At 44.5% G+C, this 57,481-nt stretch carries 59 protein-coding genes, 4 pseudogenes and 3 riboswitches (2 of these 66 running past the window's edge); of the genes and pseudogenes, 16 read left to right on the top strand and 47 right to left on the bottom strand.

Annotated features, from left to right (window positions below; genetic code table 11):
- From pepT to NZD81_RS12510, 6 genes are all read left to right on the top strand, one after another.
- On the top strand, window positions 1-55 hold the 3' portion of the coding sequence (gene pepT / locus NZD81_RS12535; protein WP_282373813.1) for a peptidase T. The gene continues 1,178 nt to the left of window position 1, outside the view; the window shows 55 of its 1,233 coding nt (coding positions 1,179-1,233); the start codon falls outside the window, past its left edge; the stop codon is at window positions 53-55.
- A 105-nt stretch (window positions 56-160) separates the two neighbouring features.
- Window positions 161-286 (top strand): hypothetical protein, encoded by a 126-nt coding sequence (locus tag NZD81_RS12530; RefSeq protein WP_014665931.1) that lies wholly within the window; start codon window positions 161-163, stop codon window positions 284-286.
- A 277-nt stretch (window positions 287-563) separates the two neighbouring features.
- Window positions 564-842 (top strand): hypothetical protein, encoded by a 279-nt coding sequence (locus NZD81_RS12525; RefSeq protein WP_080478290.1) that lies wholly within the window; start codon window positions 564-566, stop codon window positions 840-842.
- Between the two features lie 129 nt (window positions 843-971).
- Complete coding sequence (locus NZD81_RS12520) at window positions 972-1,460, top strand: LURP-one-related/scramblase family protein (RefSeq protein ID WP_014665933.1); 489 nt, start codon at window positions 972-974, stop codon at window positions 1,458-1,460.
- 65 nt (window positions 1,461-1,525) lie between these two features.
- Window positions 1,526-1,632: riboswitch (SAM riboswitch) on the top strand.
- Between the two features lie 81 nt (window positions 1,633-1,713).
- The gene (locus NZD81_RS12515) at window positions 1,714-2,847 is read left to right on the top strand and encodes a 5-methyltetrahydropteroyltriglutamate--homocysteine S-methyltransferase (protein ID WP_069150809.1); all 1,134 of its coding nucleotides are present in this window, start codon (window positions 1,714-1,716) and stop codon (window positions 2,845-2,847) included.
- Window positions 2,848-2,915: 68 nt separating this feature from the next.
- Window positions 2,916-3,022: riboswitch (SAM riboswitch) on the top strand.
- 77 nt (window positions 3,023-3,099) lie between these two features.
- Entirely contained in the window at window positions 3,100-4,236 is a 1,137-nt protein-coding gene (locus NZD81_RS12510) for a 5-methyltetrahydropteroyltriglutamate--homocysteine S-methyltransferase (protein WP_014665935.1), read from the top strand.
- 51 nt (window positions 4,237-4,287) lie between these two features.
- Here NZD81_RS12510 and NZD81_RS12505 read toward each other — a convergent pair whose 3' ends face one another.
- From NZD81_RS12505 to NZD81_RS12480, 6 genes are all read right to left on the bottom strand, one after another.
- Window positions 4,288-5,061, bottom strand: coding sequence for a 3-hydroxybutyrate dehydrogenase (locus NZD81_RS12505; protein ID WP_014665936.1), 774 nt, complete (start codon window positions 5,059-5,061; stop codon window positions 4,288-4,290).
- Window positions 5,062-5,077: 16 nt separating this feature from the next.
- On the bottom strand, window positions 5,078-5,728 hold the full coding sequence (locus NZD81_RS12500) for a CoA transferase subunit B (protein ID WP_014665937.1): 651 nt from the start codon (window positions 5,726-5,728) through the stop codon (window positions 5,078-5,080).
- A complete protein-coding gene (locus tag NZD81_RS12495; RefSeq protein WP_282373814.1) occupies window positions 5,725-6,441 on the bottom strand; it encodes a CoA transferase subunit A in 717 nt (238 codons plus the stop codon). Before NZD81_RS12495 ends, NZD81_RS12500 begins: the two co-directional genes overlap by 4 nt.
- A gap of 23 nt (window positions 6,442-6,464) precedes the next feature.
- A complete protein-coding gene (locus NZD81_RS12490) occupies window positions 6,465-7,880 on the bottom strand; it encodes a GntP family permease (protein WP_040082487.1) in 1,416 nt (471 codons plus the stop codon).
- Between the two features lie 150 nt (window positions 7,881-8,030).
- The gene (locus tag NZD81_RS12485) at window positions 8,031-8,879 is read right to left on the bottom strand and encodes a methyltransferase domain-containing protein (protein WP_282373815.1); all 849 of its coding nucleotides are present in this window, start codon (window positions 8,877-8,879) and stop codon (window positions 8,031-8,033) included.
- 195 nt (window positions 8,880-9,074) lie between these two features.
- Entirely contained in the window at window positions 9,075-9,827 is a 753-nt protein-coding gene (locus tag NZD81_RS12480) for a (S)-benzoin forming benzil reductase (RefSeq protein WP_040081350.1), read from the bottom strand.
- 152 nt (window positions 9,828-9,979) lie between these two features.
- Window positions 9,980-10,081: riboswitch (purine riboswitch) on the top strand.
- A 127-nt stretch (window positions 10,082-10,208) separates the two neighbouring features.
- Between NZD81_RS12480 and NZD81_RS12475 the strand changes: the two genes are divergently transcribed.
- Entirely contained in the window at window positions 10,209-11,402 is a 1,194-nt protein-coding gene (locus NZD81_RS12475) for a NupC/NupG family nucleoside CNT transporter (RefSeq protein ID WP_014665943.1), read from the top strand.
- A gap of 41 nt (window positions 11,403-11,443) precedes the next feature.
- Here the strand turns inward: NZD81_RS12475 and NZD81_RS12470 are convergent, their stop codons facing one another.
- The 3 genes from NZD81_RS12470 to NZD81_RS12460 all read right to left on the bottom strand — a co-directional run bounded on the left by NZD81_RS12470 (window position 11,444) and on the right by NZD81_RS12460 (window position 14,653).
- Window positions 11,444-12,115: a DUF3298 and DUF4163 domain-containing protein gene (locus NZD81_RS12470; RefSeq protein WP_040081349.1), complete on the bottom strand. Its 672-nt coding sequence runs from the start codon at window positions 12,113-12,115 to the stop codon at window positions 11,444-11,446.
- A 143-nt stretch (window positions 12,116-12,258) separates the two neighbouring features.
- A complete protein-coding gene (locus NZD81_RS12465) occupies window positions 12,259-12,543 on the bottom strand; it encodes a hypothetical protein (protein ID WP_282373816.1) in 285 nt (94 codons plus the stop codon).
- 49 nt (window positions 12,544-12,592) lie between these two features.
- The gene (locus tag NZD81_RS12460) at window positions 12,593-14,653 is read right to left on the bottom strand and encodes a catalase (RefSeq protein WP_282373817.1); all 2,061 of its coding nucleotides are present in this window, start codon (window positions 14,651-14,653) and stop codon (window positions 12,593-12,595) included.
- Between the two features lie 201 nt (window positions 14,654-14,854).
- Between NZD81_RS12460 and citH the strand changes: the two genes are divergently transcribed.
- On the top strand, window positions 14,855-16,135 hold the full coding sequence (gene citH / locus NZD81_RS12455; protein WP_069838405.1) for a citrate transporter CitH: 1,281 nt from the start codon (window positions 14,855-14,857) through the stop codon (window positions 16,133-16,135).
- A 41-nt stretch (window positions 16,136-16,176) separates the two neighbouring features.
- Here citH and bglS read toward each other — a convergent pair whose 3' ends face one another.
- The 3 genes from bglS to NZD81_RS12440 form a co-directional block, all read right to left on the bottom strand.
- On the bottom strand, window positions 16,177-16,905 hold the full coding sequence (gene bglS / locus NZD81_RS12450) for a beta-glucanase (protein WP_289860614.1): 729 nt from the start codon (window positions 16,903-16,905) through the stop codon (window positions 16,177-16,179).
- 282 nt (window positions 16,906-17,187) lie between these two features.
- Window positions 17,188-18,021 carry a transcriptional antiterminator LicT gene (licT, locus tag NZD81_RS12445; protein ID WP_040081343.1) on the bottom strand — a complete coding sequence of 278 codons (834 nt, stop codon included), beginning with the start codon at window positions 18,019-18,021 and terminating at the stop codon, window positions 17,188-17,190.
- 94 nt (window positions 18,022-18,115) lie between these two features.
- Entirely contained in the window at window positions 18,116-18,796 is a 681-nt protein-coding gene (locus tag NZD81_RS12440; RefSeq protein WP_282373818.1) for a hypothetical protein, read from the bottom strand.
- Between the two features lie 205 nt (window positions 18,797-19,001).
- Here NZD81_RS12440 and NZD81_RS12435 point away from each other — a divergent pair, with 205 nt between their 5' ends.
- The gene (locus tag NZD81_RS12435; protein ID WP_282373819.1) at window positions 19,002-20,288 is read left to right on the top strand and encodes an MFS transporter; all 1,287 of its coding nucleotides are present in this window, start codon (window positions 19,002-19,004) and stop codon (window positions 20,286-20,288) included.
- Window positions 20,289-20,306: 18 nt separating this feature from the next.
- On the opposite strand, the gene dbpA is transcribed toward NZD81_RS12435, so the two are convergent.
- The 15 genes and pseudogenes from dbpA to NZD81_RS12360 all read right to left on the bottom strand — a co-directional run bounded on the left by dbpA (window position 20,307) and on the right by NZD81_RS12360 (window position 30,129).
- The gene (gene dbpA / locus NZD81_RS12430; RefSeq protein ID WP_289860612.1) at window positions 20,307-21,746 is read right to left on the bottom strand and encodes an ATP-dependent RNA helicase DbpA; all 1,440 of its coding nucleotides are present in this window, start codon (window positions 21,744-21,746) and stop codon (window positions 20,307-20,309) included.
- Window positions 21,747-21,828: 82 nt separating this feature from the next.
- Window positions 21,829-22,977 carry a rhamnogalacturonan acetylesterase gene (locus NZD81_RS12425; protein WP_289860610.1) on the bottom strand — a complete coding sequence of 383 codons (1,149 nt, stop codon included), beginning with the start codon at window positions 22,975-22,977 and terminating at the stop codon, window positions 21,829-21,831.
- Between the two features lie 351 nt (window positions 22,978-23,328).
- Window positions 23,329-23,457: pseudogene (locus tag NZD81_RS12420) on the bottom strand (hypothetical protein); the annotation flags it as partial.
- Between the two features lie 17 nt (window positions 23,458-23,474).
- Window positions 23,475-23,927 (bottom strand): hypothetical protein, encoded by a 453-nt coding sequence (locus NZD81_RS12415; protein WP_282373821.1) that lies wholly within the window; start codon window positions 23,925-23,927, stop codon window positions 23,475-23,477.
- A 15-nt stretch (window positions 23,928-23,942) separates the two neighbouring features.
- Entirely contained in the window at window positions 23,943-24,239 is a 297-nt protein-coding gene (locus NZD81_RS12410) for a YxiJ family protein (RefSeq protein WP_282373822.1), read from the bottom strand.
- A 355-nt stretch (window positions 24,240-24,594) separates the two neighbouring features.
- Window positions 24,595-24,780, bottom strand: a complete 186-nt coding sequence (locus NZD81_RS12405; RefSeq protein ID WP_282373823.1) for a hypothetical protein — start codon at window positions 24,778-24,780, stop codon at window positions 24,595-24,597.
- 189 nt (window positions 24,781-24,969) lie between these two features.
- Window positions 24,970-25,257: a YxiG family protein gene (locus NZD81_RS12400; protein ID WP_282373824.1), complete on the bottom strand. Its 288-nt coding sequence runs from the start codon at window positions 25,255-25,257 to the stop codon at window positions 24,970-24,972.
- A gap of 66 nt (window positions 25,258-25,323) precedes the next feature.
- Complete coding sequence (locus NZD81_RS12395; protein WP_282373825.1) at window positions 25,324-25,704, bottom strand: DUF2750 domain-containing protein; 381 nt, start codon at window positions 25,702-25,704, stop codon at window positions 25,324-25,326.
- Between the two features lie 114 nt (window positions 25,705-25,818).
- The gene (locus NZD81_RS12390) at window positions 25,819-26,241 is read right to left on the bottom strand and encodes a WapI family immunity protein (RefSeq protein WP_282373826.1); all 423 of its coding nucleotides are present in this window, start codon (window positions 26,239-26,241) and stop codon (window positions 25,819-25,821) included.
- Window positions 26,228-26,659 carry a YxiG family protein gene (locus NZD81_RS12385; RefSeq protein ID WP_289860608.1) on the bottom strand — a complete coding sequence of 144 codons (432 nt, stop codon included), beginning with the start codon at window positions 26,657-26,659 and terminating at the stop codon, window positions 26,228-26,230. The genes NZD81_RS12390 and NZD81_RS12385 overlap by 14 nt, the downstream gene beginning before the upstream one ends.
- 46 nt (window positions 26,660-26,705) lie before the next feature.
- A complete protein-coding gene (locus NZD81_RS12380; protein WP_081379860.1) occupies window positions 26,706-26,963 on the bottom strand; it encodes a DNA-binding protein in 258 nt (85 codons plus the stop codon).
- A gap of 30 nt (window positions 26,964-26,993) precedes the next feature.
- Window positions 26,994-27,479: a YxiF family protein gene (locus NZD81_RS12375; protein WP_119995544.1), complete on the bottom strand. Its 486-nt coding sequence runs from the start codon at window positions 27,477-27,479 to the stop codon at window positions 26,994-26,996.
- Window positions 27,480-27,642: 163 nt separating this feature from the next.
- Entirely contained in the window at window positions 27,643-28,113 is a 471-nt protein-coding gene (locus tag NZD81_RS12370) for a hypothetical protein (protein ID WP_240345549.1), read from the bottom strand.
- 273 nt (window positions 28,114-28,386) lie between these two features.
- Window positions 28,387-29,319 (bottom strand): DMT family transporter, encoded by a 933-nt coding sequence (locus NZD81_RS12365; protein WP_289861006.1) that lies wholly within the window; start codon window positions 29,317-29,319, stop codon window positions 28,387-28,389.
- 66 nt (window positions 29,320-29,385) lie between these two features.
- Window positions 29,386-30,129: an SDR family NAD(P)-dependent oxidoreductase gene (locus tag NZD81_RS12360; protein ID WP_289860607.1), complete on the bottom strand. Its 744-nt coding sequence runs from the start codon at window positions 30,127-30,129 to the stop codon at window positions 29,386-29,388.
- A gap of 167 nt (window positions 30,130-30,296) precedes the next feature.
- Here NZD81_RS12360 and NZD81_RS12355 point away from each other — a divergent pair, with 167 nt between their 5' ends.
- Entirely contained in the window at window positions 30,297-31,028 is a 732-nt protein-coding gene (locus tag NZD81_RS12355) for a 2OG-Fe dioxygenase family protein (RefSeq protein ID WP_289860606.1), read from the top strand.
- Window positions 31,029-31,061: 33 nt separating this feature from the next.
- Here NZD81_RS12355 and NZD81_RS12350 read toward each other — a convergent pair whose 3' ends face one another.
- From NZD81_RS12350 to NZD81_RS12285, 13 genes and pseudogenes are all read right to left on the bottom strand, one after another.
- Entirely contained in the window at window positions 31,062-31,508 is a 447-nt protein-coding gene (locus NZD81_RS12350; RefSeq protein ID WP_040081325.1) for a universal stress protein, read from the bottom strand.
- A 102-nt stretch (window positions 31,509-31,610) separates the two neighbouring features.
- Window positions 31,611-33,020 (bottom strand): aryl-phospho-beta-d-glucosidase, encoded by a 1,410-nt coding sequence (bglH, locus tag NZD81_RS12345; protein WP_289860605.1) that lies wholly within the window; start codon window positions 33,018-33,020, stop codon window positions 31,611-31,613.
- Window positions 33,021-33,041: 21 nt separating this feature from the next.
- Window positions 33,042-34,871, bottom strand: a complete 1,830-nt coding sequence (gene bglP / locus NZD81_RS12340; protein ID WP_289860604.1) for a PTS beta-glucoside transporter subunit IIABC — start codon at window positions 34,869-34,871, stop codon at window positions 33,042-33,044.
- Window positions 34,872-35,701: 830 nt separating this feature from the next.
- On the bottom strand, window positions 35,702-36,100 hold the full coding sequence (locus NZD81_RS12335; RefSeq protein WP_289860603.1) for a hypothetical protein: 399 nt from the start codon (window positions 36,098-36,100) through the stop codon (window positions 35,702-35,704).
- A 242-nt stretch (window positions 36,101-36,342) separates the two neighbouring features.
- On the bottom strand, window positions 36,343-36,675 hold the full coding sequence (locus NZD81_RS12330) for a hypothetical protein (RefSeq protein ID WP_103749180.1): 333 nt from the start codon (window positions 36,673-36,675) through the stop codon (window positions 36,343-36,345).
- Between the two features lie 22 nt (window positions 36,676-36,697).
- Window positions 36,698-36,902: pseudogene (locus NZD81_RS21200) on the bottom strand (polymorphic toxin type 50 domain-containing protein); the annotation flags it as partial.
- Window positions 36,903-37,211: 309 nt separating this feature from the next.
- Window positions 37,212-37,697 (bottom strand): annotated as a pseudogene (locus NZD81_RS12320) (T7SS effector LXG polymorphic toxin); the annotation flags it as partial.
- A gap of 166 nt (window positions 37,698-37,863) precedes the next feature.
- Entirely contained in the window at window positions 37,864-38,181 is a 318-nt protein-coding gene (locus NZD81_RS12310; RefSeq protein ID WP_172641064.1) for a hypothetical protein, read from the bottom strand.
- 21 nt (window positions 38,182-38,202) lie between these two features.
- Window positions 38,203-39,831 carry a ribonuclease YeeF family protein gene (locus NZD81_RS12305; RefSeq protein WP_282373831.1) on the bottom strand — a complete coding sequence of 543 codons (1,629 nt, stop codon included), beginning with the start codon at window positions 39,829-39,831 and terminating at the stop codon, window positions 38,203-38,205.
- A gap of 19 nt (window positions 39,832-39,850) precedes the next feature.
- Window positions 39,851-40,120, bottom strand: coding sequence for a YwqI/YxiC family protein (locus NZD81_RS12300; RefSeq protein ID WP_282373832.1), 270 nt, complete (start codon window positions 40,118-40,120; stop codon window positions 39,851-39,853).
- Window positions 40,121-40,131: 11 nt separating this feature from the next.
- Window positions 40,132-40,497, bottom strand: a complete 366-nt coding sequence (locus NZD81_RS12295; RefSeq protein WP_134974890.1) for a YwqH-like family protein — start codon at window positions 40,495-40,497, stop codon at window positions 40,132-40,134.
- A 306-nt stretch (window positions 40,498-40,803) separates the two neighbouring features.
- Window positions 40,804-42,213, bottom strand: a complete 1,410-nt coding sequence (abnB, locus tag NZD81_RS12290; protein ID WP_282373833.1) for an arabinan endo-1,5-alpha-L-arabinosidase AbnB — start codon at window positions 42,211-42,213, stop codon at window positions 40,804-40,806.
- Between the two features lie 161 nt (window positions 42,214-42,374).
- Window positions 42,375-42,474: pseudogene (locus NZD81_RS12285) on the bottom strand (hypothetical protein); the annotation flags it as partial.
- Window positions 42,475-42,788: 314 nt separating this feature from the next.
- Between NZD81_RS12285 and hutP the strand changes: the two are divergent.
- From hutP to NZD81_RS12255, 6 genes are all read left to right on the top strand, one after another.
- A complete protein-coding gene (gene hutP, locus NZD81_RS12280) occupies window positions 42,789-43,235 on the top strand; it encodes a histidine utilization transcription antiterminator HutP (RefSeq protein WP_003243875.1) in 447 nt (148 codons plus the stop codon).
- Between the two features lie 112 nt (window positions 43,236-43,347).
- Window positions 43,348-44,874 (top strand): histidine ammonia-lyase, encoded by a 1,527-nt coding sequence (gene hutH, locus NZD81_RS12275; RefSeq protein WP_040081309.1) that lies wholly within the window; start codon window positions 43,348-43,350, stop codon window positions 44,872-44,874.
- Window positions 44,871-46,529, top strand: coding sequence for a urocanate hydratase (gene hutU, locus NZD81_RS12270; protein WP_040081308.1), 1,659 nt, complete (start codon window positions 44,871-44,873; stop codon window positions 46,527-46,529). The genes hutH and hutU overlap by 4 nt, the downstream gene beginning before the upstream one ends.
- Before the next feature lie 12 nt (window positions 46,530-46,541).
- Window positions 46,542-47,807: an imidazolonepropionase gene (gene hutI, locus NZD81_RS12265; protein WP_069150626.1), complete on the top strand. Its 1,266-nt coding sequence runs from the start codon at window positions 46,542-46,544 to the stop codon at window positions 47,805-47,807.
- Entirely contained in the window at window positions 47,800-48,759 is a 960-nt protein-coding gene (gene hutG / locus NZD81_RS12260) for a formimidoylglutamase (protein WP_282373834.1), read from the top strand. The genes hutI and hutG overlap by 8 nt, the downstream gene beginning before the upstream one ends.
- A gap of 75 nt (window positions 48,760-48,834) precedes the next feature.
- Entirely contained in the window at window positions 48,835-50,262 is a 1,428-nt protein-coding gene (locus NZD81_RS12255) for an amino acid permease (RefSeq protein WP_282373835.1), read from the top strand.
- 44 nt (window positions 50,263-50,306) lie between these two features.
- On the opposite strand, the gene NZD81_RS12250 is transcribed toward NZD81_RS12255, so the two are convergent.
- The 7 genes from NZD81_RS12250 to NZD81_RS12220 all read right to left on the bottom strand — a co-directional run.
- The gene (locus NZD81_RS12250; RefSeq protein ID WP_014665986.1) at window positions 50,307-51,608 is read right to left on the bottom strand and encodes a pyrimidine-nucleoside phosphorylase; all 1,302 of its coding nucleotides are present in this window, start codon (window positions 51,606-51,608) and stop codon (window positions 50,307-50,309) included.
- A gap of 29 nt (window positions 51,609-51,637) precedes the next feature.
- Window positions 51,638-52,819 (bottom strand): nucleoside permease NupC, encoded by a 1,182-nt coding sequence (gene nupC, locus NZD81_RS12245; protein ID WP_003244143.1) that lies wholly within the window; start codon window positions 52,817-52,819, stop codon window positions 51,638-51,640.
- An 81-nt stretch (window positions 52,820-52,900) separates the two neighbouring features.
- Entirely contained in the window at window positions 52,901-53,572 is a 672-nt protein-coding gene (gene deoC, locus NZD81_RS12240; protein WP_282373836.1) for a deoxyribose-phosphate aldolase, read from the bottom strand.
- 105 nt (window positions 53,573-53,677) lie between these two features.
- Entirely contained in the window at window positions 53,678-54,619 is a 942-nt protein-coding gene (gene deoR / locus NZD81_RS12235) for a DNA-binding transcriptional repressor DeoR (RefSeq protein WP_282373837.1), read from the bottom strand.
- Window positions 54,620-54,753: 134 nt separating this feature from the next.
- Window positions 54,754-55,581 carry a DUF1206 domain-containing protein gene (locus tag NZD81_RS12230; RefSeq protein ID WP_069838372.1) on the bottom strand — a complete coding sequence of 276 codons (828 nt, stop codon included), beginning with the start codon at window positions 55,579-55,581 and terminating at the stop codon, window positions 54,754-54,756.
- A 72-nt stretch (window positions 55,582-55,653) separates the two neighbouring features.
- A complete protein-coding gene (gene eutH / locus NZD81_RS12225; protein ID WP_282373838.1) occupies window positions 55,654-56,766 on the bottom strand; it encodes an ethanolamine utilization protein EutH in 1,113 nt (370 codons plus the stop codon).
- A 70-nt stretch (window positions 56,767-56,836) separates the two neighbouring features.
- Window positions 56,837-57,481, bottom strand: the 3' end of a protein-coding gene (locus NZD81_RS12220; protein WP_282373839.1) for an MmgE/PrpD family protein. It continues 693 nt past the right edge of the window; only the last 645 of its 1,338 coding nucleotides appear in the window; its start codon lies off the right edge, out of view; the stop codon is at window positions 56,837-56,839.

Genomic DNA, 57,481 nt, shown 5'->3' with positions numbered 1-57,481 from the left:
CAAAGCCGTAAATGTCATCGTTGAGATTGCAAAGCTGTTTGAAGAGCAAGCGTAATGCCAAAAGCCAGTCCAAAAAAGGGCTGGTTTTTTTTATGTGAAAATGAAACATTTTAAACACGTCCTCCGTAAAACAAGTATCAACAAATGAGGAGGAAAAACAATGACAAAACATGCAATTGCTGCAAAGAGCCTATTGAAAAAATGGATCATTTCCAGGCCGCTTAACACGCAAAAGAAATCCAGCCCATTTCAAAAAATCAGAAAAATGTTCAAACGCTTCTTCTGACCAGACATCCAAATCCCCAAAACAAAATCCGCATTCTCTCGTACCGCCCAAATGCTCCGTAATTTGGGTTTTTTGTGTTCAATTCCGCAAAATAGGGTATAAACTAATCAAGAAAGATGACAGCATCCAAAAACAGGTAATTTGAATTACTTTAATTTAGGTTAAAAGTTATATAAAGGAATTCATTTTATCGTCGATAGTAACTATAGAACCAATCATCAACAAGAACAATCACCATAATGCAAGACTATTTTCAGGTCATCAGGTTAGACTGTTTTTGAGGGGCAGTTATTTATTTTTATTTGATTTAGAATTTTTTGAATACTTTTTGACTTTTTATCCGTACAATAGAGAGTACCAAAACTTTTTTTGGGAGGTATGTAATATGATCCTATTTATTATCATCGCTTTATGCGGCTATCTTCTTTTTTCTTTCAGCAAGGACAATCGCCGCAAACCGCAAAAGACAAGCCCTCTTCCAGCAGCCGCATCTCATCACAACAACCTAATCGACCTTGACGCTATCCGCCAAAAACGCCGGATGCATCTTTCCTAATTCTATATTTCAAACGAAAAGGCTGCGGAATGACGCAGCCTTTTAAAATTATGTTGAGATAGAGCCTGAAACCTTTTTATCCTCTATCCGTAATTTCATACAAGGCAAATCCAAAAGGAGACTTCTGCAATGATCGAGTTATTTATGAAACAAAAAATGTTCTCATTTAAAGATGCATTCCACATTTATGACCGGGATGAACAAGAAATCTTCAAGGTGGAGGGGCGTTTTTTCTCGTTAGGGGACTCATTACAAATGACAGATTCATCCGGGAAAACGCTCGTTTCCATAGAACAAAAACTCATGTCTTTATTGCCGCGCTATGAGATTTCAATTGGTGGGAAAACAGTTTGTGAGGTAACGAAGAAAGTAACGTTTTTCAAACCGAAATTTGTGATTTCCGGCCTTAACTGGGAAATCGATGGTGACTTATGGAGGGATGAATTCCAGCTGACGGACGGGGAAAATGTCCGGATGTCAGTGAGCAAAAAGTGGCTCAGCTGGGGTGATTCCTATCATTTGCAGATTGCAAACGAGGAAGATGTTCTGATTTGCACTGCCATCGCGATCGTGCTTGATATGGTTTTATATAACGATGAAGATGAAAGTATTTTCTAAAAAGCATTGACAATTGATCCAAAAGTAATAATATTAAGATAATTGAAATCTAAATATGAAGTTGTACCTTATCAAGAGAGGTGGAGGGACTGGCCCTATGATACCCGGCAACCGCTGTTTCAAACAGAATGGTGCTAAATCCTTAAGAACATTGCGTTCTTGCAGATGAGGCGGAGATTTGATCGTTCAAGCTCTTCCTTACACAAAGGAAGAGCTTTTTACATGCTCAATAATTCAGAAAGAGGCGAATAACATGGCCCAACAAACGAATGTTACAGGACAAAAAACAGAAAAACAACGCAAAGCACCTTTCCGCGCCGATCACGTCGGCAGTTTGCTTCGTTCCGCTACGGTGAAGGAAGCCCGGCAAAAAAAAGCGGCAGGTGAGATAACAGCGAAACAGCTTCGTGATATCGAAAATCAAGAAATCACCCGCATCGTGGAAAAACAAAAAGAAATCGGTCTTGAAGTGGTAACAGACGGGGAATTCCGCCGTTCCTGGTGGCATTATGACTTCTTGGAAGGACTTGACGGAGTGGAACCCTTCATCCCGGCTGAGGGGATTCAGTTCCATAACGCGAAAACGAAAGCGCGCAGCATCAAAGTGACGGGAAAACTCGATTTTACGAGCCACCCAGCACTTGCTGATTATCAATTTTTACATGAAGTTGCCGGGGGCGCGATACCAAAGCTGACGATTCCGAGCCCGAATATGCTGTTTTTTGGCGAAAAGGCGGATAAAGGCATCTATGACGATCAAGAGGAATATTTTCATGATTTGGCCCAAGCGTACAAAAAGGCAATCAAAGCCTTCTATGATGTTGGCTGCCGTTATCTCCAGCTTGATGATACGTCATGGTCTCTCTTCTTTGAGGAAAAAGGCAGAGAGGTTGTCCGGGCACTCGGAGGCGATCCAGAAACATTGCCCGCCTTGTTTGCCAAAACGATTAACGATGCAGTGGCAGACCGGCCTGATGATTTAACGATCACAATGCACATTTGCCGCGGCAACTTCCGCTCAACCTGGGCGGCATCAGGAGGGTACGACGCTGTAGCGGAAACGATTTTGGACGGCTTAAACCTTGACGGCCTGTTTTTGGAATACGACGATGACCGCTCCGGAAACTTTGATCCGCTCCGTTTTGTGAAACGAAAGGATCTGCAAATCGTGCTCGGCTTGATCACATCGAAATACGGCGAGCTTGAAAATCCAGAGGATGTGAAACGCCGTATCAATGAAGCGGCGCGTTTTGTCAGCTTGGATCAGCTATGCCTCAGCCCGCAGTGCGGTTTCGCCTCTACAGAAGAAGGCAACCTTTTGACAGAGGAACAGCAATGGGCCAAGCTTCGCCATGTCATCGACATCGCCAACGATGTGTGGAGATAATCTATCATTGACAGAAACAGAAAATGTGTGAATAATAGATACTATCAGAAAATTTCATAAAAAGGTTTTCCTTATCAAGAGAGGTGGAGGGACTGGCCCTGCGATACCCGGCAACCGCTGTTTAACAGAATGGTGCTAAATCCTTTAGAGCAATGATTGCTCTTGAAGATAAGGTTGAGATTGTCACGCAAGCTCTTCCTTATCCAAAGGAAGAGCTTTTTTATATTTGAATGGAAAGAAGGAATGGACAACATGTCACAACAAACAACACCCGCAGAACAAAAATCACTTCAAAGAAAAAAACCGCCGTTTCGCGCGGATCAAGTCGGAAGCCTGCTGAGATCTGAGCCCGTCAAAAAAGCGCGGCTGCAAAAAGCGGCCGGCGATATGACGGCTGAGCAGCTTCGCCAGATCGAAAACGATGAAATCATCCGCATTGTGGAGAAACAGAAGGAAACCGGCCTGAACGTCGTGACAGACGGTGAATTCCGCAGAGCGTGGTGGCACTTTGATTTCCTTGAAAACTTAGATGGCGTTGAGCCGTTTACTCCTGAGCACGGAATCCAATTCCATAACGTACAGACAAAAGCACGCGGCATTAAAGTCACAGGTGATATCGATTTTTCAACTCATCCAATGCTTGAAGATTATTCATTTCTCCATAGCATTGCCGGTGACGCGACGCCAAAAATGACGATTCCAAGCCCGAATATGCTGTTTTTCCGCGGAAAACTGGAAAAGGATGCGTATAAAAACGACTATCATCTTTTCCAGCATGATGTATCCAAAGCATATAAAAAAGCGATTCAAGCGTTTTATGACAGAGGCTGCCGCTACCTCCAGCTTGATGATACGGCGTGGGCCGTTTTCTTATCAGAAAAAGGCTTAAAACAAATCGAAGCGTTCGGAACAACGCCTGACGAGCTTCGCCAGCTGTTTGCGAAATCCATTAATGACGCGATTGCAGACCGTCCGGATGACTTGACGGTAACCATGCATATTTGCCGCGGCAACTTCCAGTCCACTTGGACAGCAGAAGGCGGCTATGACGCAGCAGCCGAAACCATTTTTGACGGCTTGAATCTTGACGGCCTTTTCTTAGAGTATGATGATTCGCGCTCAGGCGGATTTGAGCCGCTCCGTTATGTAAAACGGTCTGATCTTCAGCTAGTTCTTGGCTTAGTGACATCTAAATTCGGTGAGCTTGAACATCCGGATGACGTGAAACGCCGTATCGAAGAAGCGTCCCGTTATGTCAGCTTAGACCAGCTTTGCCTCAGCCCTCAATGCGGATTCGCTTCAACTGAGGAAGGCAACAAGCTGACTGAAGAACAGCAATGGGCGAAGCTCCGCCATGTGGTTGAGATCGCGAATGATGTTTGGAAATAAGCAAAGAAAAAACACACTTGATTCCCTAGCGGAGCAAGTGTGTTTTTTATGTCATTGTGCGGTGTAGCCCCCATCAAGGACGACAGCCTGCCCAGTGACGCCCTTCGCCTTCTCGCTTGCTAAAAACACGGCATAATCCGCAATTTCCTTGACGGAAAGAAGCCGTTTTTGCGGCACAAGCGGAAAAATGACCTCTTCAAGTACCGAGTCGTAAGGGACATTTCTTGCTTTTGATAGATCGCTAAGCTGATTGCGGACAAGCTGGGTATCGACATAACCCGGACAGAGCGCATTGACTGTAATGCCGTGAGGCGCGCCTTCCAGCGCCCCGACTTTTGTGAGTCCAATGACGCCATGCTTGGCGCTATTATAAGCGGATTTTCCCGCAAAACCGACTAAGCCATTAACAGACGCGATATTAATGATTCTGCCATACTGCTGTTTTTTCATGATCGGAAAAACATGCTTCATTGCAATAAAGGGCGCCGTCAGCATAACCTTGATCAGCAGTTCAAAGGTTTCTGTCGGAAACTCTTCAATCGGGGCGACGTGCTGTATACCGGCATTGTTCACCAAAATATCCAAGCGGCCGTATCGTTTTTGGATGGCGTCCACCATATCAGCAACTTGCGCTTCCTTTGTCACATCACACGGAATGGCCGCCGCGTCAAAGCCTTCTTCTGCAAGCTTGGAGGCTGCTTTTTCGCATGCTTCCTGACGGAGGTCTGAAACGATGACGCTGGCGCCTTCACGGGCGAATTCTCTTGCCATTTCGAATCCGATTCCGCCGGCAGCCCCAGTCACCAAGGCGACTTGTTTTCTCATGTCAAACACCTTCCCATTAAGAATTGAGTACAGACTGGCTTACAGCGAAATTCGCTTCTGTTTTTTCATAAACCTCTTCAATTGTGACGCCATCCTGAAGCTCCGTCAGTGTCATGCGGCCGTTCACAAAATCAAAAACAGCCAAATCCGTAATCAGCCTGTGCACGACTTTCTGGCCTGTCAGCGGAAGAGAGCATGTTTTTTTTACCTTTGATTCGCCATGCTTATTGACATGCTCCATGATGACAACGATTCGTTTCGCCCCGTTGACGAGATCCATTGCGCCGCCCATCCCTTTTACCATTTTGCCCGGGATCATCCAATTGGCCAAATCACCCTGCTCCGAGACCTCCATTCCGCCAAGGATAGCCAAATCGATATGCCCGCCTCTTATCATCGCGAATGATTCAGCGCTGTCAAAATAAGAAGCGCCCGTCACTTCGGTAATTGTTTCCTTCCCCGCATTGATCAAATCCGCATCTTCCGTCCCTTCCAAAGGATAGGGGCCGATTCCGAGCAGGCCGTTTTCTGACTGAAGCATGACGTGAACGCCATCGGGTATCTCATTTGCGACAAGCGTCGGCATTCCAATCCCGAGATTCACATTCATGCCGTCCTTGATTTCTTGTACAGCCCGTTTGACCATCCGTTTTCTCGCTTCCTTCACTTCGCCTCACCCTTTCCCGATGCTTGCTGAACTGTTCGCTTTTCAATCCGTTTTTCTTGGCTCGTGCCAAGCACGACATGCTGTACGTAAATTCCCGGCGTATGGATATGATCTGGATCGAGCTCTCCCGCTTCCACGATTTCTTCCGCCTCGGCAATCGTGATCTTGCCTGCCATGGCCGCAACGGGATTGAAATTTCTCGCCGTTTTCCGAAAGACCAAATTGCCCATGGTGTCCGCTTTCCACGCTTTGACGATCGCCACATTGCCGGTAATGCCTCGCTCCAGCACATAAGTCCGGCCGCCGAATGTTTTATGTTCTTTTCCCTCAGCTATGGTGGTGCCGACGCCTGTCGCCGTATAAAATCCCGGTATGCCCGCACCGCCTGCACGAATTCTCTCGGCGAGCGTTCCTTGGGGAACAAGCTCGACCTCAAGCTCTCCGCTTAAAAACTGTCGCTCAAAAATTTTATTTTCACCGACATAGGATGCGATCATTTTCTTGATTTGCCTATTAGCCAAAAGCAAACCGAGCCCCCAGTCATCGACTCCGCAATTGTTGCTGACAACGGTTAAATCCTTTACTCCTCGATCTCTTATCGACAAAATGAGCTGTTCAGGAATGCCGCACAGCCCAAACCCTCCCGCAATCAGCGTATCTCCATCATGAATCAATTTCGCAGCTTCTTTACTAGATGACAACACTTTTCCCATATTGATGCCCCTTTCGTTTTCTCTTACACTAGGCCGGTCAGGCTGTAAATCGCGATCACAGCAAATACGGCAGCCGTTTTGATGAGCGTGATCGCAAAAATATCGCGATACGATTGCCTGTGAGTCAGTCCCGTCACAGCCAGAAGCGTAATGACGGCGCCATTATGCGGCAGTGTGTCCATCCCGCCTGATGCCATTGAAATGACACGATGCATCACCTCCGGCGGAATATTGTAAGCCTGAATCGCCTGTAAGTACTGCTCTGACATCGCGCTTAGCGCAATGCCCATACCACCTGAAGCCGAGCCGGTGATTCCCGCCAGCGCAGTTGTCGTAACGGCGCCATTGACAAGCGGATCGGTAAAAGTATGAGAAATTCCGCTGCTCAGCTTATGAAATCCCGGCAGCGCGGCGATAATGCCGCCGAACCCATACTCGGCACCCGTATTCATAGATGCCAGCAAGGCTCCGCCGATCCCTTCATTCAGCCCTTCCTTCATTTGAGCAAACACGCTTCTCCAATCAAATAAAATCGTTGTGATGATGCCGATCACTAAAGCAATCTCCACCGACCAAATGGCAGCGGCAGAAGAAATATCAAGCCTGCCGAACTCCTTTAATCCTATGGAGGAAAAATCAAATCCATTCGGATACCACTTTGGCAGGTAAATGGTGAAGCATTTATTCACTGCACCGACAAGAATAAGCGGGACAAAGGCAAGTGCATCCCGAATCGGGCTTTTGTCCGGTTTAGCACGGGACTCAGTCGATTCAGGCGCAACATTCAGCGAATCAAAACCGCCATAACCCTCGCCAGATGCCTGCGCTTTTTTCCGCCTTGATTCCAAATAGAGCATCCCAGCTGCCAGCACAATCACTGCGCCCATCAAACCCAGCCAAGGGGCGGCATAAATGTCTGTTTTGAAAAACGCCGTCGGAATGACATTTTGGATTTGCGGCGTTCCCGGAAGCGCGTCCATCGTAAACGTAAATGCCCCTAAAGCAATCGTTCCGGGGATGAGGCGTTTCGGTATGTTTGCTTCTTGGAACATGTTTTTCGCAAAAGGATATACGGCAAATACGACAACAAACAGGCTGACGCCGCTGTACGTCAAGACAGCGCCCATCAGCACAATGGCAAGTATCGCTCTTTTTGCCCCGACAAGCCTGACAATCGTTTTCGCGATCGATGCCGCAAGTCCGGCCATTTCAACGACCTTTCCAAAAATCGCACCGAGCAAAAAAACTGGGAAATACAGCTTAATAAACCCCGCCATTTTCTCCATAAAAATTGATGAGAAAAAAGGCAGCACATGGCTTGGATCTGTCAGCAGCACCGCGAATAACGCACAAATCGGCGCAAACAATATGACAGAAAATCCCCGATACGCCGTAAACATCAGCAAACCTAACGCCAATAGAATGATGATCAGTTCCACACACATCCCCCATTTCCTCCAACTAGAAAGCGTTTACAAAACCTGTCCGCATCGGCTGTTTCCGTCCCCTTTCCATATGTACGAGAAGTGTGGGCCAACTATTCCGATTAAAAAAGGAAAGCCCCTTTTTTCGGAGCTTTCCTCTGCCATTCATTTCATTCCTATCAGGATATCAACATCAACCGTAATATCGGCTGATGTCATTTCTTTCAGCAGGCTGACTCGGTCTTTCGGCGCCGACCAGGCAAGCGGCGTCATCTTGAGAAGCCAGTGGATCGCCTGCCGGTCAAGCGTTTTGATATAGCGGAGCCTGACAGGACGGCTGTGCGCCGCATGTGCTGTAAAACGCTCAACAGCTGCCGCATTAGAGTACGTACGCCTCGGTGAATCAGTATATAAAAATTGCCGTAATTCTAGTAAATAATCGCTTCGCGGCACTACTTTTATGAGCATGCCATCATCCTTCAGCAGTCTATGAAACTCTGCATAATTAGATGGCGAAAAAATAGACAGAACAACATCAAATTGGCGATCATGAAATGGAGCACACGCCACATCGGCAACCGCCCACATTTGATCTTTGAATGCCTTAGAAGCTTTTACAATCCCATCCTTCGAAAGATCGATGCCGATTCCCATCGCTTCTTTCCCTAAATAATCAAACCCGCAAAGCGCATTCAAATGAGAACCCTCACCGCAACCGCTGTCCAGGATGGTGAATGCCTCTTGACCGGATTTGGGATGGCTGATGAGTTCTGCTATCGTATCATGGAGCGGCTCAAAAAAACCACATTCTCCAATCAGCCTGCTTCTCGCTTCAAAAAGCTCGGCACCGTAACTGGTTTTGACCGGCTTTGTCAGGAAGTTCACGTAGCCGTGCCGAGATAAATCAAATGTATGCCGCCGTTCTGTACAAATCAAGCTTTTTCCTGATGCCGCATCCATGGAAGAACCGCAGAGCGGACATCGAAACAAGCTGAAATCAACTGTTTGCTTCATGATAAAAAACACCTCATTCATTCATTTTTAGATAAATGAAAAAGGCATAGACAAATAAACCTAGGCCTATCTCAAAAATTGGCCAGGTCTGGCAGTTTGTCTACACCTGTCATTATCTATAACGAATGAATTGAATAATCATGAAAAAAACTCCCTTTTTGCTGTATGGGTTTCCCCTCTCCTATCATACAACAATTATCCAGAAACCGGAATGAGATGTTCAACGACTGCTTGTTTTCCAAAGTCATCCTGATTCAGAAAATGAAGTAATGCGTCTGCGGTTTCTTCAGGAGACTGTAATTTCCCCGCTTTCTCTAACTGAATGAATTCATCAACATAAGGAAAATCTTCTTTGCGGACGGAGCGGATTTCAGTTTGCAGCCGAGTGTCCACCACCCCCGGATAAACCGCTGCGATTTTCACTGGATTCCGCTGATTCTCCTGTTCTAAATTGATGCTTTTCGTAAAGGAATCCAGCCCCGCTTTTGACGTGCTGTAACAGCTTTGTGAGGGCATTAAATATTTGGCAGAGGCTGACGAGATATTCATGATTCGCTTATCCGTTTCGATGTGCTTCGTGTGCTGCACAAAATGGGAGGTCATAACCATCGGGGCAATTAAATTGATCTGCATATGCCGGGCAATATCCTCCGCTTTATTATGTTCTATCGGCGCCACAGGCGACAGCACACCGGCATTATTGATCAAATAAATGCCTTCCGGATGCGGATCTCGTTTGATATGTGCAAACAAATTTTGAAAGAATGCTTCAATTTTGTGGGTCTCTTTGAGGTCGAACGAGTAATATTGCATATGGTTGTCCTGATCAATCAGGTTTTGATTAGGACGTCTTGATATACAATACAGCCGATGGTTAGAATCGATGAGCTTTTGGGCTAAGGCTTCGCCAATTCCTCTTGACGTGCCCGTAATGATAATATGCTTCATTATTTTTCCCCTCCTGATTTTCAATCATCATATCAACATAGCAATCCAGCATGTTTTTCCTTTATTTTCTCATTTCAGAATATAAATTTTATTATTGTGAAAATAGTTAAAAAGGTTGATTTTCAAAAAGTGAAAGGATAAAATACTGCTATCATCTTAGAAAAAGACATTCTTGTATATGATCAGTAATATGGTCTGATTGTTTCTACCTAGTAACCGTAAAAAACTAGACTACAAGAAAGTTTGAATAAATTTGAACGAGTTGAAAAGGACAAGTTCTTTTCTGTTTGCTCTTATTTTTCACACTTTCTGCACTTCCAGAATTTGTGAAGGATAAGAGCTTTTTTTGTTTCCATAATAACCCTCATAGGAGTTGCTATCATGTACTTTTTACTAAACCTTGTTGGTCTCATTGTGATTATGGCAGTTGTATTCCTATGTTCTCCGCAGAAAAAGAAAATCAAGTGGCGCCCGATCATGACGTTAATTGTTCTGGAATTGCTGATTACTTGGTTTATGCTGGGAACAAAAGTCGGGAGCTGGGCCATCGGTAAAATTGGTGATTTCTTCACTTGGCTGATTGCTTGCGCCAGTGACGGTATCGCGTTTGCCTTTCCGTCAGTGATGGCGAATGAAACAGTAGACTTTTTCTTTAGTGCGCTTCTTCCAATTATCTTTATCGTCACATTCTTTGATATTCTAACATATTTCGGAATTTTGCCTTGGCTGATTGATAAAATCGGATGGGTGATTTCAAAGGCTTCCCGCTTGCCGAAATTAGAAAGCTTTTTCTCTATTCAAATGATGTTCCTGGGAAATACCGAGGCACTTGCGGTCATCCGCCAGCAGCTTACGGTATTAAATAACAACCGCCTGCTTACATTCGGTTTAATGAGCATGAGCAGCATCAGCGGCTCTATTATCGGATCTTACCTGTCAATGGTGCCGGCAACATACGTGTTTACAGCGATTCCTTTAAACTGCTTAAATGCGCTGATTATCGCAAACCTGCTGAACCCTGTTCACGTGCCGGAGGATGAAGATATCATCTATACACCGCCTAAAGAAGAAAAGAAAGACTTTTTCTCTACGATTTCTAACAGTATGCTTGTCGGCATGAACATGGTTATCGTAATCCTGGCCATGGTGATCGGATATGTCGCACTAACGTCAGCAGTGAATGGCATTCTTGGCGTTTTCGTACACGGCCTGACCATCCAGACGATTTTTGCTTATCTGTTCAGTCCGTTCGCATTCCTGCTTGGATTGCCAGTGCATGATGCGATGTATGTTGCTCAGTTGATGGGCATGAAATTGGCAACGAACGAGTTTGTTGCGATGCTTGACTTGAAAAACAATCTCAAATCCCTTCCGCCTCACACCGTTGCGGTGGCGACGACATTCCTGACGTCCTTCGCAAACTTCAGTACGGTCGGCATGATTTACGGCACGTACAACTCGATCCTTGACGGAGAAAAGTCAACGGTCATCGGGAGAAACGTGTGGAAGCTCCTCGTCAGCGGAATTGCGGTATCTTTATTAAGTGCTGCTATTGTCGGCCTGTTTGTGTGGTAGAAACATTGAGCCATATCCCTTTTCGGATATGGCTCTTTTGATTATTGATAAATAGAGGCTGGAACCTGCACATCCCGAATTCCTGCTACATAAGGCCCCAAGTCATACTGGCCGAAGACGATGGCGATCCCGTTTGCCGTAAAGTAAAACATTGTGTTTTGGTTCAGGGTGATATCCTCTTTCTTTACATCAGGGAAAAACAGCTCATCGTGTTTTTTGATATAACTATACAGATAATCTCTCGTTTTGCTGACTTTTGTTTTGGTGTTCAGAATCTGATTCAGCGTCACGCGCTTTTGTGTGTTCAAGTCATAGTTGAAAGACTGAACAGACGTTAAACCATGGGCACCGCCTGAATAGATATAATTGAGCGTTTGAATGCTGAGCTTGCCCGCCGCATTGTACTTGACGCTGAAGGATGTTTGATATTCCGTTTTGAAGCCTTGTTGTTCACCTGCTTTTTTGTTTTTCAGATATTCCTGATACGATTGTTCAATGTAGGCTTTCAGCTCTTGATTGATTTTCTTTTCAAAAGCGGCATTCCCGATGTGATGCACTTGTGGATACTTTAATTCCTTGATTTTTTTGTACGTATGGGTGCTGACAGTTGGTTTTTTCGTTTGAACTGCGTTTAAAGATGGGGCTGCATATGCAAATACGGAAAAAAGCAAGACTGCAATCCCCGCAGCTTTCAGTATGTTTTTCCACTTCATTCGATCTCCTCCTTTGATGTCGCTGTTTATCATTCCCTTATTTAAGCAATTCACACTTTTATAGACTGATTAAGTCGAAAGAAGTTTCTAGGTCTAACAGCATGATTTTTCCCACTAAAAAAGAGACACAGAATGTCTCTTTTTTATCGCCCGGAAATCGCTTCATGAACAGCTTGTGCCAAATCTGTATTTCCGAACATCTCTAATACCGCAATGACAGTCTGGTTCGGAATGTGCTCTGCTTCGTGTTTTGGCACGACCAGATCGTCCATGGTTTTTTTCAAGCTTTCATTCAGCTTTTGCTGCGGATACGCTTTGGCGTACAGCTCCATCGGATCAAGGTCATGGTTCACGCACCATTGGGCAAACACCAAAATCATCATATTTTCGTCGCGTTCGTAAGCTTCAGCGAGCTGTTTTTTGTTCATTTGTCATGCTCCTTATGAAAAGTATCTTTCTTTAAGATACAGGAGCCGATCAAATTCGTCTATCCCAATGGCGATGAGCGGCAACCGCATCAATAAATGTCTTGCTGAATGCGGCGTAGTCAGATTCATCTTTAGCCGTCACGATGCCTGGTCCCTCTGTTGTTCCGACAGAGGATTGAAGAAGGTCAATTCCTTCATTTGCCGCACCGATCGCCTTGTAGTGATTGTAAGCTTCCCTGATAAACGCCATCGCTTGTTTGTTGTCTTTTAACTCCGGCCCTCCTGCGGCATAGACGGCATCATACAGAACAGAGTCAACAGTCAGAAACGTGCCGCCGGCCTCAAGCTGCTGGCCGCTGTCGCTTGTCATATACCCTAGATTCTGACTGATGATATCCACTATGACTCCTTCATTCTTTAAAGCATCCAGCACTGTTTGCAGCTCTTTTTCATGAAATCCGTTTCCAGCAAGTACAGCGACTTTTCTTGTTGACGCGGTTTTCACTGTACGGGCCTGGCTTAATGCAGGCGAAGTAAGAATTTCTTTAGATGCTCTACGCTTCGCTGGCGCCGCCACACCTACTCCTTTGGCGATTTCTTGCGCCAAATCTTCATCGACATTGCTGAAGACATCAACGACCTGCCGCTGGACGTCCTTGCTTTTGACCTTCCCGACCTCGAAGCAGAAAGCAGAAATGATGTGTTGCTTTTCCACTGGAGACATGCTGTTCCAGAACAGCTTCGCCTGTGAGTAATAATCGTTGAAGCTGTCGCTTCGCTGGCGGATTTTTTTGCCCTCGACTTTTTCCTGATAGTGGACGTATCCGCCTTCTTCAGCTGTCGCAGGCGACGGATCATTGTTTTGCAGAGAGTTTTTATGATAAGCGACAGGTCCCTTATTGATCGTCATCCGGTGATAGCCGTCGTACTGGTTGTTATGGAACGGACATACCGGCCGATTAATCGGAAGCTCATGGAAGTTCGGGCCGCCAAGACGGATGAGCTGTGTATCTGTATAAGAGAAAAGCCGCCCCTGCAGAAGCGGGTCATTTGTAAAATCGATGCCCGGCACGACATTTCCAGGGTGGAATGCGACCTGTTCTGTTTCCGCAAACACATTATCCTGGTTGCGGTTCAGCGTCATTTTCCCAATGATTTTCACTGGCACGAGCTCTTCCGGCCACAGTTTGGTCGGGTCAAGAATATCAAAATCAAACTTGAATTCATCCTCTTCGTCAATCATCTGCACGCCAAGCTCGTATTCAACCGTGCCGCCGTTTTCAATTGTTTCCCACAGATCGCGGCGGTGGAAATCGGGATCTTTCCCGGCAATTTTTTGTGCTTCATCCCATACGAGAGAATGCACGCCGAGCACCGGCTTCCAATGGAATTTCACGAAACGCGCCTTCCCTTGCTCATTGACAAAACGGAACGTGTGGACGCCGAAGCCTTCCATCATTCTGTAGCTGCGCGGAATGCCTCTGTCTGACATCGTCCACATTACCATGTGAGCCGACTCAGGGTTATTGGCGACAAAATCCCAAAACGTATCGTGGGCGGTCGCAGCCTGAGGCATTTCATTGTGTGGCTCAGGCTTAAACGCGTGAACCAAATCCGGGAATTTGATCGCATCCTGAATGAAAAACACCGGAATGTTATTACCCACAAGGTCATAATTTCCTTCTTCAGTATAAAACTTTGTCGCAAAGCCTCTGGCATCCCGCACCGTGTCTGCGGAGCCTTTAGAACCCGCAACCGTAGAGAAACGGACAAATACCGGTGTCTTCACTGAAGGGTCCTGAAGAAATTTGGCCCGTGTGTACTCGGTCATCGGCTCGTAAACCTGAAAAAAGCCATGCACGCCATACCCGCGCGCATGCACAACGCGCTCCGGAATCCTCTCATGGTCAAAGTGCGTCATTTTCTCCCGGAAGTGAAAATCCTCCATTAGGGTCGGGCCGCGAACCCCGGCCTTTAACGAATGCTCATCCTCCGACACCCGCACGCCTTGGTTTGTCGTCATTTTCTTCCCGCTGTTATCGGTCCTGTACTGTTCAAGCTGCTCGTCCTTTGAGTGTTCATTTACACGTTTATTTTGATCATTACTCATGTCTGTTCCCCCTTTTTAAAACGAAACATTCTACAGCACATTTACCCGTGGCGTTCTTGATATAAACTGCCAATCCGCTCAATAGGATTTTAGGTCTACATATCAGGATGAGGTCATACACATTTGAAATAAGCCTTCTTTACAGAAAGAAAGTATGGAAGCGCTTACGAAAAAAAGCTGTTGAATAGGGGAGGTCATATCATGCTTGCCATACTCGGTTTTGTGATGATGATTGTTTTTATGTACCTTATTATGTCTAACCGGCTTTCCGCACTTATTGCTTTGATTGTCGTTCCTGTTGTGTTTGCCCTGATCAGCGGATTTGGCAAAGATCTTGGCGAGATGATGATTCAGGGTGTTACAGACCTCGCTCCTACCGGGATTATGCTGTTATTCGCCATCCTGTATTTCGGCATTATGATCGACTCAGGCCTGTTTGATCCTCTCATTGCCAAAATCTTATCGTTTGTCAAAGGAGACCCGTTAAAAATCGCCGTAGGCACAGCGGTTCTGACTATGACCATTTCGCTGGACGGAGATGGGACAACAACCTATATGATTACGATTGCGGCGATGCTGCCACTGTACAAACGGCTCGGCATGAATCGTTTGGTGTTAGCGGGAATAGCGATGCTCGGTTCGGGGGTTATGAATATTATCCCGTGGGGCGGGCCGACTGCGAGGGTTTTGGCCTCCTTAAAATTGGACACGTCAGAGGTCTTCACGCCGCTGATTCCCGCTATGATCGCCGGCATTCTCTGGGTGATCGCCGTTGCTTATATCCTCGGAAAGAAAGAGCGGAAGCGGCTCGGCGTCATTTCGATTGATCACGCACCGTCTTCCGATCCAGAGGCTACGCCGCTGAAGCGTCCCGCTCTCCAATGGTTTAACCTGCTGCTGACTATCGCTCTGATGGCCGCTCTGATCACCAGCCTGCTGCCGCTCCCTGTTCTTTTTATGACCGCGTTCGCCATCGCCTTGATGGTCAACTATCCAAATGTCAAAGAGCAGCAGAAACGAATCTCGGCGCATGCGGGTAACGCGTTAAACGTTGTCTCAATGGTGTTTGCGGCAGGGATATTCACAGGCATTCTCTCCGGCACAAAAATGGTGGATGCCATGGCGCATTCTCTCGTTTCACTCATCCCTGACGCCATGGGTCCGCATCTGCCGTTGATCACTGCGATCGTAAGCATGCCCTTCACCTTTTTCATGTCGAATGACGCCTTTTACTTCGGTGTCCTTCCCATCATCGCCGAAGCCGCTTCCGCTTACGGAATAGACGCCGCTGAAATCGGAAGAGCCTCCTTGCTGGGTCAGCCCGTGCATCTGCTCAGCCCGCTCGTGCCTTCCACCTATCTATTAGTCGGAATGGCAGGCGTCAGCTTTGGCGACCATCAAAAATTCACTATTAAATGGGCCGTGGGGACAACGATTGTGATGACGATTGCGGCGCTTTTGATCGGGATTATTTCGTTTTAATCAAAAAAGGATTTCCGCTGGCGGAAATCCTTTTCTGTACATTATTTTTTTGTATAGCGCACCCAGTCGTAATGAGCGTATAGCGGATTTACACCATTGTAGGAACCGAGCCATTCATCGACCCCCGTGCCATTCCACAGGTTCATCATGATTTTTCCTGGTGTTGTCGGAATTTGGTTTGTTGTAGTATGTTTTAATTGCCCATCGACATACCATTTAATAGAGTTTGGCTGCCAATCGAACGCATACGTATGATAGGCATTGGCTGCATCAAACCCGAGATCCACAATCTTCTCATGGTTTCCTGCACCATTTGTATAATAGTTAAATTGAACCTTTGTTGTGTCTTTTCCTAAAAATTCGATATCAATCTCATCCCAAGGGGTTCCATCTGTCGGACCTGTGTAAGTGAAGAACGATGAAACGATCCCTGTGTTTTTAGCTGGTTTCATTCTGACTTCATATAATCCATAGCCATATGTTTGGACAGAGCGGTTTTCCCCGCAATCAAACTTGTTATAAGATGGACTCGTTAGCGCCAAACGCATTTCACCCAATGACGTCATTGATACGTTGTTAGCACGCCAAGTGCAGTTGAACATATCTCCATTTGAATAACCATCTGCTTTTTGCCAAAAGCCAGAGTTATAGCCGTTAAAAGGGTCAAAAAACGATCCACCTGTTTGAGCCGAGGCAGTAGAAGTGACTGCAAACAAACTCATAAACAATCCAGTGACAAGAAGCAGCAACACTCGTTTCAGATAAGGCATATTGGCATTCCCCTTTCATTGAAAGCGTTTTCTATGTTGATCTTACATGATTCTTTTAAAAGGGAACATCGGTCAAAATAATGATAATAACGAATCTTACTGATTGCTATGATCACCTCCCTCTAAAAAAATAAAAACCTAAATTACCATTAGCCCAGACATAAATGATCCGCACTCATTGTAATTTAGGTTTTGCCTGCTTTATCAGTAACAATCCTACCATCATCATATTGAAATGTAAGAAAAAACGAACACACGAAAATAAAAATGTCAGCGCTCTCATTATGCTTGTTTGACTATCCTCTCTATGTGAATCGTTAAATACAATAGCTCGTCACTGGTGAGCTTGTGCTCATACTCCCGCTTAATGTAGGTTTGGATTTTCTTCGTGCAGTCATACGCCCGATGATACTTTTCTCTCACTGTCTCCAGCAAAAAATCATCCTGGCTTTCCATATGTGTACCGTTAAAAAGACGCTGTGCGAAAAACTTTAAGTGGGTGACGAACCGATAATAGTGAAGCGATTCTTCATTGAATTCAATTTTAAAATGGTATTTTACAATACTCAAAATCTCTTGCATGACTTTTGTAATGTTGATGATATTGGGCATCTCTTCATTCAGCTCGGCATTGACAATATGCAGAGCAATAAAGCCTGCTTCATCCTCTGGCAGAGACACGCCAGTCTTGTTTTTTACCATGGCCAACGCTTCTTTGCCAATGGCAAATTCGTCTTTGTACAGCCGTTTTGTTTCCCACAGCAAGGCGTTTTTGATATCAAGCCCTTTCTGATTGCGCTGGATGGCAAAGTTAATATGATCGGTCAGCGACACATAGATGCTGTCGTTGAGCTTTTTGCCGAGCTGTAATTTTGCGTAGCTGATAATCTCTTCGGATACTTCCATGCACTCGATCGGTATATCATACAAAAGGGTTTTAAATTTTTCTGATACATCCTTGTTATCGAGCGTAAACACCTTCTCAATGCGGGCTTCATCGACATCATCGCCGGACTTTTTCTGGAACGCGAGCCCCCTGCCCATGACAACCAACTCTTTCCCCTGTTCATTGACCACGCTGATCACATTATTGTTGATCACCTTCGCAATTTTCATGACATGTCCCTCCAATCAACTAAGAACAGGCTATATCTTGATTGTACATCCTTTTTGCACTAGGTCAATATCATCAGGGAAAGGCGGGAACCAGTTAGTACAATTCACTCAATACCGGCTGTCCGGGCTGTTTTTGAAGCAGCGCCTCCAGGTGGCGTTCAAATAATGCCTTATCCGCTTTCTGCTTTTTGACAATGCTGTTCATGATTTTGACGCTTTCAGCGCTGTATTGTGTATATTGTTTTTTCAGCTGATCCAGCTGCTGTCTTGTCGTCTTCGCGTTTTTCGGTGTGACTTGACTGATGAGGTTGATCATACGGCCTGTGATCTCAAAAAAAGCGGCTCTATTTTCTGTCAGCTGCTGAATTTCGCTGCGGATCATGTCTTGATTTCGCGTTTTTTCAAGCAAGGCGATCGCCTCGCTGTTTTGTTTTTTGAGCGATTTGCTTTCAATTTTAATCGATTCAAGGTTCTCTTTCGCAATGTCTGCTTCTTCTTCAGTCATGCTGCTTCGCACGAAGTATTCTGGATTGCCGATCCCATAATCAAATGCTTCGCTCACTTTGATCATGGAACTGAACACAATGGCCAGCTGCCTTTCGCTTGCAAGGGCTTGGAAATCCTGCTTTTTCTTACTGCTCATCGGTTTGGCTGCGGTTTGTTTTACTGTCTTTTGATCACAGTCTGCGAACGTCTGAGCCTCACCTTCACTTTCGCATGCGCTCATCACAAGAACTGTGACCAGCAGGCTTATACACAAGCCTATTCGCCTCATGCTCTGTCTCCTCTCTGCTGAATCCTTCTGGAAAATACCATAAAATATAGTTAAATGGTACCAGATGCACCTAACCCCAGCAATAAATCAAAAGTATGATTTGAAGCGAAAAAACATAAATATTTTGTAAAAATTGACGTGCATTCCATTCTTTTCAGGACCATTTCTCGTACAATAGAAGTATCGTTACCGGAGAGGGGCTCTGATGATGAAACGTTTTTCGAAACAAGAAAACAGCTGGGTGTTATATGACTGGGCAAATTCGGCTTACTCAATTGTCGTGACCACCGCGGTGTTTCCGTTATTTTATAAATCAGCGGCTGCGGAAAGCGGTGTCAGCGCCGCTCAATCGACTGCCTATCTGGGCTATACCATTGCGATTTCAACATTTATTCTTGCGATGCTCGGCCCTATTTTAGGCACAATCGCCGACTATGAAGGGTGCAAGAAAAAGTTCTTCGGTTTCTTTGTGTCTGCCGGTGTCGCCAGCACCGCGATGCTCGCCTTTATCCCTAGTGAACATTGGCTGCTATTGTTGCTGTTTTATACAATATCGGCTATCGGTTTTTCCGGCGCCAATGTGTTTTATGATGCCTTTCTCGTTGACGTCACGCCTGAGAAACGGATGAATCTCGTCTCGGCACGGGGTTTTGGCTTAGGATACATTGGAAGCACAATTCCTTTTATCATCAGCATTGCGGTCATCCTGCTCGCACAAGCAGAAACAATCCAAATGTCTGTATCGGCTGCAAGCCAGCTGTCCTTTTTTATAACGGCTGCTTGGTGGGGGCTGTTCACCATCCCGATGATCAAGCATGTCCATCAGCGCTATTACATCAAAAGAGAACCTCATATCGTCATCAACAGCTTTAAACGGCTCGGCCAAACGATGAAACGGATCAGGCAATACCGGGCACTGTTTCTCTTTTTGCTCGCTTATTTCTTTTATATCGACGGTGTCGGCACGATTATTACGATGTCGACATCCTATGGATCAGATTTAGGGATCGGTTCCTCAAGCCTCCTGATCATCCTATTTGTCACTCAGGTGGTCGCAGCGCCGTTTTCGATTATATACGGAAAACTGGCAGAACGCTTCACGGGGAAGACAATGCTGTACGTTGGGATCGTTATTTATATGATTGTCTGCGTGTACGCCTATTTTATGGAGACAACGATTGATTTCTGGATACTGGCCATGCTTGTCGCTACCTCGCAGGGCGGTATTCAAGCCCTCAGCCGTTCCTATTTCGCCAAGCTTGTGCCAAAGCGCCACGCCAATGAATTCTTCGGTTTTTACAACATTTTCGGAAAATTCGCCTCAATTATGGGCCCGCTGCTCATTGCCGTGACCGCCCAGCTAACCGGGAAATCCTCGACTGCGGTGTTCAGCCTGATCATTTTGTTTGTGATTGGTATTGTGATTCTTGCCTTTGTTCCGGAGGAGACCAGCGCCGATGTCAGCCAGCATCAAAATGACCTGCCCCTTTAACTGGGAGCAGGTCATTCATCATTTATTCGCTTTATTCACCTTGAGCTTTTTCCCCTTGACGGTTGTGTTCTTCATCACTTGGAGAACATGAGGGCCTTTCCCATTTAAAATCTCAACGTATGAGGCGTTATCCATAATCGTGATGATGCCGATGTCATCAGCTGACACACCATCAATTTTGGCAATCGTTCCTACAAAATCAACGGCTCTGATTTTCTTTTTCTTTCCGCCGTTAAAATACAGCTTCATAATGTCTTTATTCAGCTCTTCGCTTTTGTCCTTTTTGCTTTCCGGACGGTCATTCATTTTAGCTAGAAATTCTGGTTTCTTTCTTGCCACGTCCTCTTGAGAAGGAGCCTCCATTTTTTGAATCTTAAACCCGATATATTCTTCAATGTCGGCTAAAAACCGTTTTTCGAAGGCCGCGACAAACGAAATGGCCTTTCCTTTGTTCCCTGCGCGTCCCGTTCGGCCTGTGCGGTGCACGTAGCTTTCTTTTTCAAGCGGCAGATCATAGTTGATGACAAGGGAGATATTTTCAATATCAATCCCGCGCGCGGCGACATCCGTCGCGACTAAGTAACGGTACTCGCCCCGTTTAAATTCATTCATGACGTCGAACCGGTCTTCCTGAATCATTCCGCCGTGAATTTTATCGCATGGATATCCTAAGTCATCCAATTCATCGGTCAGCTGATTGACGTGCTCTTTCGTTCGGCAGAAAATGATGCAGCTATCGGGATTCTCCGTCATCAGCACATCTTTCAGCAATGAAAATTTATTCTCTTCTCTTACTTGAATCACCGCATGTTCAATATTTCTTGTGGTTAGGCCGGCCGCTTTGATTTCGATATGCTCCGGGTTTTGCATATATTGACGGCTCAGCTTCTCGATATCCTGCGGCAGCGTCGCCGAAAACAGCATCGTCGTGCGCTCAGTCGGCAGATGCTTGATAATCGCCTCGACCTGCTCGATGAAGCCCATATTCAGCATCTCATCCGCTTCATCAATGACCAAATAAGAGAGACGATCCAACGGCAGCGTGCCTTTTTCGATATGATCCAGAACACGTCCCGGCGTACCGACAACAATGTGGCTTTTTTGCTTAAGCTCGGCTTTTTGTTTATCGAAGGAGGACTTTCCAAATACAGCTGTCGCTTTGATTCGTTTAAATCGTCCGATGTTCGTGATATCCTCTTTTACTTGCACCGCAAGCTCACGGGTCGGTGTTAAAATAAGCGCCTGCGGCTTGTTTTCATCCCAATCCGCCAGCTCACAGAGAGGAATCCCGAACGAAGCCGTTTTCCCGCTTCCCGTCTGTGATTTGACGACTAGATCCTTTCGTTCAAGGGCAGCCGGGATCACGCTCTGCTGCACCTTGGTCGGTTCTGTATATCCCAGTCCTTCCAGTGCTCGTAAAATGTCATGACTGATTTGATAGTTTTTAAAATGACTCATGTATAAACTCCTGTCTCTTGCAGATGTTCTCATTATACTCTAATTGACGAAGGCGTATGTGTTTTGTCGAAAAAATGACGTGTTAAAAGCCATCGATTCCCTGACGTTTTAGCTCCTGAACAGCCAATCGCGCCAGTGCGTCGGCCCCCGCGCGGTTCGGATGCAGCGTATCTCCGTCCATATAAAGCGCGAGTGTTTTTTCCGGACCGATCGATGTAAAGTATGCCGAGCTGAGGACATTTAAGTCAATGAGGTATGTTTTTTCCTCTTCGGCCAAAGCCAAAATAGAGGCCCTGTACCATCTGTTTACAGACGAATGGATGCCTTCAGAAGTAAAATCGGTCGCCCGGCCCTGAGGCGTTGATAGGATGACGTCCGCTCCTTTCACTTTCACCTGGCGGATCATATCACGCATCATCTCTTTAAACTCCGCTTCAGATTCATTATGCTTCGGATTTGTGTCATTAATGCCAAGCTGCAAGATAAAATAATCCCCCGGCTTGATGTACTTCAAAATCGCCTCCAACTGCCCCTCATTTCTGAATCCTCTCGCGATCTGTCCGCCAGACGCCATGTTTCTCACTTGAAAGGTGTGTTTATCGATATAGTGAGGCAGCATCTGCCCCCAGCCCGCCTGCTTGCTGCTGTTGAGCGGATAATAATTGCACACCGTCGAATCGCCGCCGACATAAATGGTTCGGTTCGTCACCGACTGATCAGACAATTTCTTTATTTTCAAGGCGCTGAGCGTAAAAGCGGTGCCAGCTTTCCCCTCTGTCACCAGCAGATTCAGCTGCCCGTCGGTGACAGGAATTTGGAACGTATCCTCCGCGCCGTCCCCCGTCATATTGATGACCTGAAACACGCCCTCCGCCGCCACACTGGCCCTTGCCGTATTGCCAAGCATCACCTTCACCTCGTAAAGGCCGTTCGGGAGATCCACTTGAAACGTGTTATTGCTTTTCGTCCCATACGCTAAAAATTGAACCGCATCACTCTTCACACCAGTCCCGGATGCCGCCACATCCTTCATATTCTCCGGTGTTTGAAAGCCGTAGCCCTTTGACCGGTCATACCGATCAGACGCCCTGACACCAATGTAACCAGGCTCCACCGAACCGCTCCCAAAATCAAACTGATACACCTTCGGCTCCGCCGCCTTCACACTCTCATTCCCGTCAAAACACAACATCAACATCATCACAAAAACCGCAGCCATCCATTTTTTCATCAAGAAACCCCCTATATGAAAACGCATACATTAATGCATACTCGGTGATTGTTTCTTTATGATGGCTGAAGGGAGAAAAAAATGGCGTTGAGGAATAAAAATGAGGGGGGAGTCTCAAGAAGGGGAAAATCAGTGTGACTTCTTGTTACACTTGATCACATACCAACCTCCGCAATAGAAGCTTATTTGGTCTTCTTCGTCATACACATAATAACGGAGTCTTTCCCATTGATCATCAGTCGGTTCAATCTCCAACTCAACCGCATCGATGGATTCAAGGTCATCCAGCCTCGATGCACTAATGTTTTCAAACCGCAATTGAATGTCACAGGTTTGAGCAGATAGTTTTAATTCAAACACAGGAATTTGAATATAACGATCATCTTCTTTCATATAGAAAGAAAACTCGTTTAATGTAAATGGACCTGTATCCTCATCAGAAAGATGCTTTTTCAATTTCTCGTATTGTGTGATATTCAAATGAATTCCCCCTATTCTTAGTTACCGCCAACCATATAGATGTCTACAGCATCGTATTCAAACCACATGATCCGTTCGCCTGAGTCCGTTAGACACTGGAGCTTCCCTTCTGAAAAATAACTTTTATCCGGTTGAGGATCAGTGATCAGAAAAACATCGTCATTGATGGAAGCTAGCAGAAAGAGATAACCTGCAATGTCACGGTCTGCTTTCTGTATTACGGATTCGAAACGGAATTCCCTTTTGGCCAGCTTCGTCACCTTGTAAGCATGTCCTTCAAAATACTCGGAAAGGTGTTCTATAAATGAACCAGTCGTTATTACCTGTATCATGATTCGATCGTAGGCAAGCCCTTCCCAAAAACGATAAAACGACTCTGCATCTTCAAGTTCGTATGACGTAACAACTTGGCCAGACTTAAGATCGATCATGTCCAAATTGCCAATACTGTCAATAGCGGCTATTTCCATAAAACCTTCCCCTTATCAGTTGGATAGTGCAACGCAAATCTCTTGTCTGACTTGTTCATACAATAATATGTGACAATACAAATCGGTATCGTTTTTAATCATGACTGTCGGGATGTCTGGATACAGCTCAAAAAAGGTTTTCTCCAACGAACGCCGCTGATGCCGGGGCATCCTTTTATTCGCCAGCACATAATCCAAACTGCCATCAACTAGCATAAAAAACTCATAGATGTCCGCTTCAAAGCCGTACAATTCACTAGGATAAGGCTTTTCTTCAAGCTCTCGCTGTCTTTTTCTCAGTTTTTGAAGCACGTTGATCCTCTCCCTCACCCTATTCAACTTCCATCACCTCATATTGCCGGCAATAAAAACGGAACGTCTCCTCTTCCCATTCTTCCACAAGGTAGATGCCTTGCGGCTGCGATTCAATGCTGAGAAGGCAATCAGACATATATGCCACCTTTCAAAAAGCTATCTACAAAATCTCATCAAGTTCTCCCTTTTGATTCTGCCTTTTTACAAATAAAATTTATTGTCATCCTTACGATCGCTTCTTATACTGAAGCATATATTTCAGTTGAATCAAAGAAAACCCTTTCAGTTTCAACTGCATAGACCGCTTGATTAATTCCAATCAAAACGTTTGCATTCGATTCATAATCTTCAATTAAAGGGTGATATAATGTTCCAATACCCTTGATGATACATTCTTGAATAAAATACGATGCTGCTGCTGCTTTCCCTTCGTATCCATTTCTAAATAAAGAATAAATTCTTTTTTAAAGAACTGAAAATCTGTTTTTAATACGATGAATTCCGAATCAATCAGATGCTTTTGTATTGGATTACTCACTTGAATCCTCCCTCCTTGAAAAAAATTTCTTAATCCCAGCCACTATATAATTTCTTTGGTTTTTTTCAGTTTTTTCATGAGAATTAAGCACTTGATATTCTATAGAATCAAAGGATACACATTTAGATTCTATAGCAAGTAAAGTCCCGTTAATTTCTATAAGAAAATTAGCATTTAAGACTTGATTACCTAATATACATTTTGTAGTTTTCCAATTCCTTCTTTGAAATAACTGATTTCTTCAAGGTACCAATTAGTATCAATGGGTATAGTTTTATCAAACTTGTTATGAACACTAAAATCGCAATAAATTCCACTTATATCCTTAAATGAAATTTCTTTTAAAGTGGCTTTTTCTTCTTCATATAACTTAAGATAAAGAGTTAATCTATTCTCTAGGTATTCAAAATTAATATCGTACATAAAGCAATTAACATCGTGATTTATATAATCTATCCATTGCTCAATACTGTTCATGTCATACTCCTCACTTCATTTTAAGTAAAAGGTTTAACATGCAGATGGGATACTTTAGAATACTTTTCAGGAATAGTTTTGTAATTCTTCTTCAATATCTTCAAGAACCAGAGGTATTGGTTTTGAAACTGAATTACGATTGTTAAAAAATATTGATATACCGACTCCATCTTCAAGCATTCCAGGGAGCCAATTTTCCACAAAATCATCCAAGGAAATTGATTCTGGACTTGTGTCCTTCCATTGCTTAATAGCACAATGATTTGCATGTTCTTTTGTCGCCAAAAAATGCAGGTGTAGTATACCGTTCTCGCCTTCAGATATAACCCATCCCTCGTCGTTACTTAATGACCAGATTTCTTCATAGTCAACAACTTTCTTAATAAAATAACGATATCTTTTATCAGGATCTAACTTTAATGTCATCTCAAGTTCTTTTTCATTCATTTTTCACTCTTCCTTGTAAGCAGTGTAAGAGGGACATCAGCTAGTCCTTGACCCTATCTAATGCCCCTCTGGATATAACATCAGATTATTATTTCGATAAATTCCGCGTAACGGTTAGGGAAGTTTTGAAGGTTTTTTTACATCTTCCAGGTTTGTTTTTAAAGCATCTGCAAAGCATTCTAGCTTCTCTTTATTACAGGTAATCTCAAACAATTTAGAATTAAACTTACTGTCATCTTCAAGTATAATTTTAATCTTAAAGCTGTAATATCCGTTTTCTTTATTAATATTGAGAATTAAAAGTGGATCAATGGTTTCTAAATTTATCATATCTTGATTTCCCATTATCAACGTTTCAATTCCAGATATCAGCAATTTATATTCACTCTCTAATAAAACAGCGGAAAAATCGCGAACGATCGCTTTTTTATTTTCCAACAACTCAAATATGGATAAAATAAATGGATCATCATCCATCTCTTGATACCTTCTCGGTGTTAGTTCAAGTTCAAGACAATCGTCTCTAATTTTGGCCATGCTGCCTCCTTGTTTTAAGGTATGCATAAAACGATTGATCATCAAAGCGAACTGTTTCAGCTTCTATAGCAATCAGCATTCTGTTCATGTCAATGAGAAAGTTAGCATTTGATTGATACTCCGGAATTACAGAATTTGATAGATTTCCGATTCCTTCTGGATGATAACTCATCTCAAAAACTTGCCAATTATATTCTTCCGGATCTATTTTTTCCAATCTCATGTCGCCTACATCCGCACTATAATAAGTGGATGCCACATTTTGAAATAATATTTTATGCGTATATTCAGCTTCACTTTCAAAAACCTTGATATTAAGTGAGAGTTCTTTTTTAAACACATTAAAATCTAAATGAAGGACACTGCACCCCTCATCTATATAATCAACCCATTCATTAATTGTTTTGCACATTGTCATCTCCTGCATCTTTTTTAATCAATAACACCTTACCACCAAACACAAATTACTCCGTATATTGTTTGATCCAATCATTTAAATCATCTGTTGAGTGCAAATAAGTTTCAGGAGAATCTTTCAAATCAATCCCGCTTAGAAGGATTAACATATCCCAGACTCTATCGTCTTCTCCTTCGGGCTCATCCGCATAAACATAAGTGCCCGCCCAATCCGACACTTCTTCTCTTGTTGTTTGTCCGGTTAAGACACTTTTGATTTTATTCGTGCATTCTAGTAAATTTGGCTCGATCAAATTGATCACCACGCATTCAAGTACTAAATGATTTTATAAAGTTTACAGGTTTTTTGCATAAAAGAGCTCACAACCGTATTCCGTGTGAAATAAACAGATTACAAATGTAAAGGAAGGTTCCATCAAAATAAAGCTATTGGAAAGTAATTGATCTTCAAATTCAATAAAATCTAATAAACAGTCTAGATGCTCTATACAATCTTTCAGCGTACTCTTGATGGCTCCCACTTCATCACTTTGTGGATGGAATAGGTAAACGATATCATTTATCCTCTCAGAACCCACAGTAATAATGGTTTCTTTTAAAAGCTGTTTAGCCTCCTTTTTGCTAATTACTCCTACTTCACGTACTATACCTACTATAGAATTTGACAAGACAGTATCCAGCAACTTACGGCTTAGTTCTGCCTCAGTGAATTGATAAATAAACCCTTTTTTTGTACAATTGTTTAATCTCTCTTTTACTTCTTTTATCAATAAATATCTTTTATTTTCTTTAAGTTTTTCAGCTAATTTGCTGCTCGTCACTCTCTCACATCCCAAATAAACAGCCAGGTTTTACTTTAAAGTATCGATCTAATACAAATCTCATTCTTTCGCACATAACTATACTTTTAATTTAATGAATTATACTAATAGAATAATCATGATGATTCCATACAAAAGCGTAAAATATACTATTTAAAATTTGTTAAATGATATTTAAAATATTTTCTCTATGTCTTGAACCTATCCTGATTGTCTCAGAATCTGTTATTTCTATATGATAGAAGACAATATTCAGTAAATCTTTAATTATTGTTTTTTCTGTTATATGAACTGTGCTTAATATATTTTTTAACTCATCGTCTTTTCTCACTAATATGATATTCTCATGAGCAACAATTGTATTTTTGTATTCTTCTGCTGATGTTTTCGTAAAAGATATTTTTTTAGGATTAAACAAAGTATTTCCTTTTAATCTTGCCGAGTATATGCGATCATAACTATCTTTATTTGAAACTGAATAAGAATACATTGCATATTGTTTACTTTCTATTTTTTTTAATATGTCGAATATTATATCCTCTATTGTTCTATATTCTTTTTCAACCCGATCATAGTCATTGAGAGTTGATATTTCATAAAAATAGTACATTAACTTTTCCCCTTTTAAACCCACATTATGAACTGTCTCCTCCATCCTTACCGTATTACTTTGTAAAGGATTCTATATGGCGTTTGTCTTTGTTAAAATTTTAAACATCCCACAGCCAATTATCAGGTTCTTCCTAACTGATCACAGATCAAATGATCCGGCGCAAAAATTGAAATAACTGTATTATTGATTCAACAATGTTAGCGCCCTCGGAATACAATTACAATATTTTTCTAGAATGTTTATGTTATTTTAAGAATAAAAAAAGGCCCCCTAAGGCCTTTTACGCTTTCTTTCTCAAGCTTGTTCTATATTATTGTCTTCAGCAACCACATCCGCCTTCCCGCGCCTCCTGACAAGCGTCAAAGCCATGCCCGCAAAGATCATCACGATGCCTAGTGTTTGATAGAGGTCTGGGCGGAAACCCGTGAAGACGGTATCGAGCACGATCGCGACAGCGGGGTCAAGAAAGACAATGATTGAAATAAATTTCGTTGATAAAAATCGCAAGCTGTCAAAAAACAACAAATATACAATACCCGTATGAATAATACCGGTAGATACCACCATAATCCAGTTTCCCTGAGAAAGGTCAGCAAAAGCGCCAAAGTGAATAAACGGAATTAGGATGATAACCCCTAAACCCGTTTGCAGGAAGGTGGTCGTGTAAGGGCTGAGGTTTTGAATGCCTTTTCCCAATAAAGTAGTGAACGCATAAAACAGTGCGGCGAGAACGGCCCAAATGATCCCTGATCCCATCAGCTGTGTCAATGAAGTGCTGCCGTTAATCCCGGAAATCAGCGCAGTTCCCAGAAAACAGATGATAATGGAGCTGACGGAGATGACATGTAGTCTCTCTCTGTAGATGATGCTTCCCAGGAGAAGAACAAGCACCGGTGCTAGGTGATAAACGGAGATAGCAATTGTAACGGACGTTTCTTCAAAAGACTTAAATAAGAACACCCAGTTGAATACAAGAAAGAAACCGCACGCCAATGTTTGGAGCACGTCTCTCTTTCTCCATTTTTCAGTTTTATATTGGCCGGACGCCAGCCAGCAAAAGCTTAAAAATAGCGTCGCGCAAAGGCAGCGGACAAAGACCAATTCAAATGACGGCAGATTGGTATGCTCTGAGAAAAAGCCGATGGAGCCGAAAATCACCATAGAGATGACCATTTTGATTACGGCTGTTGATTTTTGTTTTGGTGTGATTGAGAGATCTTGCTGCATCAAGCGTATTCTACCTCCAGTTATGTATAGGGAAAAGCACCCCAACTGCAAGGTGCTTTTCCCTTTTTATAGTTTCTTGCCGGCCGTCCAGCCGCCGTCTATGACAAAGTTTGAACCTGTAATAAAGTGCGCCTCATCAGAAGCCAAATACTTCATACAGGAAACAATATCACTCGGCTGCCCCCACGTATGAAGGGCATGGTTATCCTTGATCAGCTGAACCAATTCATCGTCTTGAAAATACTCTTCCGTTAATTCTGTTTGGATCACGCCCGGTGAAATGCTGTTCACCCTGATCCCCTTTGATCCGAATTCCATAGCGAGCTGCTTCGTCAGTCCGATGACCGCGTGCTTGGAAGACACATAGGCAGCCCGCGCAGGCTCTGCCATCAGACCGGACACAGAGGCGATGTTGATTATACAGCCTCGTTTTCCCAGCTTTGACCACAGCCTTGCCGCATCTCGGGAAAGAATAAAGGCTGCCGTGAGATTAATGTCTATGACCTTTTTGAATGATTCTGCCGATAATTCAAGAACAGGGGTGATTTCTCTTATCCCTGCTGCATTGATCAAAATATCCGGGATCAATCGGCTTTGTTCAAGTTTTGGCATCAAAGATTCCGCCTGCTGGACATCAGACAAGTCTGCTTTTTCCATGTGAAACTCACTGTTTACTATAAATTCTGACATTTTATTCGTTTGAATATCCACTCCTACGACTCGAAAGCCTTCTGTTAGAAATTGCTTTACTGCCGAAAAGCCGATTCCGCTATTTGCCCCAGTGATCATTATATTCTTTTTCTTCATCATTTTACATTCTGCCTTTTTTCATTTTGGTAATTTGTAATAATCTGAATATTATTATTTGACAATATATTACAAATAATTTAGCATTGCACTACATCCTCTATTTTCCACATTTTCTATCATACAGGAAATTACTAAAAAAATCATCTACTTTTTAAGGAGAGATTCATATGATTCAAGTTTCAAACGTACAAAAAGAGTTGAGATCCGATATTTCTAAATATGCTTCTTTTTTAAAGGAAAACGGCTATTCGTATATTCCAGCAGATTTCTACCGGCAAAAAAATACAGACGCCGCAGTCCGCGAATTACAGCTTACATATGACGCTTTGAAAGCTGATCCTAAAGGAGGCGGCCGTTACAGAGCGCATTCCCGCTACATTTTGGCTCCTCACTCCGACACTCTTGAATTAGATCCGGATAATGGATATTTCCAATCAAAAGAATATAATTATGATGACGGCGGTATCGTCAGACAATTTGAAAAAATATCAGATGAGTTTCTCCAGCATCCTGTAACGCAGCAAATGATACATTCAAATGTAGAAATGGCCCGCCAAACCGATTTTGTAGATTGGGAGAAAGAAGTGATCATTGGGCTTCACCAAGTCAGATATCAAGTGACACCTGACGCGCCTTCATACAGCTCACCCATTTGGCTGCATCGTGACGATGAACCGCTTGTTTTCGTCCATCTATTTCAGCTGAGCGAAGATGCTATCGGAGGAGATAACTTAATTGCTCCGTCTGTTAAGCAAATTGATAAAGTGCTGCGGCTGACAGACCCGCTTGAAACACTTGCTCTCGGGCAAAAGGTCTTTCATGCGGTTACACCGGTCGGCACTGCCAATAGAGATGGTGCGCATCGAGATATATTATTAGTTACATTTTCTAATAAATAAAAAAAGCGCCCAAGGGGCGCTTTTTCAATAAATCTATCGAACAATCAAAACCGGGCAGGTTGATAATTGAGACACTTTATGGCTGACGCTTCCAAGCATCATTTCTTTCAGGCCGCTGATCCCCCGGCTGCCAACGATGATCAGGCTGACGCCTTTCTCTTTTGCATGATTTAGTATTTCATGTGCCGGCTCGCCATTCGCGTAAATGATTTCAGCTTGAACACCGTTATCGGCTGCTTTTTCTTTTGCGTTCTCTAGGATTTTCAGGCCTTCTTTTTTAACTTCGTTCCTGATTTCATCAATAAAATGTTCAGGCACATAGACAATTCCCGTCAGAGAAGAAGTCGTGACGACGGCTTCTCTCCCCACATGAAGAATGCTTAGTTCCGCTTGCTGCTCTTTGGCCAAATGCACTGCGGCATCAAGCGCTTTTTCACTCATATCTGATCCGTCAATCGCAACTAACATTTTGTTAAACATGCTCTTCCCGCCTTTCGGACTGTGGGTGGTTCATCTTTCTCTTTTATTGTCCGCCTGCTTTTCGTTATTGTCAATTGAAGCGCATGAGTTTTCAAAAAATTGTCATAGACTCTCTCCGTTTGTAGCGATGACCTGCTGATACCAGTTGAAGCTTTTTTTCTTGATGCGGTTTAATGTTCCGTTTCCTTCATTGTCCCGGTCCACATAAATGAAGCCGTAGCGTTTTTTCATTTCCGCAGTAGATGCACTGACAAGGTCAATTGGCCCCCATGATGTGTATCCGATTAATTCAACGCCGTCCGCAATGGCTTCGCGCACTTCAATTAAATGATCACGCAGATAGTTGATTCTGTAATCGTCCTGAATTGAGCCGTCCTCCTCAACTTTGTCTACAGCGCCAAGGCCGTTTTCAACAATGAACAGCGGCTTCTGATAGCGGTCGTATAATGTGTTGAGCGTAATGCGCAAGCCTTTCGGGTCAATTTGCCAGCCCCATTCTGATGATTTCAGGTAAGGGTTTTTAACTCCCCCCAGCAGGTTGCCGCCTGATTTTGCAAGCTCTTCCGGATCAGTGCTCGCCGCCATCGACATGTAGTAGCTGAATCCAATGTAATCTACCGTATGTTCTTTCAAGAGCTCTTCATCGCCTTCAGCCATTTCAATTTCAATATTGTTTTCAGCCAGATAGCGTTTCATATATCCCGGGTACGCGCCTCTTGCTTGAACGTCTGAGAAGAATAGTGTTTTGCGCTCATTCTCCATTGCCGCGAAGACATCCTCCGGCTTAGAGGTCATCGGATAGGTTGTCGTGGCCGCTATCATACAGCCGATTTTTGAATCAGGAATGATTTCGTGACCCGCTTTGACAGCAAGAGCACTGGCGACAAATTGGTGGTGTGCCGCCTGGTACATCGCGTTTCGTTTGTTTTCTCCTTCTTCAAAGACAAGACCGCCTCCGGTAAACGGGGCATGGAGCACCACATTAATTTCATTGAACGTCATCCAATACTTCACTTTGTGTTGATAGCGTTGGAATACAGTTTTGGCATAGCGTTCATAAAACTCTATGACTTTGCGATTCTTCCAGCCGCCATACTTCTTCACTAAACCGAGCGGCATTTCATAATGAGAGATGGTTACGACAGGCTCAATATGATGCTTTAACAGCTCATCAAACAGATCATCATAAAATCTAAGACCTTCTTCATTGGGCTCCTCTTCATCGCCATTCGGAAAAATTCTCGTCCACGCAATTGATGTACGGAACGCTTTAAAACCCATTTCCGCAAACAAAGCGATATCCTCTTTATAACGATGATAAAAGTCAATCCCGTTGTGATACAGATTCAAGGAAGTCATTGATTCATCATATGGAGACATGATGCCGTTCGGCGATACGTCAGCTGTCGAAAGCCCCTTACCGCCCTCGTTATAAGCACCCTCCACTTGGTTGGCAGCAACTGCGCCGCCCCATAAAAATCCTTCTGGAAATCGTTTTGCATTTGAACTCATATTGATCACCCCATCAGTTTTTTAAGATAAAGCAAGCAGCGCTTCTTTTGTCTGCACTTTACCGATCTCTTTCACCGGCGAAAACGAATATTGGTCTGTATTGGTCACAATCACCGGGGTAATGACGTCATATCCCGCGGCTTTGATTTGCTCCAGGTCAAAGGATACGAGCGGATCTCCCGGTGCGACCTTGTCGCCTTCTTTGACGTGAGCCGTGAACCATTGTCCCTCCAGCTTCACCGTGTCCAATCCAATGTGTATGAGAATTTCAGCTCCCTGATCACTCGTAATGCCAATGGCGTGTTTTGTTTTAAAAATGGTGGTAACACTTCCATGAACAGGCGAGACCACTTCTCCTTCTTCTGGCTCTATAGCAAATCCTTTTCCCATGATCCCGGCAGAAAACACCCCATCTTTGACTTCGCTTAAGGCTTTCACTTCTCCCTTAATCGGGCTGTGAATGATTTCTCCGCTGCCTTCATGCACTGCCGGCTGCTGGCTGCCGTCAGAAGACACATCCTCGAATCCAAGCAAATACGCAGCTGCTGTCCCCGCCGCAAACGCAATCACAAGACCGATCATCGCGTAAATAAACGTTGGCCCGATAAAGACAGGGATGCTCGGCAGTCCTGCATTTCCACCGACGATATAGGAAGCAACACCCGTCATGCCGTAAAACGCGCCACCTGCTGCACCGCCAATCAAAGCGGCCGCAAACGGCTTTTTCAAACGCATATTCACGCCGTACATCGCAGGTTCTGTGATCCCCATCAGCGCTGTGATGCTCGTGGTAAGCGCGAGTGATTTGAATTTTTTGTTTCTGGAGCGAAGGAAGACGGCAAATGATGCCCCGGCCTGCCCCATATTCGCCAAAAACATAGCCGGCAGTAAATAATCATGTCCGTTTTGAGCGATGTTGTTGATCATAATTGGCACAAAGGCATAATGCATGCCCGTCATAATGATTAAAGAGAATGTTCCCGCCAGCAAAATCATCGCCACAAGCCCTGCATGATCAAACAAATAATTGACCCCAGAAGACAAGTATTCTCCTAAAATAGCGCCAAGCGGACCGACTGTAATCAATGTCAGCGGCACGACAATCAATAATGTCAACGTCGGAACCACAATCAATTTGAGAGACGAGTGTGTAAAACGGTCAATCCATTTTTCCACGTAGGAAGCAATCCAAATCGCCAGCAAAATCGGAATGACAGTTGACGAATAAGTGGCAGCGGTTACAGGAAGCCCGATAAAGGAAATCGGTTTCCCCGCACCGAGCAGAGCTGTTAAATCCGGATGCAGAATCGCCGCCGCAATGGCAGCCGCTACGTACGGATTGCTCCCGAACTTTCTCGCCGCACTCATCGCAAGCAGGAGCGGCAGGAAGTAGAACGCGCCATCACCGACAGCCGTTAAAATGACATGAACCTGGCTCTTCTCCGCCATCCAGCCAAACGTAACTGCCAGCGCAACAAGCCCTTTGATCATCCCCGCTCCCGCAATCGCAGGCAGAATCGGAGTAAACACACCAGAAATCACATCAAAAACCGCACTCAGCACATTCTTTTTCTGAGAAGATGAACCAGCGCTCTTTTCATCACTGAGATTGCTGTGCCGCACAATCGCCTGATACACCTTCGGCACATCGTTTCCGATAATGATTTGAAACTGCTCGCCGCTGATATTGGTACCCATCACCCCCGGCAGCTGCTCCAGCTGACTGCGATCCGCCTTCGCGTTGTCATAAAGATTAAAACGCAGTCTCGTCATGCAGTGAATCACGCGCTGAACATTTTCTTCCCCGCCTACGAGTTGTAATATGTCTTTCGATAATTTATCATAATCCATGTGTATACCTCCTTTTTATGGGGAGACTGCTGGATGAAAGGTGGCCGCCTTTCACCAGCTTTTTTTTGTATCAAATTGCCGCATCACCTCCTAAAAGAGAATAAAAAAAACCTAAATGACACAGATTGCGAGAGTCTCCTCCTGCACCTGCACCATTTAGGTTTTGCCTGCTTTCGCAGTAACAATCCTGACGGGTCGTTTTATTTGTTTGTAGGTATACTTTAGCACTAGATTCAGAGGATGTCAACGCTTTCATTTTTGATATTGACTAAGGCGATTACTCAATAAGGACTATTTTTTATAACGGTAAGCCATTTTGTATATTTTGTTTCTCCTTTACTAAAAAATCTTGAAACAAATTGCATAATCTATTTATATTTTTTTCATAGGAATGTAAATGCGGGTTGCATCCGTTATTAGAAGGCTGTCAGAGACTATTTGTTCTAATAAAGCATCTGCTCTTTCTTCAGTTTGTTCCCACGCCAATTCAAGGATATTTTCATCTTTAATATTAAGTTTATTCCCTAGATAATTAATCGCATAATTTGTTACTTCTTGTGAAGAAATAACTTAAACTGCCTACCAATAAACAATGCAATCCAGTTACACTCAAATTCATTTTTCTTGATTATCTCAACTGTATACTCCTTCTATCTCTTCCTTGTGGTTTATTTTACCTGATTTCTTTAAAATTAGGAGCTGATTCTGCAATAGGAAAAGCTTATTCCATTCCACATCACTGTGTGAGAATAAGCTTTAAAAAGTTATCATTGACTTTTAAGCATTGTTGCATAAACAATTCTATAACAAATTATTAAGAATGAACCTTCTCAAAGGAAGTCTTCAAGTATTTTCTTTACTGGGGCACTTGCTTTTGGCAACTTATCATTTATTCGCTGAAGTATGGATGGATCGTTCAATATCATTTGTTTACTCTCGGGAGTGACAAAGCTTCTTAGAGAATCTATGCATACCTCAAATAGCTCTTCATTATCATTACTAAGTAGTGATAGTAATATTGAAAATTCATGTGAACTTCCGTTATTATTCATACAGTAAGCCAGTTTTTTTTGCCATTCCAAAGGTTTAGTAAGTGCTTCGTTTTTTAATTTCCCCCAATCATCTACTCTAAAATCTGACAATATATCACTTGCAATTATACAACCATCATCGTACCATGAGTCCTCAGTTGTTTCAGCAGATAAAAGATTATCCAATTCTCTATACATTTTTTATCACCTTTCAATTTACATCTCAAAAACCTGATGGACGAGGCGCATTTACCTTTCCTGTTGGGTAACCACTAGTTACATCGTCACCATTTTTGATAACATCTATTTCCACTCCATTTTTTGATGCTCTATGCCAAGTTGATCCCTTAATCCGGCAGATATAGGTGGTGTGTTTCCAACCTAAAAGAACCTTGAAAGGTTTTAACCAATTTCAAGGGCCTAATTTAAAATTTGTTAATTTAATTATCGCTTTTCCACACTCTTTGACCATCAGTTAATAAAACTGTACTTGGTGGATCATCATAGAGAGAGATTTCAACCAATGAACTTTTTTCTTGTCTCAACCAATTATATACGTTGCCTTCATTCTGAATCCGTTTGGATAATATTTTATTTACTTTAAATGCAGCTGCATCATATTCTGTATAATTATTATCATCTTCATCCAATCCATTGTCTGTTTCAAAAACAGTATCTAGTTCTCCAATAATCCTTAACCCACTTGCCCATTCTAGTATCAAGTCATTATTTTCATATTTTATTAAAGTTTCAATTAAAGAATCATAACCCATACGATCCCTCTTTTCCTTATTTTTATGGCCTAGATGGTACTATATGCGCTCCGTCTTTTCCATAATGTATTAATCCTTTAGTAGTCTCAACATATTCACCAGTATTACGATCATAATATTTCCCTATTGGTTTTCCAATAGTCTACTCTTTCCCTGCCATTTTTTAAGAAATCGCCTTTTCCTGTAAACTTATCAAGCAATTCCTGTGCTTTTTTATTATCTCCATATCTCTTGCTAATAGTTAAGAACTCTTTTAAGTTACTCAATATTTATCGCCACGAGCTTGTACGAACTCGTTAGTTTCATTAGTTACTCCAAGATATAACTACCCTGTCATGTAAAATGTCATCTCGCCCCTTTCTCGTTCATGTTCAGTTCCTCAAAGTGTTAAAAATCGATACTCCTTGAAGGTACTACCATCATGAGCTCTCGATTCTCAAACTAATCATTTTCAATTCGCTTTTCACAAATATCAGCTGATTTAATATAAAAAGTAAAAACCTTGAAAGGCAATTCAGCCCATCAAGGTATATGTTTTATTTTTGACTATCCCTTTTCCATACACTTTCTCCGTCAGTTAAAAAAACTGCACTTGGCGGATCATCATAAAGTGAAATTTCAACTAATGAACCTTTCTTTTGTATTAACCAATTATATAAACTACTTTCTTCACTAGTAGGATGAGCTAAAATATCATTTACTTGAAATGTAACTGCATAATATTCGATAAAATTCACATCATCGTCATCCAACCCATTGTCTGTTTCAAAGAGTGTGTCTGGTTCACCAATAATCTTTAATCCACTATCCCACTCTATTATCAAGTCACTATCTTTATACTCTTTTAACGCTTTTATTAAAGGATCATATTCCATGTATATCCTCCTCAAGAGAAAAGCCTCTGCAATCATGCCGTGAGAGTCAGATTCTACAGAGGAAATCGTATGCTGTGTTTGTTTCAGCACTTTTTTGTATTCGTCGATAAACATGCCAAAGAAAAGGAGAAAGGGTTTATGAATTAGCTTTATAAAAGATTATTTTTATTAAAAAACCTTGAAAGGCATATAGCCAGTCAAGGTATGATAACAATAACATTATATTTAGAAGTATCAACTACTTCACCTACTGATTTATCTGAGAGAATATCATAATTGTTTTATATATTCTTTCTAATAAAATAAGGCTATTTTAAAGTAACTCCACTCCAACTTGTTTGCAAAATTTAACTTTAAGTCTCTCTTCTTGACCCACATTCATTACCATAACTTTGTCATCTTTTTTTATACTTGTTACATTATTAAAATCACCTGTAAATACTATAGAATCATTAAATGTAATACTTAGACTACACGTTTGCTTATATACATCTAAAGTTAAAATCACCTTGAAATTTTGGTCATCTTTGTAAGTATAAATTAATTCTCCATCATCTATATTGCCTGTTATACTCACTGGCTCATTTTGAAAAAGTTCTAATAGATCATATTCATCATACTTTATAAACATTTGTATTCATCCTTTTATTAATTATTTCGGTATAACTGTGATAACATCGCCTGCTTCATTTATTATTACTTTGACATCCTGTGTTTCATGAACAAACGTTCCGCTTCTATTACCAGGTATCTTTTTCGTATTCATTATAGCGTCTTCAATAACTGAAGGTGAAATATTTCTTGGGTCAACATATTTTTTGATAAAATCACTAAATTCTTTTGTTTGTGGTTTATATCCTAATTCTTCAGCTTTTTTAATTGCTCTACTTGTTAAAGTAGCTTTTACTTCAGGAATATCAGGTGCCATTCTTTCCAAAGCATGCTGAGAATACTTTCTTCCATTTATTTGCCCTCCGCCTTTTGACATGTTCCAACCAATTTCACCCGTACCCTTAGAAGCAACTTTATTAACTTCACCCTTAATTTCCTTCTCCGTAACTTGTTTAGCCACATCTGTGACAACACGCTTCCCGCCTCGGACCGCCAATTTTTTAACAGCACCCTGAGGGCTTACCCACTCAATAAATTCATATTGAGTTCCGGCAAGAAACGAATCAATTGGCTTAGCTCCGCCTACTTTATCCTCTGGAATGTAAGACACTTCTTCTAGCCGCTTTTTCCCTCCAGCGTAGAGTTCTCTCACAATTTGGCCGTTTTCATATACATAATATTTGCCGCCGACGTAGTCGATGCTTGCAGTATCACGAGTTAGTTCGTCAATCACTTCTATCGTATCTATCTTTTTTAATCCTTTATGATTATATATTTTATCATTTATCACCCGTATGTCTCCATAGACTTTCGGGTGGGCTGCTGCTTCTTTCTGTAATACCGTTAAGTTACTATCATCAGCATGAATCTCACGCTCGATCTTCTGTTGTTTGTCATCCATCATCACAGAACCAACGTTTGATTGCTTATGTTTCTCCAGTTTCTTCAGCATCATCTCCATCGGTGAATCATCCGACTGCTTCATTTGCGGGTTAATCGCGACGAAGGTTTGGTTGATGTTTTCTTCTTCCTGTGATTTCAGGATGGAGCCGGTTTTGTAGCCTGTGATTTCAATTTTCGGGCCAGTGTACATGGTTTCGAGCTGGTCTATATATTTTTTCATCGTTTGAAAATCTGATTTTGCGGCTTCTAGTGCTTGGGTTTGCTGGCCGTCAAATTGAAAGAGCTTATGCAGGGTGTCTGAAATCAGCCGCTCAGCCTGTTCTGTTTCCATACGGAAAAAGGTATCATTGACTGTCGGCAAGCTGACGATGTGGCCGATGGCTGATGTCTGGCGATTGACTGCGTCTGTGAGCTGCTCTGTCACTTCTCGTGCATGCTTGACCCCATGTCTCGCATCGTGTGAGAGAAAAGCCTCTGCAATCATGCCGTGGGAGTCAGATTCTACAGAAGAAATCGCATGCTGGGTTTGTTTCAGCACTTTTTTGTATTCGTCGATAAACATGCCAAAGAAAAGGAGAAAAGGCTTGTGGCACTCTTCGTAAAAAGTCCGAATGGCGTCTCCACCTTTTCCTTTTAGCGCATCCTTCATGCCTGCCAGATGCTCAACGCTTTTTTCCAGCTTCTCCAGCTGCTGTTTTTGCTTGTCCAGTTTCTCAATCGTATGCTGAATGCCCTCGTGAAGAGCGTGGACATCTAATGTTTTCAATCCCTTGTCCTCCCGCGCTTTATTTCATGGAAGATGATATGTTTTCATCCGTTTCCTTCATGGCATTTACTGCACTTTCCGTTTGTGCAATATGCTTGGCCAGAACGGACGCATATGCTTCAGTGAGCTCTTTGATGTCCTCATTTAATTGCTCGATGGACTTCACAACATTCAAATGGTTTCTGCCTGAGAGATGACTGGGCAAGGAGGATTTGAGTTCAGCTGAATTCTTAAGCTGAGAAAGCCCTTGCTTCACTGTGCCATAGACCATTTTAATTTCCTGTGCCATTTGTGCTCACCTCACTTTTTATGTTTTTCCTTCTCTATTTCATGCTCTATCCTCGTGATTTGGTGTCTGATGGAATAGACATCGCCCTCTAATGAGTGGATTTTGCCTTGAATGCTTTCGATGATTCCGCTGACTTGATCGCTTTTGATTTGCTGATATGCTTTGTTCATTCCTTCACGAATATCTTCAAACCGCTCCGCATGTGTTCCTCTCCATGCCTCACGGTTAAGATGAGGCCGGTGAATGAGATGCTGGGCCTCAGAGAAATCGTGTTTGATTTGCCTGATTTCGTGCAGCACTCGTTTTAATTGATGGATCTGTTCCTGCTTTTCATGTAAGTCGGCTTTTACCGAATGTAACAACATTTCACTATGCATGCCGCAACACCTCGTGTTTCTATCAAACTGTGTCAATTCTTTACAATACAGACTATTTTCATATTACATGATGGGTCATATTGGATAAATAGGTAAAAAGATTTGTCTTAAGGGGAGTTATAGCGGTTCTAATTTGCTAAAAATACAGTTTTTACGATTTCACAAGAGGGCGAATAATCACAATAGGGACTTTTCATTCAGGTCTTTCATCTCACTATCATTTACATTTTCCCCTCGTGCTTAATTGTTACTTTTAGTCAATAATAATCATAAAAAAACGCCTTCCCTCGAAGGCGCTTTTTCATCTTATTTAGTTCCCCAAACAGCCTCACCGCTGCCATTCAACACACTAAACGTCATCACCTTCTTCTCTCTCACCGAATCCCACTGGCGTACAAATACCCCGTTATACTTCTTGCCCGCTAATGTGATCTCGGCTGTGTTTTTTCCGGTTTTCTTCCATGTTCCGGTCATTTCCCCGGAAATGGTGTGGTTTTTGTTGAGCTGGATGTTGATGGTTTTTTTGATGTCGGCTGAGATGTCTTTTCCGTGCTGGATGAGTTTGTACGTTCCTGTGATGTCTTTTTGTTTTACTTCTTTCAATGTTTCGCCCGCATAACGATATGGCGCTGCTACCGGCCAGCCGTCTTTGTTCATGAACAATTGGTGGACTCTGACTTCGTGTTCTTCACCTCTGCCCGGGAAGCGGGTGTGGAAGATTAAATAGGAACGCCCGGTTTTCTCGTCATAGTATGCGGAGTTGTGGCCTGGTGAAACATACCCGGTGCCTTTTTCATTTTCTGTTTCAAAAGTGTAGCTGCCCATGAGTTTGACGCCATATGGTTCGATGGAGCGGTCGTCGAAGAATGTGCCTTCTTTGCCGCGGACGTCGAGCATTGGATTGCCTTCTGCATCATAGTAAGGACCGTCCGGTTTCTTGGAGCGGGCCACACGGATGTTATAGCCGCCTGTTGCATCGAGACCGCCATATGATAAGTATAAGTAGTAGTACTGGGTGTCTGGATTGTAGAGAACATACGGGCCTTCGATTCTGCTGTGGTTTCCGCCGAGCAGTTTTTTCCCGTATCCCTGTCCAGAAAGCGGGAAGCCCGTTTTCGGATTCATTTCAAGTATGAAAATGCCGCCTGAGTATGATCCGTACACCATCCACAGCTTTCCGTCTTTATCAAAGAAGGTATGCGGGTCGACGACATTCGGATGTTTGGTTGCGTCATACGGTGTTCCATCGCTGCTTGTGCCTTCCATTCCTGATTTCAAAAAGATGCCTTTGTTTTTGTATGGCCCTTCGATGTTGTCAGCGACGGCAACACCCATGGCGGACCTAGGCGAGTCGCCGCGGCAGGCGTTGTAGTACATGTAGTATTTGCCGTCCGCCAGCTGCGTGACGTCAGCCGCCCAAAGAGTGTCGGATTGGGCCCATTCGAAGGTTTCTTTTAATTCTTCATAGACATTCGGAATCAGTGGGTTGTCATTGCTTACGCTGGTGGTCAGCTGCTGCCATTGCATGAGGTCATTCGTTTTTGCTGAAGCGAGATGAGATCCAAAAACATAAAAGGTGCCGTTCGTTTCAATGATGGAAGGGTCATGGACGCTAACTTCTTTAAATACTGGTTTTTGTGCATAAACGGAGTTTGGGAGGGTGAAGGCCATGATAAGAGCCGCAAGAAAACATACACGGAACAATCGGTTGAACATCTAAACAATTCGCCTCTCTTTTTTATTAAATTTTAAACGCTTACATTTCACTATGAAAATACCCCGCCTATTAAAAACAGCCGAATGTTTTCATATTCAAACAAATAGGTGATTTCTCTTACATAGTCGGACTGATGTCTGTCAGTCTTGCGCAGAACTGCTGCTTGCATATCCTCTCCTTCATAGTTCAACTCTTTTGCTGTTTCTCCTTCTTTCATCACTCTGTTTTCATTCGCGTACATGTAATAACTGCTTTGTCAGGTTTTACATCGATTGTGATACAGCCATTTCGTTGTCGGCGTTTTTTAAGATGATGCCTGATTGCCCGTCAACACTGGAGGCAGTTGGCTGACTCTTGAGAAAATGCCTTGCGAAAAATGCGACTTCGTAAACGCAGATTGAGAGTAAGACAGCGGCGCTTGCCTCCTGTCTGGATATCGTGTCTGCGTCTCGCTATCACAATAGCAATCTAACTTGTTAAAGACTGTAAAAAATCTTTTGACTTCTGCTGCTGAACCAATTAATATAATACTCAGTTAATAGTTATCAGAATTTTTAGGAATTGAGTGATTCATATGACACTGCACAAAGAGCGTCGGATCGGACGGCTGTCTGTTCTTCTGTTGCTGAATGAGGCGGAAGAGAGTACACAGGTCGAGGAGCTGGAGCGAGATGGATGGAAGGTCTGTCTCGGCAAGGTAGGATCAATGGACGCGCATAAAGTAGTAGCTGCAATTGAAACCGCTTCCAAAAAGAGCGGTGTCATTCAATCTGAGGGTTATCGGGAGTCACACGCGCTTTATCATGCGACGATGGAGGCTTTGCACGGCGTGACCAGAGGTGAAATGCTGCTTGGATCACTGCTTCGGACGGTGGGCTTGAGGTTTGCTGTTTTGAGGGGAAATCCTTATGAAAGTGAAGCGGAAGGCGATTGGATTGCTGTCTCGCTTTACGGAACAATCGGGGCGCCGATTAAAGGTCTTGAGCACGAGACATTCGGTGTTGGAATTAATCACATATGAAACAGCCCATAGATCATAGACGATAGGGGGCTATGCGTGAAAACAGATGTTCACAGCATAGCTCCTTTTTGTATGGGCGCTTTACCAAAGTAAAGAAAAAGGAGTTGGGCTTATGGTGACTTTAGACGGTTCTTCATTGACAACAGCCGACGTCGCTCGTGTGCTGTTTGATTTTGAGAAGGCAGTGGCTTCCGAAGAAAGTATGGAGCGCGTGAAAAAAAGCAGAGCGGCGGTGGAACGGATTGTACGTGACGAAAAGACAATCTACGGCATCAACACCGGATTTGGCAAATTCAGCGATGTCCTGATTCAAAAAGAAGACTCGGCGGCGCTGCAGCTGAATTTAATCCTCTCTCATGCCTGCGGTGTCGGCGATCCTTTTCCTGAGTGTGTGTCCAGGGCAATGCTGCTTTTGCGCGCCAATGCGCTGTTAAAAGGCTTTTCCGGTGTACGCGCTGAGCTGATCGAACAGTTGCTTGCTTTTTTAAATAAACGCGTCCATCCTGTCATTCCCCAGCAAGGATCACTTGGCGCAAGCGGAGATTTGGCGCCGCTTTCCCACCTGGCGCTTGCGCTGATCGGGCAAGGAGAAGTCTTTTTTGAGGGGGAAAGAATGCCGGCAATGACAGGCTTGAAAAAAGCCGGTATTCAGCCGGTAACGCTGACATCCAAGGAAGGGCTTGCCTTGATTAACGGGACTCAGGCCATGACTGCAATGGGAGTGGTCGCCTACATTGAAGCTGAGAAACTAGCCTATCAAACAGAGCGAATTGCCAGCTTAACGATTGAAGGCTTGCGGGGAATTATCGATGCATTTGACGAGGATATTCACTTAGCCCGCGGCTATCAGGAGCAGATCGATGTCGCAGAACGAATTCGCTTCTATCTATCTGACAGCGGCCTGATAACCTCCCAGGGAGAACTGCGGGTGCAGGATGCCTATTCATTGCGCTGTATCCCGCAGGTACACGGTGCAACTTGGCAGACGCTAGGCTATGTTAAAGAAAAATTAGAGATTGAAATGAACGCCGCTACAGACAATCCGCTTATTTTCAATGATGGTGACAAAGTGATTTCCGGCGGAAACTTTCACGGACAGCCGATCGCCTTTGCCATGGATTTTCTGAAAATCGCAATTTCAGAGCTTGCGAATATCGCAGAGCGCCGGATCGAACGACTTGTGAATCCGCAGCTGAATGACCTGCCGCCGTTCCTAAGCCCTCATCCCGGTCTGCAATCCGGTGCAATGATCATGCAGTATGCCGCGGCCTCACTCGTTTCTGAAAATAAAACACTGGCCCATCCTGCAAGTGTGGATTCTATTCCGTCATCCGCAAACCAAGAAGACCATGTCAGCATGGGAACCATCGCTGCTCGGCATGCTTATCAGGTGATCGCAAATACAAGGAGAGTCATTGCGATTGAAGCGATTTGCGCATTGCAGGCAGTTGAATACAGAGGCATAGAACATGCAGCGTCCTATACGAAACAGCTTTTTCAGGAAATGAGAAAAGTCGTGCCGTCCATTCAGCAGGACCGTGTTTTTTCCTATGACATTGAACGCTTGACTGACTGGCTGAAGAAAGAATCTTTATTACCTGATCATCAGAATGAAGAACTAAGGGGGATGAACATATGACTGATGTAAAAAAATCAATCCGTGCCAACAGAGGAACAGAGCTTGAATGCTTAGGGTGGGAGCAAGAGGCGGTGCTTCGGATGCTTCGGAACAACCTTGATCCGGAAGTCGCCGAAAAGCCAGAGGATCTCATCGTATATGGCGGCATTGGCAAAGCCGCACGGGATTGGGACGCTTTTCACACCATTGAGCATTCCTTAAAAACACTAAAAAATGATGAAACCTTGCTCGTGCAGTCCGGAAAGCCTGTTGGCATGTTCCGTACACACCCGCAGGCCCCGCGCGTGCTCTTAGCAAATTCTGTTCTTGTTCCGAAGTGGGCAGACTGGGAGCATTTCCACGAGCTGGAGAAAAAAGGGTTAATGATGTACGGACAGATGACGGCTGGCAGCTGGATTTACATTGGCTCACAAGGCATATTGCAAGGAACCTATGAAACCTTTGCTGAGCTCGCACGACAGCACTTCGGAGGCAGCTTAAAAGGAACATTGACGCTGACAGCGGGTCTCGGCGGAATGGGAGGCGCCCAGCCGCTGTCTGTCACGATGAATGAAGGCGTCGTCATCGCCGTCGAGGTTGATGAGAAACGTATCGACAAGCGGATCGAAACAAAATACTGCGATCGAAAAACAGCATCGATTGAGGAAGCCTTAGCGTGGGCTGAAGAGGCAAAATTGGCAGGAAAACCTTTGTCCATTGCGCTTCTCGGAAATGCAGCTGAGGTGCATCACACACTTTTGAACCGCGGTGTCAAAATTGATATTGTGACCGATCAGACATCTGCCCATGACCCTTTAATCGGTTATGTTCCCGAGGGCTATTCACTTGATGAAGCTGACCGTTTGCGTCAAGACAATCCAGATCTTTACGTGCGCCTTGCGAAGCAAAGCATGAAAAAACATGTCGAAGCCATGCTGGCCTTTCAACAAAAGGGCTCTATTGTATTTGACTACGGCAACAATATCCGGCAAGTCGCAAAGGATGAAGGGCTGGAGAATGCCTTCGATTTTCCGGGGTTTGTCCCTGCCTACATCCGCCCCTTATTCTGTGAAGGAAAAGGACCGTTCCGCTGGGCGGCGCTTTCCGGTGATCCGGCAGATATTTACCGTACGGATGCGTTATTAAAAGAACTGTTCCCGACAAATAAAGCCCTTCACCGCTGGATTGATATGGCACAGGAAAAAGTCACGTTCCAAGGCTTGCCGTCCCGTATTTGCTGGCTTGGATATGGAGAACGAAAAAAGATGGGCCTCGCCATTAACGAGCTGGTTAGAACCGGGGAGCTAAAAGCGCCTGTCGTAATTGGGAGAGATCATTTGGACTGCGGGTCTGTCGCCTCTCCAAACCGGGAGACAGAAGCGATGAAGGACGGAAGTGACGCTGTCGGCGATTGGGCTGTGCTGAATGCGCTTGTCAACACGGCGGCGGGTGCAAGCTGGGTTTCCTTCCACCATGGCGGCGGCGTCGGAATGGGCTATTCCCTGCATGCCGGTATGGTTGCCGTTGCCGATGGAAGTGAGCTGGCTGACGAGCGGCTCGCCCGTGTCTTAACGAGCGACCCGGGAATGGGCATTATCCGCCACGCTGATGCCGGTTATGAACGTGCCGTTGAAGTAGCGAAGGAACAGGACATTATCGTGCCGATGCAAAAATAAAGGAGTGATAATATGCCAAAGCAAATTGATACGATTCTCACCAACATCGGTCAGCTTTTGACGATGGAAAGCAGCGGTCCGCGTGCAGGCAAAAGCATGCAGGATCTTCATGTAATCGAAGACGCTGTTGTCGGCATCCATGAACAGAAAATTGTGTTCGCCGGACAAAAAGGGGCTGAAGCCGGTTACGAGGCAGACGAAATCATTGATTGTTCGGGACGCCTTGTAACGCCGGGACTCGTCGATCCGCACACCCATCTTGTATTTGGCGGATCTCGTGAAAAGGAGATGAACCTTAAGCTTCAGGGCATTTCATATTTGGATATTCTGGCGCAGGGCGGCGGGATTCTATCTACAGTCAAGGACACCAGGGCGGCTTCAGAAGAAGAGCTGCTGCAAAAAGCCCATTTTCATTTACAAAGAATGCTGTCCTACGGCACGACCACGGCAGAAGTGAAAAGCGGCTACGGCTTGGAAAAAGATACAGAGCTGAAACAATTGCGTGTCGCAAAAAAACTGCATGAAAGCCAGCCAGTTGATCTTGTTTCCACATTTATGGGAGCCCATGCGATTCCTCCCGAATATCAAAACGATCCAGATCAATTTCTTGATCAAATGCTTTCCCTTTTGCCAGAAATCAAAGAACAAGAGCTCGCCAGCTTTGCTGATATTTTTACAGAAACAGGCGTTTTTACAGTCAGCCAATCCCGCCGTTATTTACAACAAGCAGCTGAGGCGGGCTTCGGATTAAAAATACACGCAGATGAAATCGATCCGCTTGGAGGAGCCGAATTAGCAGGTGAGTTAAAGGCTATATCAGCCGACCATTTGGTAGGTGCATCGGACGAAGGCATATCGAAAATGGCCGAGGCAGGAACGATTGCCGTCCTCTTGCCGGGAACAACATTTTATCTTGGCAAAAGCACATACGCCAGGGCAAGAGCTATGATCGATGAAGGTGTATGTATCAGCTTGGCAACGGATTTTAACCCTGGCAGCTCGCCGACTGAAAATATCCAGCTGATCATGTCGATTGCCGCGCTTCATTTGAAGATGACAGCAGAAGAAATATGGCACGCGGTCACTGTCAATGCCGCATATGCCATAGGAAAAGGAGAAGAAGCCGGTCAGCTCAAAGCTGGCCGCTCAGCTGATCTTGTCATTTGGCAAGCCTCGAACTATATGTATATTCCGTATCACTACGGAGTCAACCATGTACATCAAGTCATGAAAAACGGAACAATTGTTGTCAACAGGGAGGGAGCCATTCTTGGATAAGTACCCTTTTCTTAGAGAAGCCGGTTATTCGTTTAAGGACCGGGATGTCACAAAAATGAGCGACCTCATCGCAGCATGGGACGGCCAAGACATTAAGGGACCGGCGTTGATAGGTGTCCCCCTATCAAAATCATCCATCAGTCATTCCGGCGCTTCCTTTGCACCCGGAACAATACGTCAGGCCCTGAAACATTCATCAGCCTATTCTGCTGAGCTTGGAGAGCACGTCGTATCAGATCTTCTATATGATCTGGGGGATATCGATATTCATGTCACTGATATCGTAAAGTCACATCATCACATTTTCCAAACCATGCATGCTCTGCTTTCGGACCATCCGGATTGGGTGCCGTTCATACTCGGGGGAGATAACTCGATCAGCTACTCCACCATAAAAGCGATAGCACAAACAAAAGGAACGACAGCTGTGATTCAATTTGATGCCCATCATGATGTCCGGAATACGGAGGACGGGGGGCCGACAAACGGCACTCCCTTCCGCCGCCTTTTGGATGAAGAGATTATTGAAGGCCAACATTTGATCCAGCTGGGTATCAGAGAATTCAGCAACAGTCAGGCCTATGAAGCTTATGCCAAAAAGCATAACGTGAACATTCACACGATGGGCATGATCCGGGAAAAAGGACTACTCCCAACAATAAAAGAGGTTTTGCCTGCCGTTCAAAAAAGAACAGATTTCATATTTATATCTGTTGACATGGATGTCTTAGACCAGTCCCATGCACCCGGCTGTCCAGCGATTGGCCCGGGCGGTCTCTATACAGAAGAATTGCTTGAAGCCGTCAAGTTCATCGCACAACAGCCCAATGTCGCCGGGATTGAAATCGTTGAAGTTGATCCTACCCTTGATTTTCGGGATATGACAAGCAGAGCTGCAGCACATGTTCTGTTACATGCATTAAAAGGAATGAAACTCTCCCCATTCAAGTGATCTTCTGGCAGGTTGTATTTTGGGTATGAGAAACTCATCTGCCTAATGAATGGCAGCTAAAAGGAGGGCGAGACAGTGAATCTTCAGGAGAACAGCGGCCAACAGCTAAAACGCACAATGAAAAGCAGGCACTTATTTATGATTTCATTGGGAGGCGTCATAGGCACAGGACTTTTTCTCAGTACAGGCTATACGCTGCATCAAGCCGGACCCGGCGGTACGATACTCGCTTATGTAATCGGCGGGTTGATGATGTACCTCGTCATGCAATGTCTCGGCGAATTGTCGGTTGCCATGCCGGTAACCGGATCTTTTCAAAAATATGCGACAACATTCATCGGCCCATCAACCGGTTTTATGGTCGGCATTATGTACTGGATCAATTGGGTGGTGACGGTAGGTTCTGAGTTTACCGCATCCGGTATTCTCATGCAGCGCTGGTTCCCGGACAGCAGTGTGTGGATGTGGAGTGCGATTTTTGCGGCTCTTCTTTTCGTATGCAACGCATTTTCAGTTAAGTTATTTGCGGAAACTGAATTTTGGTTTTCCAGCGTAAAGATTGTCACCATTATTTTATTTATCATTTTAGGAGGAGCCGCCATGTTTGGCCTGATCTCTTTAAACGGGATGGCGGATGCTCCTATGCTGTCGAATTTCACAGACCATGGCGGGCTGTTTCCGAATGGCTTTCTCGCCGTTTTTATCGCGATGATATCTGTGAGCTTCGCCTTTTCCGGTACAGAGTTAATCGGCGTTACAGCAGGAGAATCAGCAAATCCTCAAAAGGATATTCCGCGATCCATCCGTAATGTCGCATGGAGAACAGTGATTTTTTTCATTGGCGCTGTCTTCGTCTTATCCGGGTTGATTTCGTGGAAGGACGCAGGCGTGATTGAAAGCCCGTTTGTCGCCGTATTTGCGGAAATCGGAATCCCTTACGCCGCGGACATTATGAATTTCGTGATATTAACAGCCTTGCTGTCTGTCGCCAACTCAGGCTTATATGCTTCGACCCGTATGATGTGGTCGTTAGCAAATGAAAACATGATCAGCTCCCGTTTTAAGAAAGTCACATCAAAAGGTATTCCTTTAAATGCCTTAATGATCAGTATGGCTGTATCTTGTTTATCTCTCGTTTCCAGTATCGTGGCCCCTGGAACTGTCTATGTGGTGATGGTTGCAATTGCTGGATTTGCAGGAGTCGTGGTCTGGATCAGCATTGCCTTGTCCCAGCTCTTGTTTCGAAAGAGGTTTCTGAAAAAAGGGGGAAATGTAAAAGACCTGACATTTCGCACGCCGCTTTATCCTCTTATGCCTATAGCCGCTCTCTTATTATGTTCAGCTTCTTGTATCGGTCTTGCTTTTGATCCCAATCAAAGAATCGCACTTTTCTGCGGAATTCCTTGTATCATCCTTTGTTATCTCATCTACCATTTCAAAAGAAATGTTTCAAAAACGAAAAAAATCAGCCAAGAGGAATATCCGGCTGATCACATCCTATAATCAAAAAAGCACACCCCCGCTCAGCATGGGATGTGCTTTATTTTTTACTCTGTAATCAACGTATGGATCAGCTTCGGCGCCTTCGCTTCCGCGGCGAGGCGGATGTTGTCATAGACTTTTGCGATGACTTCATCGACGTTTTCGCGGTTGGCGTAAAGCGTCACAAGCGGTTCGCCTTTTTCTACTTTGTCGCCGACCTTTTTGCGGAGCATGATGCCGACGGCTAAATCGATCTCATCTTCTTTTGTAGCGCGACCGGCACCCAGCAGCATTGCTGCGACGCCGATTTCGTCCGCAACGATTTCGGAGACGACACCCGCTTCTTTCGCAGGCACATCAATTTGATATGCCGCTTGCGGAAGCTTAGACGGATCGTCAACTATCGAGCTGTCGCCGCCTTGGTTTTTCAGGAAATCCTTGAACTTCTCAAGCGCTTTGCCGTTTTTCATGACTTCTTCCAGCTTCGCTCTCGCTTCGTCCAATGTGTCGGCTTTTTTCGCGAGCACAACCATCTGGCTGCCGAGCGTTAAGACAAGCTCATGAAGATCCTCAGGCCCCTCGCCTTTGAGCGTGTCGATCGCTTCTTTGACTTCAAGCGCGTTTCCGATCGCAAAGCCGAGCGGCTGGGACATGTCTGAAATGACAGCCATTGTTTGGCGGCCGACGTTATTTCCGATGCGTACCATTGCTTTGGCAAGTTCAGCTGCGTCTTCTTCTGTTTTCATGAAGGCGCCCGCTCCCGTTTTTACATCAAGCACGATGGCGTCCGCCCCGGCAGCGATTTTTTTGCTCATAATCGAGCTTGCAATGAGCGGAATGGAATTGACCGTTCCCGTTACATCACGAAGCGCGTACAGTTTTTTATCAGCCGGCGTTAAATTGCCGCTTTGGCCGATGACCGCAACCTTGTCGCGGTTCACAAGCTTAATAAATTCATCCTTCGTCAGTTCCACGTGGAAGCCGGCGATTGCCTCTAATTTATCAATCGTCCCGCCCGTATGGCCGAGACCGCGGCCAGACATCTTGGCAACCGGCACATCAAGAGCCGCAACTAGCGGGGCGAGAACGAGCGTTGTCGTGTCGCCGACGCCGCCGGTGGAGTGTTTATCCACTTTAATTCCTTCAATGGCAGAAAGATCAATCGTTTCACCGGAGTTCACCATAGCCATCGTCAAGTCCGCGCGTTCACGGTCACTCATATCCTGGAAGAAAATCGCCATAGCAAGCGCGCTTGCCTGATAATCAGGAATGCTTCCGTCCGTATAGCCGTTCACGAAAAATTGAATTTCTTCAGTGGTGAGTTCTTTTCCGTTTTGTTTTTTGATGATGATATCTACCATTCTCATGTTTGGTCACCGATCCTTTTCGATTAAGTTCAGTAAATCAAGCCCACAATTGCTGCTGATAAAAAGCTGACAAGCGTAGCACCGTATAATAATTTCAAGCCGAAACGAGCGACGACATTTCCTTGCTTTTCATTCAGTCCTTTTACGGCACCGGCAATGATTCCGATTGAGGAGAAGTTCGCAAATGACACAAGGAATACCGATACGATTGCTGTTGTACGGCCACTGAAATGGAAACCATTTTGCGTAAGCGACGTCATGGCGACAAATTCATTCGACACCATTTTTGTTGCCATAATGCTTCCCGCATTAACAGCTTCATTCCATGGGATACCCACAAGAAAAGCGAATGGAGCAAACACATATCCAAGAATGCCTTGGAACGAAATACCGAATACTGCATTAAAAATGCCATTGATCAAGGCGATAATCGCGACAAATCCAATCAGCATCGCAGCGACGACAACCGCTACTTTGAAACCGTCAAGGATGTATTCTCCGAGCACTTCGAAGAAGGATTGTTTTTCTTCTTCCTCAACACGAAGCATATCCTCTTCTTTTGCAACCTCGTACGGATTGATAATAGAAGCGATAATGAAACCGCCGAATAAGTTCAAAACAAGCGCTGTTACAACATATTCCGGTTTCAGCATTGTCATATACGCGCCGACAATCGACATTGATACAGTGGACATCGCAGATGCGCAAAGCGTGTACAAGCGCTGCTGATTTAAAAGACCCAGTTCTTTCTTCAAGGAGATAAATACTTCCGACTGACCTAAAATCGCAGAAGCCACTGCGTTATACGATTCCAATCTTCCCATACCGTTTACCTTGCTGAGGGCAAGGCCGATATATCTAATAATAAACGGAAGGACTTTCCACTTTTGCAGAATCCCGATCAGAGCGGAAATAAACACGATCGGCAAGAGAACATTCATAAAGAATGTCGTTTGGTCCGCATTCACCAAGCCGCCAAACACAAAGTTGATTCCCTCTGCCGCGTATTCAAGCAGGTAACCGAATCCTTTTGCAAATCCTCCTACGAGGAAATTCCCTATCCCGGTATTGAGGAGAATGTAGCCAAGGATAAATTGCAAGATGAGCATAACAACAATTGGGCGGATCTTAATTCTTTTTTTGCCGCTGCTCGCGATCCACGCGAGGCCTAAAAACACGATTAAACCGATAATCCCAATCAAATACTTCATATGTGTTTCTCCTTTATTTGTATTCGCTTACAATCACTGTTTCCTCAGAAAACGGAAAGCAGTCTGCCTTCCGTCAGCTTTTTAATAGTTGTCCCCGCTTGATGCGCTTTCTCCTTTTACGATGGAAACGCCCGCGCTGGCGCCGATTCGGCTTGCTCCAGCCTCAACCATTGTGTCTACATCTTCTTTCGTTCTGATTCCGCCAGATGCTTTCACGCCGATATCAGGACCTACTGTTTTGCGCATTAAGGCGATATCTTCCTTCGTTGCGCCGCCTGTAGAGAAGCCTGTTGATGTTTTCACGAAGTCCGCTCCCGCAGACACCGCTAAACGGCACGCACGTTCTTTTTCTTCATCGGTCAGAAGGCAAGTTTCAATAATGACTTTGACAAGCGCTTTTCCGGCTGCAGCTTCCACTACACCGCGGATATCCGCTTCCACCACATCGTCTTCCTTGTCTTTTAAAGCGGCAATATTAATGACCATATCCACTTCAGTGGCGCCTTTTGAAATGGCGTCTTTTGTTTCGAACGCTTTTGTTTCAGTTGTATTGGCACCGAGCGGGAAGCCGATGACCGTACAAACGTCGACTCCAGTTCCCTTGAGCTCTTTCGCAGCAAGCGCCACCCATGTCGGATTGACACATACTGAAGCAAACTTATATGTTTTCGCTTCTTCAATAAGTTTGAGAATTTCCGCTTTTTGTGTATGCGGTTTCAAAGCTGTATGATCAATTATGTTAGCTAATGACATCCTTCGCACACTTCCTTTTTTGTTAAGATATTTTTTAGCATAACCGACTTTTGAACATATGTAAATTGGTAATTGAAATTTTGTTCAGCGAACGGTTTGAACGTGTCACAAATCATTAACAAGCACCCTTGCGGTATGCTGGTCAATGATTAAAACATTGGCATATTTTCCGGTTAATGCTCCGTGAATGGAAGATACTTTTCTGCTTCCGCCGGCCACTAAAATCGAGCGTTCCTTCAGTCTGAGGTCTTCAAGCTCAACACCGATGGTCCGGTCATTGATGGCACTGCTGCAAATATTCCCTTTCGCATCAAAAAAGCGTGAACAAATATCCCCAACGGCCTGTTTTTTCAGCAGGGCTTTCTCTTCTTCGTTAAAATATCCGAGCCGAAACAACAGCGCTTCATCACGGACAGTCCCGACCGTGAAGAGAGCGATATTCGCCTGCTTGCCCATTTCAATAATCCGCTCAATATGACGGTCTTTCTCTACCATTCGCTTCACATCCGCATTATCAAACACGACGGGAAGCGGGAGATAGCGCGGCATCGTTTGAAAAGCCTCCGCAAACAGCTGAATTGTTTCAGCGGAATACGTGTTCACCCGCGAGTGGCTGATACCGCCTTTCAGCTGGACGACCTCGACGCCTTTTACCTGCTTCGGCTGCATGTTTTGCGCGATTTGATACATGGTGGTTCCCCAGCTGACGCCGACAATGTCGCCGTCTTTTACCGTTTCATGCATATATTCTGCACCATAGCGGCTTAGGTCATGTATAATTCCTGCATAATCGGGTGTCGGGGAAAACACAACATGAGCCTCGAGGAGACCATATTTCTCTTCAAGCATGGAACCGAGCGCATCCAAATCCTCAAAAGGGTCCATGACGCGAATCTGGACATACCCTTTTTCCTTTGCATATTGCAGCAGCCGGGAAACGGTTGGCCTTGAAATGTTGAGCTGCTCAGCAATTTGCTGCTGACTGTAGTCAGACTGATAGTAAAGCCTTGCCGCTTCTATGCTTAATTGTTGTTTTTCCCGATCCATTCCGCACCTCCTTGTGGATCAGTCCTGATGAAAACTGCTTTTGATTTGCTTTTATTATACAGGCTGGCGCCAGCTTTCATCCACCTGATTTCAGAGAAACTGAAAAACGCCCTTGGCGCGGACCTGCCCAGAGCTCACTCCTCCCATGTCATGTGCTGATAAATGCCTTTCATAATGGCATACATTCCATATAAGATCAGGCCTAAAGCCAATATAGACAGAATCAATTTGCCATGCGGCTGCTGCGCGAGTTCGGCGAGCGCGCCGTCAAAGCCTCTTGTGTCGTCGGGATCAGCGGTCATGGCTGTTTTGATGAGAAAATAGCCGATAGCCGAGAAAATAATGGCCCGGGCGATATTGCCTGCGCGTCCGGTGTTTTTCGTAATGCATATCATCTGTTTGTTCATTTTTGACGTATCGAATTCTTTCATAAAAGCAGCCCGAACGCCTTTCATAAATTGAACAATCGCAAATACGATAAAACCCGCACCCGTAAGCCCTGTAAGCCATTGGCCGAACGGCTGCGCCAATATGTAAGCTGACCACGTCTGTTCTGAAGTGCCGCCTTTCCCTTGGCCAAACACAAATCGCAAGGCATTCCAAGCGATGGATGCGTAAACGGCGGCACTGAAAAAGTTTCCTATTCTCCGTGACAGGCCGCGCCTGCTGTTTCCGTGGCCCTCCGTGTCCTTGATCGCGCTTAACACCATCCAGATCACATAGCCGATAAGGCCGACACCTATTAAAAAAAGCAATAACGATCCATACGGCATGTGTGATAGCGTTTGGAGCGCTCCGCTCGAGTCTTTTGCGCGGCCTGCCCCGGCAGCCGTCATAAATGCCAAAATCCCAAGCAGAATAAAAACGCCGCCGAATGCAAAATAACCAAGCCTACCGAATCGTTTGATCCAAGGCTTGGTTTCCTGTTTTATTTTTGACACGTACTGGTCTTTCCCCGCCATGTGTCCAACCCTCTTTCGCAGAAATCTTTACTGTAACATTCCCGATTGGACAAAGTTGAAACAGCTTCTGCCTCAGCTGTGGCCGGCTGAGATACGTTTTTGCTGATCAGCTGACTGTGCAGGCATCATCCAAGCAGCCGCGGCGGCAGCTGTGACTCCGCCTGCTACTTTTCCAATGATCATGGCCGCCGCCATTTCTTTTTTCATTCCGGCCACAAAACCGAGATGGCTGCCGAGTACAAAGGCTCCGCTGACTGCAAACGCGACATTGATGACCTTTCCTCTCGGCGTCATATCCTTTAATGAAGCCAGCATCGGGATATGATGCGCCAAAGAGGTCACCAAGCCTGCTGTTGCTGTCTCATCTAAATGAAGGCATTTCCCCAGAGCCTGAAGCGGTTTTTTAAAGGTTTTTGTAATAAAAGCCGTCATCGGAAACGCCCCTGCCAGAGCAATGGCGATGGTCCCTGTCGTTTGTATCCCAGTCTCGACATTCTCCATTCCTGGAATCAGCACAATGCCTGTCAGCGTTTCAACGGAGACAGCCGCAAGCCCGATAATCGCAACCACACTGACCGCTTTCCCGAAGAGATGAAACAACCGAATCATACTGTCGGTATACCGCCATAACCCAAAAGCGATCACAGCAGATAACAGACTTGGGATCAGAAGGTTTTTACCTATCATGCCGATGTCAAAGCCCGCGCATAATCCGCCGGTGAAACAACCGATCGGCACTGTGCACAGCCCGATTAATATGCCTTTCGCAAAATACGGATGGTCCTCTTTTTCGATGATGCCAAGAGCGACGGGAATCGTGAAGACGATTGCCGGTCCCATCATTGTTCCTAAAAACACCCATGAAAACAGCCCGGCCTGCGGATCTTTCGCCATTTCTCCGGCCAGCGCATATCCTCCCATATCAATCGCCAAAATGGTGTTCGCAAAGGAAGAAGGGTCCGCGCCAATCGCTGTGTAAAACGGAGCAACAATGGGAATCAGGATTGCCGCCAGCACTGGGGACAGTGACACAATACCGATCATGGACAGCGCCAGCGGCCCCATAGCCTTGAAGCCGTCCGCAAACCGCTCGCCAAGCCCCCATTTGTTTCCCAAACAATAATCCGCCGCTCCCCATAGTAAAAAGGCAGCCAAAATGAATACAACCGCGTCATTCACCGTCATGGTTTTCTCCTTTTTCAAACGTATGATTGGTTTTATCATATCATCTGAAATCATCGAATAGAGCTGAATCTTATTCTATATGAGCTAAAAATTCTTTGATATCGGCTTTTTCAACAGCTGTTATAATGCGTCGCGCTTTTTCCTGCGGAACCGTTACTCTCAATTTTTCTTTTATGTCTTCTTCCGACAGCTCATTTCCTGAAGCCCCTTTTGGACAGTCCACACGCGCTTCGCAAATCCGGCCGTCTGATAAATAGGCCCGGACAATCGTGAAACGGCCTTTCGGAACGGCATGTGGAGCCGGCTGAATAGCATTGTCATATACTCGCTGAATTCGCCCCATTGTTGTTTGAATGTTGCTAGGGATCGGCTGGCTGTTGAAATGTTCAACGGTCAGCTCGTGTCCATGCAAAGCAAGAGCAATCACATATTCAACGCTGAAACGGCCTTCCTCTCCAGTTTTCGGAGATCGTTCCGCCAATGCAGCATCTCCGCCTGGCGGAAAAACCACCTCAATCCGCTCGGTATTGGCAGCAGAAATGGCTTCTTCAGAGATAAGCTTTCGTACCGCGTCTGCAGCATGGTGTGCCGCGGAACAAAATGGATAAATTTTAAACCATAGGCCCGGCTTTACGATTCTCCACGGTCCGCCCCAATCGTATAGCAAAGTGTGTTGTGCTTTTTCCAAATCACCGTACAGATTGAAAAAACCAGT

It is taken from the genome of Bacillus sp. B.PNR1 (assembly GCF_030386235.1).
GTDB classification, from domain to species: Bacteria; Bacillota; Bacilli; order Bacillales; family Bacillaceae; genus Bacillus; species Bacillus stercoris.
This window is presented reverse-complemented; position numbering and strand designations above follow the sequence as displayed.

Excerpts from the sequence above, each read along its gene's own strand:
- NZD81_RS12530 (WP_014665931.1), top strand. The coding sequence starts at position 161 with ATGACAAAACATGCAATTGCTGCAAAGAGCCTATTGAAAAAATGGATC.
- NZD81_RS12520 (WP_014665933.1), top strand. The coding sequence starts at position 972 with ATGATCGAGTTATTTATGAAACAAAAAATGTTCTCATTTAAAGATGCA.
- NZD81_RS12515 (WP_069150809.1), top strand. The coding sequence starts at position 1,714 with ATGGCCCAACAAACGAATGTTACAGGACAAAAAACAGAAAAACAACGC.
- NZD81_RS12510 (WP_014665935.1), top strand. The coding sequence starts at position 3,100 with ATGTCACAACAAACAACACCCGCAGAACAAAAATCACTTCAAAGAAAA.
- NZD81_RS12505 (WP_014665936.1), bottom strand. The coding sequence starts at position 5,061 with ATGAGAAAACAAGTCGCCTTGGTGACTGGGGCTGCCGGCGGAATCGGA.
- NZD81_RS12495 (WP_282373814.1), bottom strand. The coding sequence starts at position 6,441 with ATGGGAAAAGTGTTGTCATCTAGTAAAGAAGCTGCGAAATTGATTCAT.
- NZD81_RS12485 (WP_282373815.1), bottom strand. The coding sequence starts at position 8,879 with ATGAAGCAAACAGTTGATTTCAGCTTGTTTCGATGTCCGCTCTGCGGT.
- NZD81_RS12480 (WP_040081350.1), bottom strand. The coding sequence starts at position 9,827 with ATGAAGCATATTATCATTACGGGCACGTCAAGAGGAATTGGCGAAGCC.
- NZD81_RS12475 (WP_014665943.1), top strand. The coding sequence starts at position 10,209 with ATGTACTTTTTACTAAACCTTGTTGGTCTCATTGTGATTATGGCAGTT.
- NZD81_RS12470 (WP_040081349.1), bottom strand. The coding sequence starts at position 12,115 with ATGAAGTGGAAAAACATACTGAAAGCTGCGGGGATTGCAGTCTTGCTT.
- NZD81_RS12465 (WP_282373816.1), bottom strand. The coding sequence starts at position 12,543 with ATGAACAAAAAACAGCTCGCTGAAGCTTACGAACGCGACGAAAATATG.
- NZD81_RS12460 (WP_282373817.1), bottom strand. The coding sequence starts at position 14,653 with ATGAGTAATGATCAAAATAAACGTGTAAATGAACACTCAAAGGACGAG.
- citH (WP_069838405.1), top strand. The coding sequence starts at position 14,855 with ATGCTTGCCATACTCGGTTTTGTGATGATGATTGTTTTTATGTACCTT.
- bglS (WP_289860614.1), bottom strand. The coding sequence starts at position 16,905 with ATGCCTTATCTGAAACGAGTGTTGCTGCTTCTTGTCACTGGATTGTTT.
- licT (WP_040081343.1), bottom strand. The coding sequence starts at position 18,021 with ATGAAAATTGCGAAGGTGATCAACAATAATGTGATCAGCGTGGTCAAT.
- NZD81_RS12440 (WP_282373818.1), bottom strand. The coding sequence starts at position 18,796 with ATGAGGCGAATAGGCTTGTGTATAAGCCTGCTGGTCACAGTTCTTGTG.
- NZD81_RS12435 (WP_282373819.1), top strand. The coding sequence starts at position 19,002 with ATGATGAAACGTTTTTCGAAACAAGAAAACAGCTGGGTGTTATATGAC.
- dbpA (WP_289860612.1), bottom strand. The coding sequence starts at position 21,746 with ATGAGTCATTTTAAAAACTATCAAATCAGTCATGACATTTTACGAGCA.
- NZD81_RS12425 (WP_289860610.1), bottom strand. The coding sequence starts at position 22,977 with ATGAAAAAATGGATGGCTGCGGTTTTTGTGATGATGTTGATGTTGTGT.
- NZD81_RS12415 (WP_282373821.1), bottom strand. The coding sequence starts at position 23,927 with ATGGAAATAGCCGCTATTGACAGTATTGGCAATTTGGACATGATCGAT.
- NZD81_RS12400 (WP_282373824.1), bottom strand. The coding sequence starts at position 25,257 with ATGAACAGTATTGAGCAATGGATAGATTATATAAATCACGATGTTAAT.
- NZD81_RS12395 (WP_282373825.1), bottom strand. The coding sequence starts at position 25,704 with ATGAATGAAAAAGAACTTGAGATGACATTAAAGTTAGATCCTGATAAA.
- NZD81_RS12390 (WP_282373826.1), bottom strand. The coding sequence starts at position 26,241 with ATGGCCAAAATTAGAGACGATTGTCTTGAACTTGAACTAACACCGAGA.
- NZD81_RS12385 (WP_289860608.1), bottom strand. The coding sequence starts at position 26,659 with ATGACAATGTGCAAAACAATTAATGAATGGGTTGATTATATAGATGAG.
- NZD81_RS12365 (WP_289861006.1), bottom strand. The coding sequence starts at position 29,319 with ATGCAGCAAGATCTCTCAATCACACCAAAACAAAAATCAACAGCCGTA.
- NZD81_RS12360 (WP_289860607.1), bottom strand. The coding sequence starts at position 30,129 with ATGATGAAGAAAAAGAATATAATGATCACTGGGGCAAATAGCGGAATC.
- NZD81_RS12355 (WP_289860606.1), top strand. The coding sequence starts at position 30,297 with ATGATTCAAGTTTCAAACGTACAAAAAGAGTTGAGATCCGATATTTCT.
- NZD81_RS12350 (WP_040081325.1), bottom strand. The coding sequence starts at position 31,508 with ATGTTTAACAAAATGTTAGTTGCGATTGACGGATCAGATATGAGTGAA.
- bglH (WP_289860605.1), bottom strand. The coding sequence starts at position 33,020 with ATGAGTTCAAATGCAAAACGATTTCCAGAAGGATTTTTATGGGGCGGC.
- bglP (WP_289860604.1), bottom strand. The coding sequence starts at position 34,871 with ATGGATTATGATAAATTATCGAAAGACATATTACAACTCGTAGGCGGG.
- NZD81_RS12335 (WP_289860603.1), bottom strand. The coding sequence starts at position 36,100 with ATGTATAGAGAATTGGATAATCTTTTATCTGCTGAAACAACTGAGGAC.
- NZD81_RS12330 (WP_103749180.1), bottom strand. The coding sequence starts at position 36,675 with ATGGGTTATGATTCTTTAATTGAAACTTTAATAAAATATGAAAATAAT.
- NZD81_RS12310 (WP_172641064.1), bottom strand. The coding sequence starts at position 38,181 with ATGTTTATAAAGTATGATGAATATGATCTATTAGAACTTTTTCAAAAT.
- NZD81_RS12300 (WP_282373832.1), bottom strand. The coding sequence starts at position 40,120 with ATGGCACAGGAAATTAAAATGGTCTATGGCACAGTGAAGCAAGGGCTT.
- NZD81_RS12295 (WP_134974890.1), bottom strand. The coding sequence starts at position 40,497 with ATGCATAGTGAAATGTTGTTACATTCGGTAAAAGCCGACTTACATGAA.
- abnB (WP_282373833.1), bottom strand. The coding sequence starts at position 42,213 with ATGTTCAACCGATTGTTCCGTGTATGTTTTCTTGCGGCTCTTATCATG.
- hutP (WP_003243875.1), top strand. The coding sequence starts at position 42,789 with ATGACACTGCACAAAGAGCGTCGGATCGGACGGCTGTCTGTTCTTCTG.
- hutH (WP_040081309.1), top strand. The coding sequence starts at position 43,348 with ATGGTGACTTTAGACGGTTCTTCATTGACAACAGCCGACGTCGCTCGT.
- hutU (WP_040081308.1), top strand. The coding sequence starts at position 44,871 with ATGACTGATGTAAAAAAATCAATCCGTGCCAACAGAGGAACAGAGCTT.
- hutI (WP_069150626.1), top strand. The coding sequence starts at position 46,542 with ATGCCAAAGCAAATTGATACGATTCTCACCAACATCGGTCAGCTTTTG.
- NZD81_RS12250 (WP_014665986.1), bottom strand. The coding sequence starts at position 51,608 with ATGAGAATGGTAGATATCATCATCAAAAAACAAAACGGAAAAGAACTC.
- nupC (WP_003244143.1), bottom strand. The coding sequence starts at position 52,819 with ATGAAGTATTTGATTGGGATTATCGGTTTAATCGTGTTTTTAGGCCTC.
- deoC (WP_282373836.1), bottom strand. The coding sequence starts at position 53,572 with ATGTCATTAGCTAACATAATTGATCATACAGCTTTGAAACCGCATACA.
- deoR (WP_282373837.1), bottom strand. The coding sequence starts at position 54,619 with ATGGATCGGGAAAAACAACAATTAAGCATAGAAGCGGCAAGGCTTTAC.
- NZD81_RS12230 (WP_069838372.1), bottom strand. The coding sequence starts at position 55,581 with ATGGCGGGGAAAGACCAGTACGTGTCAAAAATAAAACAGGAAACCAAG.
- eutH (WP_282373838.1), bottom strand. The coding sequence starts at position 56,766 with ATGACGGTGAATGACGCGGTTGTATTCATTTTGGCTGCCTTTTTACTA.